General features: G+C 73.3%; 31 protein-coding genes and 1 pseudogene. 20 read left to right on the forward strand and 12 right to left on the reverse strand.

Going from position 1 to position 41,313, the window contains the following annotated elements:
- Positions 1-1,519 (reverse strand): DEAD/DEAH box helicase (locus SZN_RS16310; RefSeq protein WP_007496300.1); only part of this gene is annotated, 1,519 nt, incomplete at its 3' end.
- 289 nt (positions 1,520-1,808) lie between these two features.
- Here SZN_RS16310 and SZN_RS16320 point away from each other — a divergent pair.
- Positions 1,809-2,561, forward strand: a complete 753-nt coding sequence (locus SZN_RS16320; RefSeq protein WP_078508663.1) for a ferritin-like fold-containing protein — start codon at positions 1,809-1,811, stop codon at positions 2,559-2,561.
- Between the two features lie 245 nt (positions 2,562-2,806).
- Here the strand turns inward: SZN_RS16320 and SZN_RS16325 are convergent, their stop codons facing one another.
- The 4 genes from SZN_RS16325 to SZN_RS16340 all read right to left on the reverse strand — a co-directional run bounded on the left by SZN_RS16325 (position 2,807) and on the right by SZN_RS16340 (position 4,912).
- Positions 2,807-3,076 carry a hypothetical protein gene (locus SZN_RS16325; protein WP_007496305.1) on the reverse strand — a complete coding sequence of 90 codons (270 nt, stop codon included), beginning with the start codon at positions 3,074-3,076 and terminating at the stop codon, positions 2,807-2,809.
- Positions 3,077-3,391: 315 nt separating this feature from the next.
- On the reverse strand, positions 3,392-3,619 hold the full coding sequence (locus tag SZN_RS16330; RefSeq protein WP_007496307.1) for a DUF3107 domain-containing protein: 228 nt from the start codon (positions 3,617-3,619) through the stop codon (positions 3,392-3,394).
- A gap of 145 nt (positions 3,620-3,764) precedes the next feature.
- A complete protein-coding gene (locus SZN_RS16335; protein ID WP_007496308.1) occupies positions 3,765-4,406 on the reverse strand; it encodes a TetR/AcrR family transcriptional regulator in 642 nt (213 codons plus the stop codon).
- Between the two features lie 242 nt (positions 4,407-4,648).
- Entirely contained in the window at positions 4,649-4,912 is a 264-nt protein-coding gene (locus SZN_RS16340) for a hypothetical protein (RefSeq protein WP_007496310.1), read from the reverse strand.
- Positions 4,913-5,186: 274 nt separating this feature from the next.
- Here SZN_RS16340 and SZN_RS16345 point away from each other — a divergent pair, with 274 nt between their 5' ends.
- The 8 genes and pseudogenes from SZN_RS16345 (at position 5,187) to moeZ (ending at position 15,634) form a co-directional block, all read left to right on the forward strand.
- Positions 5,187-6,191, forward strand: coding sequence for an alpha/beta fold hydrolase (locus SZN_RS16345; RefSeq protein WP_007496313.1), 1,005 nt, complete (start codon positions 5,187-5,189; stop codon positions 6,189-6,191).
- 8 nt (positions 6,192-6,199) lie between these two features.
- Positions 6,200-7,600: a DUF3152 domain-containing protein gene (locus tag SZN_RS16350; protein WP_007496315.1), complete on the forward strand. Its 1,401-nt coding sequence runs from the start codon at positions 6,200-6,202 to the stop codon at positions 7,598-7,600.
- 222 nt (positions 7,601-7,822) lie between these two features.
- Positions 7,823-8,950, forward strand: a pseudogene (locus SZN_RS16355) (ABC transporter ATP-binding protein); the annotation flags it as partial.
- A gap of 188 nt (positions 8,951-9,138) precedes the next feature.
- Entirely contained in the window at positions 9,139-10,827 is a 1,689-nt protein-coding gene (locus SZN_RS16360) for a DUF3492 domain-containing protein (RefSeq protein WP_043731097.1), read from the forward strand.
- The gene (locus SZN_RS16365) at positions 10,824-12,029 is read left to right on the forward strand and encodes a hypothetical protein (protein WP_007496323.1); all 1,206 of its coding nucleotides are present in this window, start codon (positions 10,824-10,826) and stop codon (positions 12,027-12,029) included. The genes SZN_RS16360 and SZN_RS16365 overlap by 4 nt, the downstream gene beginning before the upstream one ends.
- A gap of 528 nt (positions 12,030-12,557) precedes the next feature.
- Positions 12,558-13,574 (forward strand): SDR family oxidoreductase, encoded by a 1,017-nt coding sequence (locus tag SZN_RS16370; protein WP_007496324.1) that lies wholly within the window; start codon positions 12,558-12,560, stop codon positions 13,572-13,574.
- Positions 13,562-14,392: a spherulation-specific family 4 protein gene (locus tag SZN_RS16375; protein ID WP_007496326.1), complete on the forward strand. Its 831-nt coding sequence runs from the start codon at positions 13,562-13,564 to the stop codon at positions 14,390-14,392. The genes SZN_RS16370 and SZN_RS16375 overlap by 13 nt, the downstream gene beginning before the upstream one ends.
- Positions 14,393-14,455: 63 nt before the next feature.
- Positions 14,456-15,634 carry an adenylyltransferase/sulfurtransferase MoeZ gene (gene moeZ, locus SZN_RS16380; RefSeq protein WP_007496328.1) on the forward strand — a complete coding sequence of 393 codons (1,179 nt, stop codon included), beginning with the start codon at positions 14,456-14,458 and terminating at the stop codon, positions 15,632-15,634.
- A gap of 99 nt (positions 15,635-15,733) precedes the next feature.
- Here moeZ and SZN_RS16385 read toward each other — a convergent pair whose 3' ends face one another.
- The 4 genes from SZN_RS16385 to SZN_RS16400 form a co-directional block, all read right to left on the reverse strand.
- Positions 15,734-15,970 carry a chaplin gene (locus tag SZN_RS16385; RefSeq protein ID WP_007496330.1) on the reverse strand — a complete coding sequence of 79 codons (237 nt, stop codon included), beginning with the start codon at positions 15,968-15,970 and terminating at the stop codon, positions 15,734-15,736.
- Between the two features lie 164 nt (positions 15,971-16,134).
- Positions 16,135-17,682 carry an alpha/beta fold hydrolase gene (locus tag SZN_RS16390; protein WP_007496331.1) on the reverse strand — a complete coding sequence of 516 codons (1,548 nt, stop codon included), beginning with the start codon at positions 17,680-17,682 and terminating at the stop codon, positions 16,135-16,137.
- A gap of 163 nt (positions 17,683-17,845) precedes the next feature.
- Positions 17,846-19,390 (reverse strand): alpha/beta hydrolase, encoded by a 1,545-nt coding sequence (locus SZN_RS16395; RefSeq protein WP_007496333.1) that lies wholly within the window; start codon positions 19,388-19,390, stop codon positions 17,846-17,848.
- A gap of 152 nt (positions 19,391-19,542) precedes the next feature.
- Entirely contained in the window at positions 19,543-22,311 is a 2,769-nt protein-coding gene (locus SZN_RS16400) for a lysylphosphatidylglycerol synthase transmembrane domain-containing protein (RefSeq protein ID WP_007496335.1), read from the reverse strand.
- 186 nt (positions 22,312-22,497) lie between these two features.
- On the opposite strand from SZN_RS16400, the gene SZN_RS16405 reads away from it, so the two are divergent.
- The 5 genes from SZN_RS16405 (at position 22,498) to nudC (ending at position 32,717) form a co-directional block, all read left to right on the forward strand.
- Positions 22,498-22,905 carry an MGMT family protein gene (locus tag SZN_RS16405; protein ID WP_007496337.1) on the forward strand — a complete coding sequence of 136 codons (408 nt, stop codon included), beginning with the start codon at positions 22,498-22,500 and terminating at the stop codon, positions 22,903-22,905.
- A 260-nt stretch (positions 22,906-23,165) separates the two neighbouring features.
- Positions 23,166-26,630, forward strand: coding sequence for an ATP-dependent helicase (locus SZN_RS16410; RefSeq protein WP_078508652.1), 3,465 nt, complete (start codon positions 23,166-23,168; stop codon positions 26,628-26,630).
- Between the two features lie 119 nt (positions 26,631-26,749).
- Positions 26,750-30,229 carry an ATP-dependent helicase gene (locus tag SZN_RS16415; protein ID WP_007496340.1) on the forward strand — a complete coding sequence of 1,160 codons (3,480 nt, stop codon included), beginning with the start codon at positions 26,750-26,752 and terminating at the stop codon, positions 30,227-30,229.
- Positions 30,230-30,239: 10 nt separating this feature from the next.
- Positions 30,240-31,643: a dipeptidase gene (locus SZN_RS16420; protein WP_043731117.1), complete on the forward strand. Its 1,404-nt coding sequence runs from the start codon at positions 30,240-30,242 to the stop codon at positions 31,641-31,643.
- A gap of 132 nt (positions 31,644-31,775) precedes the next feature.
- Positions 31,776-32,717, forward strand: coding sequence for an NAD(+) diphosphatase (nudC, locus tag SZN_RS16425; protein WP_007496342.1), 942 nt, complete (start codon positions 31,776-31,778; stop codon positions 32,715-32,717).
- Between the two features lie 82 nt (positions 32,718-32,799).
- Here nudC and SZN_RS16430 read toward each other — a convergent pair whose 3' ends face one another.
- Positions 32,800-33,042 (reverse strand): mycoredoxin, encoded by a 243-nt coding sequence (locus SZN_RS16430; protein ID WP_007496343.1) that lies wholly within the window; start codon positions 33,040-33,042, stop codon positions 32,800-32,802.
- 184 nt (positions 33,043-33,226) lie between these two features.
- On the opposite strand from SZN_RS16430, the gene SZN_RS16435 reads away from it, so the two are divergent.
- The 4 genes from SZN_RS16435 (at position 33,227) to SZN_RS16445 (ending at position 36,776) form a co-directional block, all read left to right on the forward strand.
- Positions 33,227-35,422 carry an ATP-dependent DNA helicase UvrD2 gene (locus tag SZN_RS16435; protein WP_007496345.1) on the forward strand — a complete coding sequence of 732 codons (2,196 nt, stop codon included), beginning with the start codon at positions 33,227-33,229 and terminating at the stop codon, positions 35,420-35,422.
- Between the two features lie 165 nt (positions 35,423-35,587).
- A complete protein-coding gene (locus SZN_RS38715) occupies positions 35,588-35,914 on the forward strand; it encodes a hypothetical protein (protein WP_078508657.1) in 327 nt (108 codons plus the stop codon).
- Positions 35,915-36,087: 173 nt separating this feature from the next.
- The gene (locus SZN_RS16440; RefSeq protein ID WP_043731108.1) at positions 36,088-36,456 is read left to right on the forward strand and encodes a WhiB family transcriptional regulator; all 369 of its coding nucleotides are present in this window, start codon (positions 36,088-36,090) and stop codon (positions 36,454-36,456) included.
- Complete coding sequence (locus SZN_RS16445; RefSeq protein WP_043731112.1) at positions 36,453-36,776, forward strand: hypothetical protein; 324 nt, start codon at positions 36,453-36,455, stop codon at positions 36,774-36,776. The genes SZN_RS16440 and SZN_RS16445 overlap by 4 nt, the downstream gene beginning before the upstream one ends.
- A 173-nt stretch (positions 36,777-36,949) precedes the next feature.
- Here the strand turns inward: SZN_RS16445 and SZN_RS16450 are convergent, their stop codons facing one another.
- A complete protein-coding gene (locus SZN_RS16450; protein ID WP_007496353.1) occupies positions 36,950-38,320 on the reverse strand; it encodes an ABC1 kinase family protein in 1,371 nt (456 codons plus the stop codon).
- A complete protein-coding gene (locus tag SZN_RS16455) occupies positions 38,313-39,533 on the reverse strand; it encodes a TOMM precursor leader peptide-binding protein (protein WP_043731122.1) in 1,221 nt (406 codons plus the stop codon). The genes SZN_RS16450 and SZN_RS16455 overlap by 8 nt, the downstream gene beginning before the upstream one ends.
- A 434-nt stretch (positions 39,534-39,967) precedes the next feature.
- Here SZN_RS16455 and SZN_RS16460 point away from each other — a divergent pair, with 434 nt between their 5' ends.
- Positions 39,968-40,564 carry a M48 metallopeptidase family protein gene (locus SZN_RS16460; protein WP_078508660.1) on the forward strand — a complete coding sequence of 199 codons (597 nt, stop codon included), beginning with the start codon at positions 39,968-39,970 and terminating at the stop codon, positions 40,562-40,564.
- A gap of 149 nt (positions 40,565-40,713) precedes the next feature.
- On the forward strand, positions 40,714-41,313 hold a 600-nt coding region (locus SZN_RS16465), incomplete at its 3' end, for a TerD family protein (RefSeq protein WP_007496359.1).

Raw genomic sequence — 41,313 nt, forward strand, 5'->3', positions numbered from 1 at the left:
GCACTCCGCCCTCCAGGGGGGTGCCACCGCGCGTGCGGCGACGGCTCCGCGGCGTACGCGCGGCACGCTCGCGGTCGGCGCCGCGGGAGTCGTCACGGCCGCCCCGGCCGCCGCGACCGCGTGCGCCGCGGCCACCGGTCTCGCCGAGGTCCTCCAGCTCCTCCGCCGCCAGGCCGGCGCGCGTGCGCTCCGAGCGGGGCAGGACACCCTTGGTGCCCGCGGGGATCTTCAGCTCCTCGAAGAGGTGCGGGGACGTGGAGTACGTCTCGACCGGGTCGTTGAAGACCAGGTCCAGCGCCTTGTTGATCAGCTGCCAGCGCGGGATGTCGTCCCAGTCGACCAGCGTGATCGCCGTGCCCGAGGCGCCCGCGCGGCCGGTGCGGCCGATGCGGTGCAGATAGGTCTTCTCCTCCTCGGGCGACTGGTAGTTGATGACGTGCGTGACGCCCTCGACGTCGATGCCGCGCGCGGCGACGTCGGTGCAGACGAGCACGTCGACCTTGCCGTTGCGGAAGGCGCGCAGCGCCTGCTCGCGGGCGCCCTGGCCGAGGTCGCCGTGGACCGCGCCGGAGGCGAAGCCGCGCTGCTGGAGCTGGTCGGCGAGGTCGGCCGCGGTGCGCTTGGTGCGGCAGAAGACCATGGCCAGTCCCCGGCCCTCGGCCTGCAGTATGCGCGCGACCAGTTCCGGCTTGTCCATGTTGTGCGCGCGGTAGACGTGCTGCGCGATGTTCGCGACGGTCGCGCCCTGGTCGTCCGGCGCGGTGGCGCGGATGTGGGTGGGCTGCGACATGTAGCGGCGCGCGAGGCCGATGACCGCGCCCGGCATGGTCGCCGAGAACAGCATGGTCTGGCGCCTGGCCGGCAGCATGTTGATGATCTTCTCGACGTCGGGCAGGAAGCCCAGGTCGAGCATCTCGTCGGCCTCGTCGAGGACGAGCGCCCTGATGTGCTTGAGGTCGAGCTTCTTCTGGCCCGCGAGGTCCAGCAGGCGGCCGGGGGTGCCGACGATCACGTCGACGCCCTTCCTGAGGGCCTCGACCTGGGGCTCGTAGGCCCGGCCGCCGTAGATCGCGAGGACGCGGACGTTGCGCACCTTGCCCGCGGTCAGCAGGTCGTTGGTGACCTGCTGGCACAGCTCGCGCGTGGGGACGACGACGAGCGCCTGCGGGGCGTCGGTGAGGGCGTCGGGTCCGGCGCGGCCGGCCTCGACGTCGGCGGGGACGGTCACCCGCTCCAGGAGGGGGAGGCCGAAGCCCAGCGTCTTGCCGGTGCCGGTCTTCGCCTGGCCGATGACGTCCGTGCCGGAGAGGGCGACGGGGAGGGTCATCTCCTGGATGGGGAAGGGGTTGACGATACCGACGGCCTCCAGGGCCTCGGCCGTCTCGGGGAGGATTCCGAGCTCTCGGAAAGTCGTAGTCAGGGTGCTGCCTCTTCTGTGTACGCGGTGCGAGGCGAGCGCGGGGGTCTTGACGGACCGTGCCGGGGACGTCGGCTGCCGTACGGTCGGGCCGTAAGGCACGGGACCACTGACGACGCTCTAGCGCTCGTACCGCTGAGGGTGTCCCTCCGGTCGCCGTACGCATCAGTGCCGTACGGACGGGGAGGGCTGTCGGGTCGGAGCCGATCGGGCCACCGACCGGGCATCCTCATAACGTGCGGCCCGTCGGATACATCGCAGTACCCAGCAGGCGCATTACCACCATACCCCGGAAACGCGCACATGCGATGGCCGAATTGGTCACGTAGTCGTCGTCACAGTGATTGACCAGGGACTTCCGAGGCACCGCGAGCGGGCTATTGTGCGCTTCATGACGACGCCTGACAACATCCCCGACGCCGCCGGCTCCGACCCCACGGTCGCCCACACCGGGGTCGCCGCCCAGGACTGGGCGCGGGCCGCCGCCGACCCGCAGTACCGGGCCGCCGTCATCGATCTGCTCGGCGCGCTGGCCTACGGCGAGCTGGCCGCGTTCGAGCGCCTGGCGGAGGACGCCAAGCTGGCGCCGACGCTGGCGGACAAGGCGGAGCTGGCCAAGATGGCGTCGGCCGAGTTCCACCACTACGAGAAGCTGCGCGACCGGCTGACCGAGATCGGCGCGGAGCCCACGGAGGCGATGGAGCCGTTCGTCGCCGCGCTGGACGGCTTCCACCGGCAGACGGCGCCCTCGGACTGGCTGGAGGGGCTCGTCAAGGCGTACGTCGGCGACTCGATCGCCAGTGACTTCTACCGGGAGGTCGCCGCCCGGCTCGACGCGGACTCGCGCGCGCTGGTGCTGGCCGTCCTCGACGACACCGGGCACGCGACCTTCGCCGTGGAGAAGGTGCGGGCCGCGATCGACGCCGACCCGCGCGTGGGCGGCCGGCTCGCGCTGTGGGCGCGGCGGCTGATGGGCGAGGCGCTGTCGCAGTCGCAGCGGGTGGTCGCCGACCGCGACGCGCTGTCGACGATGCTCGTGGGCGGGGTCGCCGACGGCTTCGACCTGGCCGAGGTCGGCAAGATGTTCTCGCGGATCACGGAGGCGCACACCAAGCGGATGGCCGCGCTCGGACTCGCGGCCTGAGGCCCGCCGCCCGGGACGCCTGCGCCACCGGCGCGGACAGGCGGGGTCGGTGGCGGTCGGGAGCCTGCCGTGCGGGTCGGCCCCGCGTGTCCGGGCCTCGCCGGCCCCGTGCGCCCGGGGCCGGGCTCCCCGAGGAGGCGACGGGGATGTCCAAGGAGTCGCAGGCCCCGCGCGTCCGGGGTCGGCGCACGGCAGGACCGCGGGGACGCGGCGGCGTCACGGAGACGGCGGCCGCTTCCCGGGGTCTACGCGGTCGCCGAGTGCCGGCCGAGTCTTCCCGCGGGGCGGACCAGCAGGGAGAGCGAGGCGGCGGAGACGACCCCGGCGCCGACGAGGATCACCAGCAGGTTGCCGAAGTCCAGTGCGCTGTGGGTGAGGAACGCTCCGAAGAGACCGCCCGCCGCACCCGTCGACAGGACCAGCGAACGCACGGGCATGCGGTGCGGCAGACGGTGCGCCGCGGCCCATGCCAGGGCCAGGCCGAGGATCGCGGAGCTGAGCGCTTCCAAGAGCATGCTGGGGTCCCTCCCACGTGGCCGACCTGCACGAAACGGTCGTAGCCCGTCATACCCCTGACCTGCGAAATCCAATCCTCCCCCGGGAGCGGCCCGTCCGCCGTCCGAGGAGGGCGCCCGAGGACCCCGGGACCCTGAGGCACCCGAGACACCCAGACACCCAGACACCCGAGACCCCGCCGGGACACCGAGGTCGGCGGGGGCACCGCGAACCCCGCACGGGCCCGACGCTCCGCGGGGCCCGACAACGCCGCGGGGGCCCGGCGACCACCGGCCGCCGGGCCCCCGCGTACCCCGCCCTCGCGGCGGATGCGCCTACAGCGCGCCGAAGCCCACCTTGCGCGGGGCCGGCTCACCGAGCTCGACGTACGCGAGACGGTCGGCCGGGACCAGGACCTTGCGGCCGTGCTCGTCCACGAGGCTCAGCAGCTGCGACTTGCCCGCCAGCGCCTCGGACACCGCCCGCTCGACCTCCTCGGCAGTCTGACCGCTCTCCAGAACGATCTCGCGGGGCGCGTGCTGCACGCCGATCTTGACCTCCACGGCTATGTCCCTCCGACGGTCAGTGAAGTGCGCGACCTTCCGCGCCGTACCAGCACACATTAGCCCGGTGAGGGGACCCGTACGCTCCGCCGAAGAACGCCAGGAGCGAACAGCGCACGGGAACATCCGCCCGGCACGCGTCCCGTCAGTGCTGCTCGGTGCCGTGCAGCGGGAAGCCGGCGATGCCCCGCCAGGCCAGGGACGTCAGCAACTGGACCGCCTGGTCGCGCGGGACGCTGCGGTCGCTGTGCAGCCAGGAGCGCGCCACGACCTGGGCGAGTCCGCCGAGGCCGGAGGCCAGCAGCATCGACTCCGCGCGCGAGAGGCCGGTGTCCTCGGCGATGACGTCGCAGATGGCCTCGGCGCACTCGAGGGTGACCTTGTCCACCCGCTCGCGCACCGCGGGCTCGTTCGTCAGGTCCGACTCGAAGACCAGGCGGAACGCGCCGCCGTCGTCCTCGACGTACGCGAAGTAGGCGTCCATCGTCGCCCGCACGCGCTGCTTGTTGTCGGTCGTCGACGCGAGCGCGTGCCGCACGGACTGGATCAGGGACTCGCAGTGCTGGTCCAGCAGGGCGAGGTAGAGGTCGAGCTTGCCCGGGAAGTGCTGGTAGAGCACCGGCTTGCTGACCCCGGCGCGCTCGGCGATGTCGTCCATCGCGGCAGAGTGGTAGCCCTGCGCCACGAACACCTCCTGGGCGGCGCCCAGCAGCTGGTTCCGTCGGGCACGGCGCGGCAGGCGCGTGCCTCGCGGGCGTGCCGCCTCTGTCTGCTCGATGGCTGTCACGCCGCCTCCCAAAGTCGTCCTCATGCGGTGTGCGCCGCGCGGCCATCGTACTTTTCGGTAACCCCGGTGTGCGCGGTGCGAGCGCAGAATTTCACGGACCGGACGGTGACGAAAGCCTCGCAGAAGGTTTGAAATCAGGCTGGAAGGGGCAGGGGGATTGCTCATTTCCGCTCAGGGGCACCGCATTTCGCACAGGACGGAGCCGCGGTCCGCGCGCCGCCGGACGGCCGCGAGCGGTCACGTCACCGGTAGTCGTCCTCGTCGGTCGCGACGACGCGGGCCTGCTCGGCGAGGTCGCCCTCGTCGGCCCGGTCCCGGTCGGCGCCGGTCAGCGGGTCGTCGCGGTCGGACCGGACGTCCGCCCGCTGCTCGGCGGCGTCGGCCGCGGGTGCCTCGACGCCGAGTTCCGGCGCGTCCTCCGTGGCATCGACGTCCTCGTAGTCCCCGGGGTCCCTGGGCTCCTCGTGCGCGAAGCTCTCGGGGTCGGTGGGGTCGACGGCGGCCATGGCGGGCTCCCTTCGTAGGACGTCCCCGTGGGGCACGACGTCCCCGGGCGCGGCAGGGGCCGTATCCGGGTGCCCTGCGTACGAGCCTAGGGAACACCGGATCGGGACGCCATGCGGTCGGCGGGGGCGCCGCGACCGCTCGGGCCGCTCCCGGAGCGGGCTCCGGAGCCGGTTCCCCCTTCCGCCGGTTCCCGGCGCGGGCGCCGCCGCGTTCCGGCCGGCCTGTGACGGCGAACACATGAACCAGGGCGTGATCGTCTCGTAACATTGCCGCATGTCTTCGACCGAGCTGCCCTCCGTGCCGGCCGCCAACGTGCTCCCCAAGGTGGCGGCCGTCAGGGTCGCGGAGGGGGAGCGGCTGCGATCGGTCGGGCTGCCCGGCGTGACGCTCACCGTCCGGTCGAGGCCCCCCGCGCGCGAAGGGCTGCCGCCCGCCTTCTACGTCCACGGCCTCGGCGGTTCCTCCCAGAACTGGTCGGCGCTGATGGAGCAGCTCGAAGGCGACGTCGACGGCGAGGCCGTCGACCTGCCCGGCTTCGGCGACTCCCCGCCACCGGACGACGGCGACTACTCCCTCACCGCGCACGCACGCGCGGTGATCCGCTGTCTGGACGCCTCCGGCCGCGGTCCGGTGCACCTCTTCGGCAACTCGCTCGGCGGCGCGGTCTCCACGCGCGTCGCCGCGGTCCGCCCGGACCTGGTGCGTACGCTCACCCTCGTGTCGCCCGCGCTGCCCGAGATCCGCGTACAGCGCAGCGCCGTGCCCACCGGCCTGCTCGCGGTGCCCGGCGTCACCGCCCTGTTCACCCGGCTCACCCGGCAGTGGACGGCCGAGCAGCGCGTCCGCGGCGTGCTGCAGCTGTGTTACGGCGACCCGGCGCGCGTCTCGCCCGAGGGCTTCGGCGACGCGGTCCAGGAGATGGAGCGCCGCCTGCAACTGCCGTACTTCTGGGACGCGATGACGCGCTCCGCGCGCGGGCTGGTCAACGCCTACACGCTGGGCGGCCAGCACGCCCTGTGGCGCCAGGCCGAGCGGGTGCTCGCACCCACCTTCCTCGTCTACGGCGGACGCGACCAGCTCGTGGGGCACCGCATGTCCGAGCGGGCCGTGCGCGCCTTCCGCGACTCCCGGCTGCTGAGCCTTCCGGAGGCCGGGCACGTGGCGATGATGGAGTACCCGGACGTCGTCGCCCGCGCGGTCCGCGCGTTCCTCGCGGAGGCCGGTGACGGCCGCGGTGACGGCGGCGCCGACGCCCTGCCCGCGGGTTCGGGAAGCTGAGGCGCGACGTGGGACGTCACAGCCGCCGCGGGCTCGCCAAGCGCGACGCCGCCGAGACCGACGCACGACAGGGCTCCGAGGCCGGCCCCTCCGGCCCACCCGCTCCCCGGCGCACCCCGGCGCCCGACGGCGGTCCTCGCCGCGCCGAGGGCACGCCCCCGCACGGCTTCCCCCGCCTGCCGGACGGCACCCCGGCGCACGGTTTTCCGCGTCTGCCGGACGGCACGCCCGCGCACGGCTTCCCCCGCCTGTCCGACGGCACGCCCGCGCGTGGCGTCCCGCAGGCCCGGGGCGGTCACCCGGAGCAGCGTGAACCGGGCGGCGGCTGGGGCGAGCCGAGGGGCCGTACCGGCATCGCTCACGGCGCCGCCGCCCCGCCCGCGACCGGTGCCCCGGTGCCCCGCCCCCGGCGGGCCTCGCGGTCCGAGGGCCCCCGCCAGGAGTACGTCGCCGCCTTCGAGCCCCGCAGGACCGCCACCGCGTACGCCGCCGATTCGTCGGCCGCCGACCCGTACGCCTCCGCGGCCGACCGGGGCGCCGGGGGCGGTGCAGGGACCCTCCTCCGCGACGCGCCGCCCGTGGACGGCCCCGAGCCCGCCAAGGGCGGCAAGGGCCGGGCCTTCACCGGGATCGCCGCGGCGGCCGTCGTCACCGTGCTGGCCGTCGTCGTCACCGGACAGGTCGCCAAGGGGCGCCAGGACGCCGGCGGGCAGCCGCAGTCCGCCGCGGACGGCGTGCGCGACACCCGGGACCCGGCCTCGCGCGGGGAGGGGCGGCCGACGCCGTCCGAGTCGACGGGCGCGGTGCCGCTGACGTACGACCAGAAGATGGCCGAGACCTACGCCCTCGCCGCCGACTTCGAGGGGCCGGGGAAGTTCGACGCGATCGGCGGCACCGACAAGGTCCCCTCACGCGGGCAGAAGTTCACCTACCGCGTGGACGTCGAGCGGGGGCTCGGGCTCGACGGCGAGCTGTTCGCCGAGGCCGTGCAGAAGACCCTCAACGACAACCGCGGCTGGTCCCGCGACGGCGCCCGCACCTTCCAGCGCGTCGGATCCGGCCGCGCCGACTTCGTGATCACGCTGGCCAGCCCCGGCACGACCGCGGTGTGGTGCGCCAAGTCCGGGCTCGACACCACCGACGACAACGTCTCGTGCGACTCCGCCTCCACCGAGCGCGTCATGGTCAACGCCTACCGCTGGGCCCGCGGCTCCGAGACGTACGGCGACCGGATCCACGCGTACCGGCAGATGCTGATCAACCACGAGGTCGGCCACCGGCTCGGCTTCGGCCACGTCAAGTGCGAGAAGGACGGCGATCTCGCGCCGGTCATGCAACAGCAGACCAAGTTCCTCGACCACGACGGGATCAAGTGCCGGCCCAACCCCTGGCCCTCGCCCCGGAGTTGACGGGTGACGCCCATGTCACACCGACAGGGGCGTCGTGATTTCCTCATCTCCGCCATGGCTTTCACCCGCTGACCAGGCCACGCTTTCCCGGTGGTCCGGTGGTCCGGTGGTCCGGTGGTCCGGTGGTCCGGTGGTCCGGTGGTCCGGTGGCGCGGTGGCGCGGTGGCGCGGTGGCCCGGTGGCCCGGTGGCCCGGTGGCGGGGCAGACGTCCGCCCGTTCCGCAGATCCTTGACCTTCTGCACGCGCTCCGCGCGGAGACCGGCGTGGGGCTGCTCCTGGTCACCCACGACGTCGGTGTCGCCGTGGAGAGCGCCGACGACGTCCCTGTGATGCGGCACGGGCGGGTCGTGGAGCGCGGCCCGGTGGCCGACGTGCTCAGCGCGCTGGTACAGCCCTGCACCCGTGAACTCCTCGGCGCTGTCCCGCGCGTGGACACACCGCGGGCCGTCCGCGGGCCGTCCGCGAGGCGTCCGGGGCCCGCGGTGAGCCGGTGTTGGAGGCCGTCACTTTGCGGCGCGACTTCGGGTGCGACAAGCGGGCGTTCACGGCCCTGGACGACGTGGCGCTCACCGTGCGCCGCGGGGAGACCCTCGGCGTCGTGGGGGAGAGCGGCAGCGGCAAGGGCTCCGGGCAGCATGCTCGTCGGGCTTCTGGAGCCCGCGGCCGGGGAGGCCCGCCACGACGGGCACGCGCGCGGGAGCGTCGATCCGGCCGTGCAGACGGTCTTCCAGGACCCCGTCTCCTTCCTCAACCCCCGCCGCGGCGGGGGCGAGTCCATCGCCGACCCGCTCCGCGCGCGGGGCGAACCCGAGGAGGGGCGCATCCGGGGGCGGGTGCGCGAACTCCTGGAGCGCGTGGAGCTCGAAGCGGCGCACCACGACCGGTACCGCCCGAGTTCAGCGGCGGACAGCGCCGGCGCGTAGGGCATCGCGCGGGCGCTCGTGGCCGATCCGCGGCCGATCCGCGGCCGACCCGCGCGTCGTCGCCTGCGGCGAGCCCGTCTCCGCGCTGGACGTCACCACGCAGGCCCAAGTGGTCGCGCTGCTCGGCGGGTCGCAGCGCGAAACTCGGCCTCGCGCTGGTCTTCATCGCCCGCGACCTCGCCGTCGAGCGCCAGGGTCAGTGACCGGGTCGCGGTGATGCGCCACGGCCGGCTCGTCGAGTCGAGACCGGCCGACGAGGTGCACGACGACCCGCGCGACCCGTACACCCGGCGGCTCCTGGCCACCGTACCGGCGCTCGATCCGCGGGTCGCGGCGCGGCGGGGTGCGGAACGCGCGCAACTGTCCGCGGTAGGACCATCGGACGAAGACCGCCCCCGCACCGCCGCAGAACCGGTTCACCAGTGACGATGCGTGCCCGTCCGCTCTCCTAGCGCGACCGAACGCGGCCCGCACGGGAAAGTTACGACCGTTCACCCCTTTTGGTGGCGCGATGGACAACCGTCCGTCGCGCCACCGCCTTGTCCGCATACGTTCGTCCCGCTGTGGGCCGCCGGAGGAACGGCGGCTCCCTTACGGAGATCGGGGGTGTACACGTGCGCATCGGACTGATTGCGGAGGGTGGTTACCCGTATGTGAGCGGTGACGCCAGACTCTGGTGCGACCGGCTCGTGCGCGGGCTCGCGCAGCACGAGTTCGATCTCTACGCGCTCAGCCGCAGCGAGCGCCAGGAGGACGAGGGGTGGATCCCGCTGCCCCCGCAGGTCGGCCGGGTGCGCACCGCCCCCATGTGGAGCGCGGACGACGACGGCGTGGTGCACGGCCGCCGTGCGCGCCGGCGCTTCGCCGAGCACTACGGCGAGTTGGCCGCCGCGCTCTGCGCACCGGCGTCCGAGGGGCGCACGGACCCCTCCGCCCCTGAGGCGGACCGTTTCAGCAACGCGCTGTACGGGCTCGCCGACCTCGCCCACGACGAGGGCGGCCTGGTGGCGGCCCTGCGCTCCGAGACCGCGGTGAGCATCCTGGAGCGGGCCTGCCGGGCGCCGGGAGCCCCGCGCCCGGCGCGCGAGGCGCGCGTGCCCGAACTCCTCGCGGTCGCCGCGCACCTGGAACACGCCCTGCGCCCCCTCTCGCTCGACTGGTACGGCGACGACGGCCTCGGCTCCGTCGACCTGTGCCATGCCACCGCGGGCGGGGTGGCGGCCCTGCCCGGACTGCTCGCCCGTCACTTCGCCGGCGTACCGCTGCTGGTGACGGAGTACGGCGTCCGGCTGCGCGCCCACTACCTGGACGCACCCGAGGCCCCGCCCCCCGTGCGCTCCCTGCTCGCCGCCTTCCACGGCCGCCTCGCCGCCGAGACCTACGGCCGCGCCGCGCTCGTCACCCCCGGCAACGGCCACGCCCGCCGCTGGCAGGAACGGTGCGGCGCCGACCGCGCGAAGCTGCGCACCGTCTACCCGGGCATGGACGCGAGCCGCTTCGCGGACGTCGGCGAGACGGCCGCGTGCGCGGACCCGGGCGCGCTGGTCTGGGTCGGCCGGGTCGAACCCGCCAAGGACCTGGTGTCCCTGCTGCACGCCTTCGCCGAGGTCCGCAAGGAGGAGCCGGCGACGCGCCTGCGGATCGTCGGTGCCCCGGCCGGCCCCGAGGGCGCCGCCTACCTCGCCCACTGTCGTTCCCTCGCCGCACAGCTCTTCCCCGACGAGGCCGACGGGCCGCACCGGGCGGGCGACAACCCCGTCTCCTTCGAGGAGATCGGCGGCCCCGAGATCCCGTCACCGGCAGACGCGTACGCCTGCGGCGCGGTCACGGTCCTGTCCAGCGTCGTCGAGGGCTTCCCCGTCGGACTCGTCGAGGCCATGTTCTGCGGCCGGGCGACGGTGTCCACCGACGTCGGCGCCGTGGTCGAGGTCATCGGCGGCACCGGGCTCGTCGTACCCCCGCGCAATCCGCGGGCGCTCGCCGAGGCGTGCGTGGCGCTGCTGCGCGACCCCGAGCGCCGTGAGCGCCTGGGTGCGGCCGCACGCGCGCGTGCCCTCGAACTGTTCACCGTCGAGCAGAACATCGCGGCATTTCACGGCATTTACCTGGAGATCGTCGCACGCACCCCCGTCCGCCGGGTCGTCCTCGACGGGAGCGGCGAGCCACTGCCGTTCGCCATGCCCGCCGAGGCCCACATCCCCGGCCGCTGGACCGAGCGCCCCGCGCGCGTGACCGCACGCGGCGGCCCGGCACACCCGCCCGTCCGCGCGACCGCGGCACCGGAACCGGAGGGAGCGCGATGAGCGGGCTCGGCGGACTGGACCGCCCCGAAGCGCCGACCAGCCCCGGCGCCTGGGGCGAGCAGTCCGGGGAATGGCTCACCACCGACGGCGAGCCCGGACCGGCGCCCCGGCGGGCCCGCCGCGCGGGCGCCGCCGACCCGGTCAAGGCGCTGATGCACCGTCACCGTGACCTGTGCGCCCGCGCCGTGGACCCCCTGGAGATCGCGGCCGGCCTGGAGGCGCACGGCGTCACCGACCGCACCGCGGCCCGCTTCCTGCACCGGGACGTCTTCTCCCTGGCGGAGGAGATGTACGCGCGCGTCCCCCGCGACGACGAACAGCCCGCCGACCCCGCCCCCCTCACGCCGCCCCGCGCGCGGGCCGTCTGGATCCTCCTCAGCCTCCTGCCGGGCGCCTTCTGCGCGGCCACCGTGGCCGGACTGCACCTCACCCAGGGCCGGCCCCGCCAAGCCGTGGCCGCCGCGGGCGCTCTCGCCGTGATCCTCGCCCTGCGCGCGGCCCTGCACCGCGGCCCGCTCGCCACCCCCCACCGCGCCCCCTCGGCCACCACCCGCACCTGCTGGCTCCTCGCGTACGCCGTCCTCGGCGACGGCCTCCTCCGGGCAGCCGTCGCGGGCGGCCCCGACGCCCTGCCCACCGGCGCCGCGGGCGGCCCCTGGCCCCTGACCACGGCCCCCCTCCTGGCTCTGGCCCTCTCCTGCGCCCCCGCCGCCTGGTGCACCCACCTCCTGGCCGTACGCGCCCGCCGCAGACTCTCCGCCAGCCGAGCCCTCCAGGACTTCGCCACCTCGGCGAAACCCCTTCTCCTGGGCGCCTTCACGCTCTACCTGGCCACCCTGACCGCACTTCTCACCCTGACCGCGGCGGCCCTGGACGAACCTCCCGCCTACGCCCGCACCCTCACCCTGGGCGCCCTGCTCTTCCTGGCCCGCCTCCTCACCGTCCACGGCTTCACCCAGGCCCCCGCCCTGGCCCTCACCGCAGCGGCCTCCGCCGAGGCCACGGCCCTGGCCACGGTGTTCGCGGCCCGCCTCCCCGGCGCCTCCTGGCTGGCCACCCCCACCCAGACCCTGGTCGCCACCTGGGGCACCTCGGCGATCCCGACGATCGCCTGCGGCGCGGGAGCCCTGACCCTCCTGCTCCACGCCGCCCGCACCCTCACCAGAGCGTCAGCCCACGCCCCCAGGCCCGCCCCATGCTGACCCTCGCGAAAGGACCGGCACCAGGCCCCCACGTACGCGCACAGGTGCCACCCCGGGAAGCCCACCCGCGACGAGCGCAGGCGCCACCCCCGGTCGGCCACGCGCGGACAAGCGAGCACAGGCGCAGCCCTCGGGCCGGCCACGCGCGTACGGCGGCAAGGGCCGTGCCCGGGGGTGCCCGCCCGCGGCGTCCGGCGTCCGGCGTCCGGCGTCAAAAGAGGCTGCACCACCCATCCCGGGGCCCCGCCGGACCGAGGACGGACACCCCCGGCACGGCCCCGCACCACAACGCACCGCACGGGCGCGACCCAAGCCCCCAGACCGCCACCGGCATGAAGCCCTCATGGACCACCACAGGCACCACAGACCGACACAGGCGCCGAGGCACCCCCACCGGCACCCCACAGCCCCGCAGGACCCACCGCACACCCCGCCCAGGCCCCCGGCCCCAGGCACCACGTGGAAGAAGGAGAACCCCCAAATGATCACCTCCCGATCCGACCACCGCTCGGCCCCGGGAGCCGTCCGATGAGAGTCCTGCTGATCGGAGCCAACGGCTACCTGGGCCGCTTCGTAGCCGACCGCCTCCTCGCCGACCCCGCCGTCCAGCTCACCGCCCTGGGGCGGGGCGACGACGCCGACGTCCGCTTCGACCTCGCCTCCGGCAGCCCCGGCGCCCTCACCCGCTTCCTCGACGCGGTCCACCCCGGCGTCGTCATCAACTGCGCGGGCGCCACCAGAGGCGGCGCCCGCGAACTCACCCGCCACAACACCGTCGCGGTGGCCACCGTCTGCGAGGCCCTGCGCCGCAGCGGCTGCGGTGCCCGCCTGGTCCAGATCGGCTGCGGCGCGGAGTACGGCCCGAGCCAGCCCGGCTCCTCCACGGCCGAGGACGCCGTCCCCCGCCCCGGCGGCCCCTACGGCGTCAGCAAACTCGCCGCCACCGAACTCGTCCTGGGCTCCGGACTGGACGCCGTAGTCCTGCGCGTCTTCTCACCCGCAGGCCCCGGCACCCCCGCCGGCTCCCCGCTGGGCCGCCTCGCCGAAGCGATGCGCCGCGCCATGCAGTCGGGCGACGGCGAGCTCAAGCTCACCGGCCTGGGCGCCCAGCGCGACTTCATCGACGTCCGCGACGTCGCCCGCGCCGTGCACGCCGCGTCCCTCTCCGCGGCCCAGGGCGTCATCAACATCGGCTCCGGCCGCGCCGTACGCCTGCGCGACGCCGCCGCCGTCCTCGCGCGCGTGGCCGGCTACGGCGGCGCCCTGCACGAACTCGACGGCCCCCCCAACCCGTTGCGCGCGACGATCGGCCACCCCCGCCCCGACCCGGACCACCCGGCCCACACCGCGCACCCCCCTCACCCGACGCACGCCGCCCACGCGACGCACGCCGCCCACAACGCACCCATCGCCTACCCGGACGGCTGCGGCAGCTGGCAGCAGGCCGACGTACGCACGGCGCGCGACCGCCTCGGCTGGCGCCCGCGCATCAACCTGGAGGAGTCCCTGGGCGACATCTGGATGGAGGCGGCATGCCGCATCTGACCGGCACCCAGGCCGACAGGGCGCACACGGGCCTGCACACCGGCCTCGGCATCCCCGGCTACGCCCACCCCCTGCTCGCACCCGGCGAATGGGGCGAACTCACCCGTCCGGGAACCCCCGTGCACTGGGCCGTCCTCGACGTCGCCGACGGCCCCGGTACCCGCCCCGACCCGCACTGCCTGGAAGCTGCGGGCCGCCTGCGCAACGCGGGCGTACGCGTCCTCGGCCGCCTGAACGCCGCCCGCCCGGTCGCGGGCGGCCCCGCCGAACTCCGTCTCGGCACCGCACGCCCGCGCCGCGGCGACCCCCGCCCACACGTCGCACGCGGCGACCGGGCCTTCGGCGAGCTCATCTCCGAGGCCCGGCGCTACGCCGACTGGTACCGCGTCGACGGTTTCCTCCTGGACCACTGCCCGAGCGACCGGGCCCGGCTCCCGGAGATCCGACGCACGATCACCACCCTGCGCGCGCTGCGTGACAAGGCCCACATCGTCCTCGGTCACGGCACCCACCCCCACCCCGGCTACGCCGAGTGCGCCGACCAGCTCGTCACGTTCCGCGGACCATGGGCGGACTACCGCTGGTCGCAGGTGGCCGAGTGGACCGCCGACCACCCGCCCGACCGCTTCTGCCACTTGGTCCACGGAGTGCCGCGCGGACACCTCGACGAGGCGCTGCGGATCGCGCGCTGGCAGGGCGCCGCGACGATCTGGTTCACGGACCGCACCGACCGGGGCGGACGCACCGACCCCTGGGAGACCATGCCCGGCTACTGGGACGAGATCGTCTCGCGGATCGGAACGGGTGTCTCGGAATGAAAAAGGCCGTGGCAGTGTTACGCGGAGAACAACCGTAGTGATCGACCGACCAACGGAGTCCCCGTGTCGCTGCCACCCCTGGTCGAGCCGGCCCCCGAGCTCACCGTAGACGAGGTTCGCAGGTACTCCCGCCACCTGATCATCCCCGACGTCGGGATGGACGGGCAGAAGCGGCTGAAGAACGCCAAGGTCCTGTGTGTGGGCGCCGGCGGCCTGGGCTCGCCGGCGCTGATGTACCTGGCCGCCGCGGGCGTCGGCACCCTCGGCATCGTGGAGTTCGACGAGGTCGACGAGTCGAACCTGCAGCGCCAGATCATCCACAGCCAGTCGGACATCGGCCGCTCCAAGGCCGCGTCCGCGCGCGACTCCGTCCTCGGTATCAACCCGTACGTGAACGTGGTCCTCCACGAGGAGCGGCTCGAAGCCGACAACGTGATGGACATCTTCAGCCAGTACGACCTGATCGTCGACGGCACGGACAACTTCGCCACCCGCTACCTGGTCAACGACGCCTGCGTGCTGCTGAACAAGCCGTACGTGTGGGGCTCCATCTACCGCTTCGACGGCCAGGCGTCCGTCTTCTGGTCCGAGCACGGTCCCTGCTACCGCTGCCTGTACCCGGAGCCCCCGCCGCCCGGCATGGTCCCCTCCTGCGCCGAGGGCGGCGTCCTCGGCGTGCTGTGCGCGTCGATCGGCTCCATCCAGGTCACCGAGGCCATCAAGCTCCTCACCGGCACCGGTGAGCCCCTGGTCGGCCGTCTGATGATCTACGACGCCCTGGAGATGCAGTACCGCCAGGTCAAGGTCCGCAAGGACCCGGACTGCGCGGTCTGCGGCGACCACCCCACCGTCACCGAGCTCATCGACTACGAGGCCTTCTGCGGCGTCGTCTCCGAGGAGGCCCAGGAGGCGGCCGCCGGCTCCACGATCACTCCCAAGCAGCTCAAGGAGTGGATCGACGACGGCGAGAACATCGAGATCATCGACGTCCGCGAGATCAACGAGTACGAGATCGTCTCGATCCCCGGCGCCCGCCTGATCCCGAAGAACGAGTTCCTCATGGGCACCGCCCTGGAGAGCCTTCCGCAGGACAAGAAGATCGTCCTGCACTGCAAGACGGGTGTCCGCAGCGCGGAGGTCCTCGCGGTGCTGAAGTCCGCGGGCTTCGCCGACGCCGTCCACGTCGGCGGCGGCGTCATCGGCTGGGTCAACCAGATCGAACCGGACAAGCCGGTCTACTGACCGCTCCTCCCGTCCCACCGGCGGACACGCCGAAGCCCACGGCTCTGACGAGTGCAGAGACCGTGGGCTTCGGTCGTTCTCCGGCGGGGAGCGCCCCGCTCAGACGTTGGCGCAGAAGTTGCCGGAGGCCGGGTTCAGCGCGCCGATGACGTTGACGGTGTTGCCGCAGACGTTCACCGGGATGTGGAGAGGCGCCTGAACGAGGTTGCCCGACACGATGCCGGGCGAGTTGGCGGCCACTCCCTCGGCGTTGCTGTCCGCGACGGCGGTGCCGACGGGGACGGCGAGGAGCGCGGTGGTGATGGCAGCCATTGCCGTGGCCTTGCTACGCAGCATGCTGAGTCCTCCATGCGTGATCGATCTCGGACCAGCATTGCCCGGAAGCAGAGGAATGTCCCGCCGCGTCACCCGGTGTGCCTACGGACTTCACCCGTTCACCGCAGCGCCCACGGTCCCCGCCGCTCTCGCCCCGGCCCGCCCTCCGGAGCGGACCCGCCCCGTCAGCCGCAGACCTTGCCGTCCCTCGGCACCGTGCCCTCCAGCAGATACGCGTTCACCGCGGAGTCGACGCAGGAACTGCCCTTCCCGTACGCGCCGTGGCCCTCGCCCTTCCACGTGAGCGTCACGCCGACGCCCTTGCCCAACTCGTCCGCCATCCTGCGGGTGCCCTCGTAGGGTGTCGCCGGGTCACCGGTGTTGCCGACCAGCAGGATCGGGGCCGCGCCCGCCGCACTCACCTCCGGGGTCGCGGACCGCCCGGCCACCGGCCAGCCGTAGCACCAGCCGACCGTGTCCCAGCCGAGCATCGGACCGAACACCGGTGACACCTTCTCGAAGCGCGGCAGCAGTCTCCGCGTCTGCGCGAGCGTCGGCCGCTGCTTGTCGTCCAGGCACGATATGACACGCTGCGACTGGGCCCCCGTGCCGTAACGCCCGGACGGGTTGCGGTCGTTGTACTCGTCGGCGAGCGCCAGGAGCCGGGTGCCGTCGCCCCGCTCGGCACCCTCCAGCGCGCGGGTGAGGACCGGCCAGCCCGCCTTGCTGTACAGCGGTCTGATGATGCCCGTCAGGGCGAGGGTCTCGGTGAGTTCGCGGTCCGAGGACGTCGGCAGCGGGCGCGCGTCGATCCTCTTCAGCAGGGCCGCGATCCTCCGGGTGCCCGACCCGGCGTCCTGCCCGGTCGACCTGAGGTAGTTGTCGAGCGCCCGCTGGAAGCCCCGGGCCTGGTTCTCGGCGTGCCCCGCGGAGTCCGCGCTCGGGTCGGCGACGGCGTCCAGGATCAGCCGGCCCACCCGCTTCGGGAACAAGTGGGCGTACACACCGCCGAGTTCGGTGCCGTAGGAGATACCGAAGTACCGCATCCTCCCGTCGCCGAGGACCTGGCGCATCAGGTCCATGTCGCGGGCGGTGTCGGTGGTCGACACATGGGCCATCAACTGCCCCTCGGCCTTGCGGCAGCTCTGCCCGAAGGCCGCGGCGTCCCGCAGGAAGGCCCGCTCCTCGTCCGGGGTGTCGGGTGTGACGTCGACGGACTCGGACGCCTGGACCTCCTCGTCGCCGCGGCAGCGCACGCCCGCACTGGCGCCCACGCCCCGTGGGTCCCAGCTCACCAGGTCGTAGCGCTTGTTGAGTTCGGCGGTGTACGAGGCGTACCACGGCATCGTCGACAGTCCCGAGCTCCCGGGGCCGCCGAAGTTGAACAGCAGCGAGCCGATGCGGTCTCCGCCGGTAGCCTCGGCGCGGATCAGCGCCAGGCCGATCGTCCTGCCCTTCGGCTTCGACCAGTCCAGTGGCGCCCTGAGCGTCGCGCACCGCCACCCGCCCCCCGGCGCGGGGGAGCCCTCGGAAGCCTTGCACTCCCCCCAGTCCAGTTTCTGCGAGGTCAGCGACGCCGGCAGCGGGGCCGGCCCGTCGGCGGACGTCGGAGGCGAACTCGCCCCTCCCGGCCCGCCGCCGGCCTCGGGGCCGCCCGACGAGCCGCCGCCGCAGCCCGTCGCCAGCAGCGCGGCGGCGGCCAGCAGGGCGGCCCACCGTACGAGACCTGCCATGTCACGTCCCCCCTCACAAGCCGTCCGCACCGTGCCGCGGATGGCGGTCCGACCATGGTAGGCGGAGTGAGAATCAGCCGCGGGACCCTGTGGATAACTCTCTGACCAGCGCATTTACCCCCTGCGTGCTGATCGTTCGCCTCGGCTGCGCGGCCCTCGCGCCTCAGGAGCAGACCGTGCCCGCGGCCGGCACCTTCCCGTCCAGGAGGTATCCGTTCACCGCGCCCTGCACACACCGGTTCTTGCTGTCGTACGCACCGTGCCCCTGGCCCTTGTACGTCATCTCGACGCCGACCCCGTCACCCAGCGCCCGCACCATCCGCCGGGCCCCCGCGTAGGGCGTGGCCGGGTCGCCCGTGTTGCCCACGACGAGGATCGGCGCCGCACCCGGCGCGCTCACGTCGGGATGGTCGGCCGCGCCCGCCACGGACCAGTCGGTGCAGCTGAGCATCGACCAGGCGAGGTAATCCCCGAACACGGGGGAGGCGGCCCGGAACGCGGGCAGCCTCCCCTCCACGAACTCGGTGGAGTAGCGCGGCTTGTCGTCGGCGCAGTTGATCGAGACGTTGGCGGCGGTGATGTTGCTGTACTCGCCGTTCTCGCTGCGCCCGTTCAGGGAGTCCGACAGCAGCATCAGCGTGCTGCCGTCCCCGCCGTACGCCTCCTCCAGCCCCTGGGTCAGATAGGGCCAGAAGTCCGGTGAGTACAGGGCCTGCGCGATGCCGCCGGTGGCGGCCGTCTGGGTCAGCTCCCGCGGGAAGATGCCCTTGATCGGCTTGCGGTCCAGGTCGTTCAGCAGCTTCGCGATGCGGTCCCTGACGTCCTGCGGGGTGTCGCCGATCGGGCAGTCCTCCGTCTTGGAGGTGCAGTCGGCGGCGAAGTTGTCGAGCGCGAGCTGGAAGCCCCTGGCCTGGCCGAGCGCGCTCTGCTCGGGGTTCTGCGTGGGGTCGACCACCGCGTCGAACACGGCTCTCCCGACCTTCTTGGGGAACAAGTGTGCGTAGACGCCGCCTAGTTCGGTGCCGTAGGAGATGCCGAAGTAGTACAGCTTGTCGTCGCCGAGGACCTGGCGCATCAGGTCCATGTCGCGGGCCGCCTCGGTGGTGCGCACGTTGGGCAGCATCCCCTGGGAGTTCTTCTTGCAGGCGTTGTTGAACGCCTTGGTGCTGTTCACGAACTCGGTGCGCTCCGCCGCGTCGTCGGGTGTCCCGTCCTGCTGGAAGTAGGCGTCGAGCTGCTGGTCGTCCTCGCACCGCACGGGTGCGCTGCGGCCGACCCCGCGCGGGTCGAAGCTGACGAGGTCGTAGCGGGTGCGCAGCTTCGCGTAGGTGTCGCCGAAGGCGGGCAGCGTGGTGACGCCCGAGCCGCCGGGGCCGCCGAAGTTGAAGATCAGCGAGCCGATGCGGCGGCTCTCCTCGCCGGTGGACCTCACCCGGATCAGCTCGATGCCGATCGTGTCGCCCTGGGGGTCGCTCCAGTCGCGGGGCGCCTTCATCGTCGCGCACTGCCAGGTGCCGTCGTCCGGCAGCGGTGACGGGCTGCCGCCGCCGCCCTGCGCCTGGTCCGGTGCGGGGCAGTCCTTCCAGTCCAGCTTCTGGGCCGTGAGGTCCTGGTCCCCGGAGTTCTCGGCGCATCCCGCCAGCAGTGCGGAGACCAGCAGGGCGGCGGCGGTCAGGGCAGCGGCACGCGGCCGGGGAGGATTCGCCATGGTCCCATCCTGCGGTCGCCCGGTGCGGGGCGCTCGGGGCGCGGTCCGTACGAGGTACGAAGGGTCCCGCCCCGGCCGCGTGTGCGCTGCCCCCGCGCGCGTGCCGCGCGCCGCACCCCGGCCCGCGTACGCGACCCGGTGGCCGCGCCGGGCTACAACGCGCCCTTGCGGCTGAGATAGTTGAAGGCCAGCCAGCCCGGCAGCACGGGCAGCCACAGGGTCAGCAGCCGGAACAGCAGCACCGCGGGCGCGGCCACCTCGCTGGGCAGGCCGACGGCGATCAGACCGACGGTCAGGGTCGCCTCCACGGCGCCGACGCCGCCCGGGGTCGGTGCGGCGGACCCGAGCGCGTTGCCCGCGAGGAAGACGACCGCGACGCTGGCGATGCTGATCGAGGTGCCCTCGCTGCCGAACGCCCGGATCGAGGCGTCCAGGCACATCACGAAGACCGCGGTCAGCAGCAGCATGCCGCCGATGCCGGTGATCAGCTTCTGGGGCCGCTGGAGGACGTCGAGCATGCGCGGCACGACACCCGCGAACAGCGACCTCACGCGCGTGACGACGAACTTCCGCAGGAAGGGCACCGAGGTGACGACGAGCACCAGCACCGCGACCGTCAGCAGACCGGCGATGACCGTCCGGGACGGCGACAGTGAGGGCGTCTTCTCGGTGCCGGTGAGATAGCCGAAGGACAGCAGCATCAGGATGTGGCAGCCCAGGCCGAACAGCTGGGAGGCGCCCACGCTCGCCACCGCGAGCCCCGGCCGCACTCCCGAGCGCTGGAGGAAGCGCGTGTTGAGGGCGACACCGCCCACCGCGGGCGGCGCGACGATCTTCACGAAGGATCCGGCGACCTGCGCGGCCACGGTCCGCAGGAACGGCACCCGCTCGGGCACGAACCCGAGGAGCGCCAGGGCGGCGGCGAAGTAGCTGGCCGCCGAGAACAGTGCCGCCGCGGCCACCCAGCCCCACTGGGCGTTCGCCACCAGGGGCCCGAACTCGATGTGGGTGAGCTGGCTCAGCAGGAAGTACGCGCCGATGGCACCGGCGATGATGCTGATCAGGGTCCGCGGCCGCACCCGCTCCAGACGGGCCGGCTCGACCGGCGCCTGCGGCCTGATCCGCAGCACCTGGTGGCGGATCTGGCTGAGCAGGTCCTCCTCGCGTGCCTCGTCGAGCGCCTCGTCCATGGCCCGCTTCTCGGCCCGCGCCTGCGCCCGTACGGCCTTCTTGTCCGGCTTGCCGGGCTCGTCAGCCGTTCCCTCGCTGCGGGCCTGCCTGGCGTGCCGCGACGCCTCCAGGACGGCCTCGCGCTCGCGCTCCGCGCGCTCCCGGGCGAGCCGGCGCAGCGTCGCGCGCGTGGCGCGGGTCAGCGCGATGGGCTGGAGCATCGGCAGGCAGTCGGCGACGGCGTCGGGGCCCAGCACGCCCACGGCGGAGGCCACCGCGCGCTCGGCGCCGACCCGCAGGCCGAGCGTCACCAGCAGCTGCGAGATGTCCATGCGCAGCAGCAGGTTGTTCGCCGCGATCTCGCCGATCCGCAGGTCGGTGATGATCACATTGCCGGAACGATCCACCAGGATGGCGTCACCCGCCAGTCTGCGGTGCGCGATACGCCGCGACTGGAGCGCCTCCACCTGGAGCCAGGTGTCCCGCAGCAGGCCGTCGGTGATCTCCTCGTCCGGCAGCGAGTCCACGGTGCGCCCGCCGATGTGCTCGTAGACCAGCATCACGGCGTCCGGGCCGAGCTCCGAGGTGGCGATCAGCTTGGGCGCGTTGGCACCGGCCGCGATGGCCGCGTAGGCGAGCAGAGCCTCCTGCTCCAGAGCCTGGCGCAGGGACTGCAGGCTGCTGCGGGTGGCGAAGCCGCGCAGGGTGAGATTGCGCCACGCGCGGTAGAAGAACCCCTGGGCCTGCTGCTCCCGGTCGACGACCGTCACGTCCAGCGGCGGCCCGTCCTCCAGGGTGACGTGGTAGCGCCGCCCCCGGTCGCCGCTCTCCTGGCTGTCGTAGCCCTCCTCGCGGGCCGCGCTGACCGGACGGAAGCCGACGTGCCGCAGCCCGGCCATCAGGGTCCGCCCGGTGGGCCGCACATTGGGGGAGCCGACCGCGTACAGCGTGCCGTAGGCGATGGTCCAGCCGATCATCAGCGTCAGGATGATCGAGAACGGCGTCGTGTAGCCGGTGACCAGCATGGAGAACGCGTACAGGACCAGCACCGCCCACAGGACCGCACGCCAGCGGGGTCTGCGGGACATGCCGACGGCCGTCATGTACGCGATGACCGGGGCGAGATAGCCGTGCACCGGATCGGTGAGCGAGGCGAGGTCGGCGGGGGAGGGCTGGGTGAGGGCGTCCCTGATGGACTCCGGAGCGGCCCGCGCGACCCACAGATCGGTGGCGAGGGTCACCCCGTGCGCGAGGACGGCGGCGAGGACGCCGTCGGCGATCCGCAGCCCGTCCCGTTTGATCAGCCGTTCGATCGCGAAGGCGACGGGCACCAGCAGGATGGCGATGCTGGAGACGAGCCCGGCGAGCTTGCTGAAGACGTCGGGTGCCTGGCCGGTGCCCTTGTTGATGTCCTGTTCCAGGCCCGAGGTGGTGCCGTGCGCGAAGGCGGCGATGGCGAGCAGCACCGCGATGCCGAGCAGGCCCACCAGGAGCCGCATGAGGTCGGAGGGGCGGTGCACGCGCGCGGGGAGCAGCGGTTCGTCGCCCTCGACCGCGTCGGTGTTCCCCTCGCCGGAGCCGTCCGGGCTCCCGTCACCGACATCCGCGCGGCGGGCCTCCGCGCCGTCGGCACTCCCGGTGTCCCCCCGCTCACCTGCGGTGTCCTTCGTGGCGGCCTCGGAGGCGTCGGGGCGCGGCGAACCCTCAGAGGTGCTTTCCGCCCCCTCCGGGTGCACACCCTGCTGCTTCATCGCCTCTTCTTGGTCTCGTATCACCGGTCACCGCCCGCACGATGGTGGCATGCCCCACCGACACACGGGGGCATCAGGGTGCAAATGCGGGGGCGCACAGTCTGCCCGAAGCCTGGCCGCAGGGCGAGGGCTACGCACAGTGGCGAGCGCGTCACATTGTCGGCGGGGTGAGGCACGATGGGCGGAATGAGCCACGAGAGCCTTCCGTACGACGCCCGACCGGAGTACGGCGACGGCCCCCCGCGGACGTCGGACGCCCTGCCGGAGTACGCCGAGCGGGTCCTTGAGGTCGCCGAACTGATCCCCGCAGGCCGTGTCATGACGTACGGGGACGTGGCCGAGTGGCTGGAGGAGGGCGGGCCCCGCCAGGTCGGCCGCGTCATGGCCCTGTACGGGGGTGCCGTCCCCTGGTGGCGGGTGGTGCGCGCGGACGGCGCCCTGCTCCCGGGCCACGAACTCAGAGCCCTGGACCACTACCGTGCGGAGGGCACGCCGCTGAGGGAGGCGAGCAGGGCCGCCCAGGGGCACCTGCCGCGCCTCGACATGAAGGGTGCGCGCTGGGACGGGGGCGCACGCGCGCAAGGTCACACCTGACAGCTTCCGCCCTCGGACGCTCCGCCGCCGTACCGCCTGTGATCCGTATGGGGGAAGCAGGGGACGTCCGTGGCATGACGTACGTTCGAGGGTCGGGGGGCGCACGTGCCGCGAGTGCCCCGGGGGATGGACCGGAAGCACTGCTTCCGTACCGTCCCGCGGCGTAGCGTCGGCTGCGCGCGTCCCCCTCACCCCGCGGCCACCGCTCTCCCCGCGCGTGGGGCGACCCATCAGCACACCCACCAGGACCGGCGAACCACGTGAGCTCCTCTTTCTCCACCAGGCGCCCGTCGCACCCCGCGGTGCGACAGGGGGCCCGTGGCGCTTACCGGCTCGTACGCACCCCTGTCGCGCACATGGCTCCCCCTCGTCCTGACGCGCCGCAACGCTCCGTGGTTGACCACCGCGCGGGACCACTGCTCGTCCTGGCCGGTCCCGGCACCGGGAAGACCACCACCCTGGTGGAGTCCGTGGCGGCCCGCATCGCCCGGGGCGCGGACCCCGCGCGCATCCTGGTCCTCACGTTCAGCCGCAAGGCCGCCGTGGAACTGCGCGACCGCATGGCGCTGCGCATCGGTGCGGCCCGCGCGCCCCAAGCGACCACGTTCCACTCGTTCTGCTACGCCCTGGTCCGCGCCCACCAGGACAGCGATCTGTTCGTGGAGCCGATGCGGCTGCTGTCCGGCCCCGAGCAGGACGTGACCGTACGGGACCTGCTCGCCGGCCAGCCGGACCTGGAGCGCCTCGGGCTCGCCCATGTGCGCTGGCCCGACGAACTGCGCGCCTGCCTGACCACCCGGGGCTTCGCCGACGAGGTCCGCGCCGTCCTCGCCCGCAGCCGCGAACTCGGTCTCGGTCCGGACGCCCTGGACGCCTTCGCCCGCCGCATCGGCCGCCCCGACTGGCGTGCCGCGGCCGCCTTCCTCGCCGAGTATCTCGACGTGCTCGACCTCCAGGGCGTGCTCGACTACGCCGAACTGGTCCACCGCGCGGTGCTGCTCGCCCGCCGCCCCGGGGCCGCCGAGCGCCTCGCCGCGCGGTACGACGCGGTGTACGTCGACGAGTACCAGGACACCGACCCGGCCCAGGTACGGCTGCTGCGCGCGCTGGCGGGCGACGGCCGCACCCTGGTCGCCTTCGGCGACCCCGACCAGTCGATCTACGCGTTCCGGGGGGCCGACGTGAACGGCATCCTGGAGTTCCCCGACACCTTCCCCCGCGCCGACGGCCGCCCCGCGCGCGTGGAGGTCCTGCGCACCGCACGCCGCTCCGGCGCCGCCCTGCTCGCCGCCACCCGGCTGCTGACCCAGCGCATGCCCCTGACCCGGCTCCCGGCGCAGAAGGCACGCGCCCACCGGGACCTGGCCCCGGTCCGCGACGGCGGCCACGTCGAGGTGTACACCTACCCGACCGCCGGCACCGAACTGGACAACATCGCCGACATCCTGCGCCGGGCGCACCTGGAGGACGGCGTGCCCTGGGGCGAGATGGCCGTCCTGGTGCGCGCCGGCGCGCGCACCATCCCGACCGTGCGCCGCGCGCTGACGTCCGCCGGGGTGCCGCTGGACATCGACGGCGACGACCTGCCGCTGCGCCACGAGCCCGCAGTGGCGCCGCTGCTCGCCGCCCTGCGGGCGGTGGCCACGGCGGAGGCCGATGCGGGTTCCGGGGCGGAGGTCGCGGAGGCACAGGCGGAGGCGGCGTCGGGCACTGAGGCACAGGCGGAGGTGGCGTCGGGCACGGAGGTCGAGGAGGTCGCGGGCGGGGCGGCCCAGGCCGAGGCGGGTCCTGACGCGCAGGCGGCCGACGGGACGGCCGAGCCCTGCTGGCTCGCCACCGAGACCGCCCTGAGCCTGCTGGCCTCCCCCCTCGCCGGCATGGACACCGCCGACCTGCGCCGCCTCGGACGGGCCCTGCGCGAGGAGGAGCGGGCCGCCGGCAACGCCGTGCCGCCACCCTCCGACGAACTGCTCGCGCGGGCGCTGGCCGAGCCGGAGCGGCTCACCGTGCACGACCCCACGTACGCGCGTGGCGCCCAGCGGCTCGGCGCCCTCCTGCGCAAGGCCCGCGAGCGCCTCGCGGACGGCGGCACCGCCGAGGAGGCGCTGTGGGACCTCTGGGAGGGCACGCCCTGGCCCACCCGCCTGGAACGCGCCGCCCGGCGCGGCGGAGCGGCCGGCCGCAACGCCGACCGGGACCTGGACGCCGTGTGCGCGCTGTTCGCTGCGGCGGCCCGCGCCGAGGAGCGCACCGGCGGCCGCGGGGCCCTGAACTTCCTGGAGGGCGTCGACGCCGAGGACATCGCCGCCGACACGCTCACCCGCCGCGCCGTACGCCCCGACGCGGTGCGCCTGATGACCGCCCACCGCTCCAAGGGGCTGGAGTGGCGCCTGGTCGTCGTCGCCGGCGTCCAGGAAGGGCTGTGGCCCGACCTGCGCCGGCGCGGGTCCCTGCTCGAAGCCGACCGCATCGGCCGCGACGGACTCGCGGAACCACTCACTCCGGGCGCCCTGCTGGCCGAGGAGCGACGCCTGTTCTACGTCGCCGCCACGCGCGCGCGTGAGCGCCTCGTCGTGACGGCGGTCAAGGCGCCCGCGGACGACGGCGACCAGCCCTCCCGCTTCCTGACCGAACTCGGCGTGGAGCCCAGGGACGTCACCGGCCGCCCCCGCCGCCCCCTGTCCGTCGCAGCGCTCGTCGCCGAACTGCGGGCGACCACCGTCGACCCGCGCGTGTCCGGCGCCCTCCGGCAGGCCGCGGCCCGGCGGCTGGCCCGGCTGGCGGCGCTCACCGACGACGACGGCCGCCCGCTCGTGCCCTCCGCGCACCCCTACCGCTGGTGGGGCATGTTCGAGCCGACCGAGTCCAAGGTGCCGCTGCGCGACCGCGACCAGCCCGTCGTCCTGTCCGGCAGCGCCCTGGACCAACTCGCCAACACCTGTGCGCTGCAGTGGTTCCTGGGCCGCGAGGTGAAGGCCGACGCACCCGCCACCGCGGCCCAGGGCTTCGGCAACGTGGTGCACGTCCTCGCCGACGAGGTCGCCTCCGGGCACACCCCGGCCGACCTCGCCGTCCTCATGGAACGCCTCGACTCCGTGTGGAACGCGCTCGCCTTCGACGCGCCCTGGAAGTCCGAGCAGGAGAAGGCCAACGCGCGCGTGGCGCTCGAACGCTTCCTCCAGTGGCACGTGACGGACCGCGCGGGACGCACCGCCGTGGCCAGCGAGCACGACTTCGACGTGACCCTCGGGGCGGGCGACTTCGAGGTGCGCATCCGCGGCCAGATGGACCGCGTCGAGGCCGACGGCGACGGCCGCGCCTACGTCGTCGACTTCAAGACCGGCAAGCAGGCACCCAGCGCCGCCGAGGTGGCACGCCACCCGCAGCTCGCCGTCTACCAGCTCGCCGTGCGCGAGGGCGCGGTCGACGACGCCTTCGGCGGCCAACGGCCCCGGCCGGGCGGCGCCGAACTCGTCCAGCTGCGCCAGGGCGCCGCCCGACGCGACGGCGGTGAGACGCTGCCGAAGGTGCAGGGGCAGCAGCCCCTGAACGGCCCCGACGGCTCCGAGGGCCCCGAAGGGGGGTGGGTCGGCGATCTGCTCGCCACGGCCGCGGGCAAGGTCCTCGACGAACGGTTCGCCCCCCGCACCGGCCAGCACTGCACCCACTGCGCGTTCCGCGCCTCGTGCAGCGCGCGCCCCGAGGGACGGCACGTGGTCGAGTGAGGGCGAGCGGCCGGCGGGACAAGCGTGATGGATCGCACCCAAGATCCTGACCTGCGCTTCTTCCCGCCCGTCGGCCGACGCGGCCTCCGCTGTCAGTGGCCGCGGCTAGCCTCTGTCAGGTGTCCGCCCGTATCGACCACCCCGACCAGCTCAAGGAACTCCTCGGCATCCCCTTCACGCCGGAGCAGACGGCCTGCATCACCGCGCCGCCCGCCCCGCAGGTGATCGTCGCCGGCGCCGGTTCCGGCAAGACGACGGTGATGGCGGCACGGGTGGTCTGGCTGGTCGGCACCGGGCAGGTCGCACCCGACCAGGTCCTCGGCCTGACCTTCACCAACAAGGCCGCGGGCGAACTCGCCGAACGCGTCCGCAAGGCGCTCGTCAGGGCCGGCGTCACCGACCCCGACGTCATCGACCCGGACAACCCGCCGGGCGAGCCCGTCATCTCGACGTACCACGCCTTCGCCGGCCGGCTGCTGGCCGACCACGGCCTGCGCATCGGCCTCGAACCGACCTCCCGCCTGCTCGCCGACGCCACCCGCTACCAGCTCGCCGCGCGCGTGATGCGCGAAGCCCCCGGCCCGTACCCGGCCCTCACCCGAGGCTTCCCCGACCTTGTCAGCGACCTCCTCGCGCTCGATGCCGAACTCGCCGAACACCTCGTACGGCCCGAGGCGCTGCGCGCCCACGACGCGCAGCTGCTGCTCACTCTCCAGAGCGCCAAGCTCACCAACGCCGACCTGCGCAAGGTCCCCGAGACGGCCGCGGCCCGCCGGGAACTCGCCGAACTGGTGCTCCGCTACCGCGCCGCCAAACGCGAGCGCGACCTGCTCGACTTCGGCGACCAGATCGCCCTGTCGGCGCGGCTCTCCCAGGTCCCCGAGGTGGGCCGCATCCTGCGCGAGGAGTTCCGCGTCGTCCTCCTGGACGAGTACCAGGACACCTCCGTCGCTCAACGCGTCCTGCTGGCGGGCCTGTTCGGCGGCGGAACCGGCCACCCCGTCACGGCCGTCGGCGACCCCTGCCAGGCCATCTACGGCTGGCGCGGCGCCTCCGTCGCCAACCTCGACGACTTCCCCGAGCACTTCGCCGACACCGACGGCCGGCCCGCCGCCCGCCAGGCACTCAGTGAGAACCGGCGCAGCGGCGGCCGCCTCCTCGACCTCGCCAACGACCTCGCCGAACCCCTGCGCGCCCTGCACGCGGGCGTGGAGGCGCTGCGGCCCGCCCCCGGGGCCGAACGCGACGGCACCGTGCGCTGCGCCCTGCTGCCCACCCACGCCGAGGAGATCGACTGGATCGCGGATTCCCTCGCCCACCTCGTCGGCACCGGCAAGGCGCCCGGCGAGATCGCCGTCCTGTGCCGCACGGCGACGGACTTCGCCGAGATCCAGGGCGCGCTCGTCGCCCGTGACGTCCCCGTCGAGGTCGTCGGCCTGTCCGGCCTGCTGCACCTGCCGGAGATCGCCGACCTGGTCGCCGTCTGCGAGGTCCTCCAGGACCCGGGGGCCAACGCCTCCCTGGTCCGGCTGCTCACCGGCCCGCGCTGGCGCATCGGCCCGCGCGACCTCGCCCTCCTGGGGCGCCGCGCCCGGCGGCTCGTCTCGCACGCGCGCGTGGACGGCGACGACGACCCCGACCGCAGGCTCGCCCAGGCCGTCGAGGGAGTCGACCCGGCCGAGGTGATCTCCCTCGCGGACGCCCTCGACACCTTCCTCGAAACACCGCTCGACACGCAGCGGGACGACGACGGGCTGCCGTTCTCGACGGACGCGCGCGTGCGCTTCGCGCGCCTCGCCACCGAACTGCGCGACCTGCGCCGCTCGCTGTCCGACCCGCTGATGGACGTCCTGCACCGCGTTCTCGCCGTCACCGGCCTGGAGGTGGAGCTGTCGGCGTCCCCGCACGCGCTGGCCGCCCGCCGCCGCGAGACCCTGTCCAACTTCCTCGACGTCGCCGCCTCGTTCGCGGCCGGCGACAACGAGGCCACCCTGCTCGCCTTCCTCGCCTTCCTGCGCACCGCCGCCCAGTACGAGAAGGGCCTCGACAACGCCCTCCCCGGCGGCGAGAACACCGTCAAGGTGCTCACCGCGCACAAGTCCAAGGGGCTGGAATGGGATGTCGTGGCCGTCCCCGGCCTGGTCGTGAACACCTTCCCCAGCACACAGGGCCGTGAGAAGTGGACCGCCCAGGGCAAGGTCGTCCCGCACGCCCTGCGCGGCGACGCCGACACGCTCCCCGACGTCCTCTCCTGGGACTCCCGCGGCCTGAAGGACTTCCACGAGGCCATGAAGGACCACCAGCACACCGAGGAACTGCGCCTCGGATACGTCACCTTCACCCGCCCTCGGTCCCTGCTGCTCGGTTCCGGCCACTGGTGGGGTCCCACCCAGAAGAGACCCCGCGGCCCCTCCGGCTTCCTCATGGCGCTCCACGACCACTGCGCCGCCGGGTACGGCGAGATCGAGGCGTGGGCCGACGAGCCGGGCGAGGACGACGAGAACCCCGCCCTGCACACGCGAAGCGCCGACCAGGTGTGGCCCCTGCCGCTGGACCCGGACGCCCTCGCCCGCAGGCGCGCGGCCGCCACGACCGTCCTGGCCCGTCTGGAGGACCTGACCCGCGACGGCGACGGACCGCCCCCCGCGCGCGTGGCCGACGGCTACGAGGATCCGGACCGGCCCCCGCCGCCGGACGGCCTTCCCGAGGACGACACCGAGGAGGACGCCGGCGACTGGGACTCCTGGACCAGCGACCGGCCCGCGATCCCGCACCAGGCGGCCGCCCCCGAACCGCCGGCGCCTTCCCGCCCGGACGCGCCGGGCACCGTCGACGCGGAAGACGTGACCGAGCCCCTGACTCCGGAGGAGGCCCGCGCCATCGCCTCCTGGGACCGTGACCTCGATGCCCTGACCGGGGAGCTGCTGCGCGCCCGCGCGGGCGTCACCGACGTACCGCTTCCCGCGTCGCTGACCGCGTCCCAACTGCTGCGGCTCGCCGCCGACCCCGACGCCTTCGCCCAGGAACTCGCACGCCCCATGCCGCGCCCTCCGCAGCCCGCCGCACGCCGGGGCACCCGGTTCCACGCCTGGGTCGAGGCCCGCTTCGAAGAGCTGACCCTGCCCCTGCTGGAGCCCGACGACCTGCCGGGCAGCGACGCCGAGATCGCCGACGAACGCGATCTGGAAGCCCTCAAGGACGCCTTCGAGCGGTCCGCGTACGCCCATCGCACGCCGTACCGCGTCGAGGCCCCGTTCCAGGTGGCGATCGCCGGCCGTGTCGTGCGCGGCCGGATCGACGCCGTCTACAGGGACGGCGTCGGCGACGACGCCACCTACGAGATCGTCGACTGGAAGACCAACCGCGCCCGCACCGCCGACCCGCTCCAGCTGGCCCTGTACCGGCTCGCCTGGGCCGAGCAGGAGGGCGTGCCCCTCGACTCGGTCGACGCCGCCTTCCTCTACGTGCGCACCGGAGAGGTCGTCCGCCCGCGCGACCTGCCCGACCGCGCCGCCCTCGAACGGCTGCTCACCGGGGAGCCGGACGGCGAGGCGGAGTGTGAGCAACCGCCCCCGCGGGATGTCGGCGCGGGCCGATAGGCTCGTGACCATGAGCCCGACCCCGGACAGCGCCGTCCGTACGTACATCGAGCAGCACCGCGCCGCCTTCCTCGACGACCTCTCCGAATGGCTGCGCATCCCCTCCGTGTCGGTCCGGCCCGACCACGCGCCCGACGTACGCCGCAGCGCCGACTGGCTCGCCGCCAAGCTGGGAGAGACCGGCTTCCCGATCGTCGAGGTCTGGCCCACCGAGGGCGCGCCCGCCGTCTTCGCGGAATGGCCCTCCGGCGACGACGCGGCGCCCACGGTCCTCGTCTACGGCCACCACGACGTGCAGCCCGCCGCTCGGGAGGACGGCTGGGACAGCGACCCCTTCGAGCCGGTCCTGCGCGACGGACGCCTGTACGCGCGCGGGGCGGCCGACGACAAGGGGCAGGTGTTCTTCCACACACTCGGCGTACGCGCCCACCTCGCCACGACCGGCCGCACCGCCCCGGCCGTCAACCTGAAGCTGATCGTCGAGGGTGAGGAGGAGTCCGGCTCCCCGCACTTCCGCGCCCTCGTCGAACGGCACGCGGACCGGCTCGCCGCGGACGCCGTGATCGTCTCCGACACCGGCATGTGGGCCGAGGACACCCCGACCGTCTGCACCGGCATGCGCGGACTCGCCGAGTGCGAGATCCGGCTGTACGGCCCCGACCAGGACATCCACTCCGGCTCCTTCGGCGGCGCCGTCGCCAACCCGGCCACCGCCGTCGCCCGGCTGGTCGCCGCCCTGCACAACGAGCACGCGCGCGTGGCGGTCCCCGGCTTCTACGACGGCGTCGTCGAACTCACCGACCGCGAGCGCGAACTCTTCGCCGAGCTGCCCTTCGACGAACAGCGGTGGCTGCACACCGCCAAGTCACACGCCGCCCACGGCGAGGCCGGCCACAGCACCCTTGAGCGGATCTGGGCCCGCCCCACCGCCGAGGTCAACGGCATCGGCGGCGGCTACCAGGGCCCCGGCAGCAAGACGATCATCCCGTCCTCCGCCATGGTCAAGCTCTCCTTCCGGCTGGTCGCCGGACAGGACCCCGACCACATCGAGAAGGCCGTCCGCGCGTGGGCGGCCGATCAGGTCCCCGCCGGGATCCGCAGCGAGATCACCTTCAGCGGCGCCACCCGCCCCTGTCTGACACCGCTCGACCACCCGGCCCTGCAGTCCGTCGTACGCGCCATGGGCCGCGCCTTCGACAGCCCGGTCCGCTTCACGCGCGAGGGCGGTTCCGGACCGGCCGCCGACCTCCAGGACGTCCTCGGCGCACCCGTGCTCTTCCTCGGCATCTCCGTCCCCTCCGACGGTTGGCACGCCCCCAACGAGAAGGTCGAGCTGGCGCTGCTCCTCAAAGGCGTCGAGACATCCGCGTACCTGTGGGGCGACCTCGCCGCGAGCTGGGGTCATGCCCCCTGAGCCGTCCCGTGCGCCCTCGCGCGCGGGGCAGACTGGAACCGCCGCCCCGCACCCGGTCTTCTCCCGCCGCGGCACCGCCCGCCGATCCGCCCGCCGAAGCACACCGTTCCACTGGGGGAGTTGGAAGCACCCGTGACCACCTGGACCGACCACACCGCCGACCGACCCGTCTCGCTCACCGACCCCAGCGGCATCGACCGCGCCGCACACCACCGGCTCGACGAAGCCTGGCTCGCGGCGGCGTGGAGCCACCCCTCGACCCGCTGCTTCGTGGTCTCCGGCGGCCAGGTCCTCGTCGACGAGACGGCCGACGGCAGTACCGAGCTCGTCATGACCCCCTCTTTCGAGGCCCCCCTCACCGAGGCGCACCGCTACTTCCTCGGCATCGACCAGGACGGCGTCAGCTACTTCGCCCTCCAGAAGGACGCCCTGCCCGGCCGTATCGACCAGTCCGCGCGTCCGGCCGGGCTGCGTGAGGCGGGCCTGCTGCTGTCCCCGCGCGACGCGGGCCTCATGGTGCACGCCGTCGGTCTGGAGAACTGGCAGCGCACCCACCGCTTCTGCTCCCGCTGCGGCGAGCGCACCGTGATCGCCGCCGCCGGCCACATCCGCCGCTGCCCGGCGTGCGGTGCCGAGCACTACCCCCGGACCGACCCCGCCGTGATCATGGCTGTCACCGACGAGGAGGACCGCGTCCTGCTCGGACGCCAGGTGCACTGGCCCGAGGGCCGCTTCTCCACACTGGCCGGCTTCGTCGAGCCGGGCGAGTCCATCGAGCAGGCCGTGCGCCGCGAGGTCGCCGAGGAGGCCGGCATCACCGTCGGCCACGTCGAGTACGTCGCCAGCCAGCCCTGGCCCTTCCCCTCCAGCCTCATGCTGGGCTTCATGGCCCGCGCCACCACCACCGAGGTCGAGGTCGACGGCGACGAGATCCACGAGGCCCGCTGGTTCTCCCGCGAGGAACTGCGGGCCGCCTTCGAGTCCGGCGAGGTGCTGCCGCCGTACGGCATCTCCATCGCGGCCCGCCTGATCGAGCTCTGGTACGGCAAGCCGCTGCCCACCCGCGGCGTCTGACGCGGGGCGCACGAGAAAGGTGGCCGTCCGGGCACGGACGGCCACCTCTGTCGCAGCAAGCCTCAGCTCCCCGAGGCGTGGATCACGCGCCGATCTTCTGCTTCACCTGGGCCAGCGAGGGGTTCGTCAGCGTCGAACCGTCCGCGAAGAGCAAGGTCGGGACCGTCTGATTCCCGCCGTTCGCCTTCTCGACGAACGTCGCGGACTCCGGGTCCTGCTCGATGTTGATCTCGGTGTACGCGATGCCCTCGCGCTCCAGCTGCTTCTTCAGCCGCTGGCAGTAGCCGCACCAGGTGGTGCTGTACATCGTCACAGTGCCCTGCATGTCTCGCGCGCTCCTTCGATGGCTCGGGGAACAGGTCGTCCGGTGGAGGAACGTACGCGACGGGACAGCCATTCCCACCCGGGGCGTCACCGGCCACGTGACGGCTGCCGCATCAGTACGACTAATGAAGGCCCCCTGTGGACAACCGACACAGCCGTCCCGGGCGACCTGGCAGCATGGCCGTGTGACAGCAGCAACGCACTCCACCCTCTTCCCGCGGGTACCGGACTCCGCCGACGCGGTGCTCGAAGGGCTCGACCCCGAGCAGCGCGAGGTGGCGACCGCCCTGCGCGGGCCGGTGTGCGTGCTCGCGGGCGCGGGCACGGGCAAGACCCGGGCGATCACCCACCGGATCGCCTACGGGGTCAGGGCGGGCATCCTCCAGCCCGCCAGCGTGCTCGCCGTCACCTTCACCAACCGGGCCGCCGGAGAGATGCGCGGCCGGCTGCGCCAGCTCGGCGCGGGAGGAGTCCAGGCCCGCACCTTCCACTCCGCCGCCCTGCGCCAGCTCCAGTACTTCTGGCCGAAAGCCGTCGGTGGGTCCATGCCGAGGCTCGTCGACCGCAAGGCCCAGCTCGTCGCCGACGCCGCCGCCGCCTGCCGGATCCGCCTCGACCGGGGCGAGCTGCGGGACACCACCGCGGAGATCGAGTGGTCCAAGGTCACCCAGACCGTCCCCGCCGACTACCCGCTGGCCGCCGCCAAAGCCGGCCGTGAAGCCCCCCGCGACCCGGCGGAGATCGCCCAGATCTACACCGTGTACGAGGACCTCAAGCGCAGCCGCTCCGTCATCGACTTCGAGGACGTCCTGCTGCTCACGGTCGGTGTCCTGCAGGACCGCCACGACATCGCCGACCAGGTCCGCTCCCAGTACCAGCACTTCGTGGTCGACGAGTACCAGGACGTCAGCCCCCTCCAGCAGCGCCTGCTGGAGCTGTGGCTCGGCAACCGGGACAACCTGTGCGTCGTCGGGGACGCCAGCCAGACGATCTACTCGTTCACCGGCGCGACCCCGGACCACCTGCTCGACTTCCGCACCCGCCACCCCGGCGCCACCGTGGTCAAGCTCGTCCGCGACTACCGCTCGACCCCGCAGGTCGTCCACCTCGCCAACGGCCTGCTCGCCCAGGCCCGCGGCCGCGCCGCCGACCACCGGCTCGAACTGGTCTCCCAGCGCGAGCCCGGTCCAGAGCCGGTCTACAGCGAATGCACCGACGAGCCCGCCGAGGCGGAGAACGCGGCCCGCCGTATCCGCGAACTCATGGACGCAGGCGTCCCCGCCGCCGAGATCGCCGTGCTGTTCCGCACGAACTCCCAGTCCGAGACCTACGAACAGGCCCTCGCCGACGCCGGGGTCCCGTACCAGCTGCGGGGCGCCGAGCGCTTCTTCGACCGGCCCGAGGTGCGCAAGGCGAGTGTGGCCCTGCGCGGCGCCGCCCGCTTCGGGGGCAACGACTCCCTCCTGGACGACGTCGTCGACCTGCCCTCGCAGGTGCGGGCCGTGCTGTCCGGGGAGGGCTGGACCACCGAGCCACCGGCCGGCTCCGGCGCGGTCAGGGAACGCTGGGAATCCCTGGCTGCCCTGGTCGGCCTGGCCCAGGACTTCACCGCCGCCAATGCCGGCGCCACCCTCGCCGACCTCGTCGCCGAACTCGACGAGCGGGCGAACGCCCAGCACGCGCCGACCGTGCAGGGCGTCACCCTCGCGTCCCTGCACTCCGCAAAGGGCCTGGAGTGGGACGTCGTGTTCCTCGTCGGCGTCGCCGAGGGCATGATGCCGATCACCTACGCGAAGACCGACGAGCAGATCGAGGAGGAGCGCCGGCTCCTGTACGTCGGTGTCACCCGCGCCCGGCGCCACCTCCATGTCTCCTGGGCGCTCACCCGTACGCCCGGAGGCCGACCCAACCGCCGTCCCAGCCGCTTTCTGAACGGACTGCGTCCGGGCTCCACAGGCGGCGCCGCGCGCAGCGCCGGGGGTGGTCCGGGCGGCGTCGAGCGGGGCTTCACCAGCAGACCGCAGGCCGCCCCGCGGCGGACCCAGCGCACCCCGGCCCGCTGCCGGGTCTGCGGACGCACCCTCACCGACGCCGGCGAGATGAAGCTGATGCGCTGCGAGAGCTGCCCCTCCGACATGAACGAGGGCCTCTACGAACGCCTGCGCACCTGGCGTGCCGTCCAGGCGCAGCGGAGCGGTCAGCCGGACTTCTGCGTCTTCACCGACAGGACCCTCGTCGCGATCGCCGAGGCGGAGCCGAGCGATCCGGTTCAGCTGTCCCGCATCCCCGGCGTCCTCAAGCGCAAGCTCGACCGCTACGGGACCGATGTGCTCGCCATTTGCGCAGGCCAGGAGCCGGAGGGCGGTGAGGAGGGGGAGTGACGGGAACTCGTCGAAAAAATAGTTTGCGCATGCCCCGGCAATCCCCATAGGTTCTTAGCCACGGGGACGGCGGCCTTCTCGAAGGCCCCGATTCCGTGATGTACTTGCATACCCGCAGGACTGGTTCACACCAGTGCCCCGAGACGCCGAGAGGAGGCGATTCCAGTGATCAGCATCAACGCCAGCTCCTTCAGCAGCGCCAAAATGACCGATCTCTCGGTCGTCGCCTCCCTGTGCAAGCTCGTCGCCTCGGGCCAGGGCACCGGTCTGTCCGGCATTCGTGCCGTCCGGCGGGCGTCCTCCCTGTCTCTCGCGGGCCTTCCCGTCCGTGAGCGCGATGAGCGACCGACCAAGGCACTGGAAGCGGCAGCAGTGGCAGAGGCGAAGCCCTATGCCTCTACGGCGACCGGTGCCGGATTCCGGAACCAGACGACGCAGCACCACCAGATGTGGGCCTTCCGTGGGCCAGAACCCTGGAGTGATCCAGCCTGACGATCGATCAGGCCGGCGCCTTCAGGGCCGCGGAACCCCATCCGGGATCCGCGGCCCTTCTGTTTGTCCTCGTACAGGGACGGCAGAGCGAAGGGGCCCGGGACAGGTAAGACCCGGTACCAGCCGCAACCTGGCCCAACAGGGCCGGAACGAACAGACGAGGAAGACGAACCGTGCAACTCGAAGCGCACGCCCCGTCAGTACCGCCCTCACAAGCGATCCCCAAGCCCGGCTCCACGGAGGACCCCACCTTGATCCCCCTCACCGCGCTCACCGCGCTCGACGACGCCATCGAGAACCTCGGCGTACCCGTCCCCTGCCGCTCCTACGACCCGGAGGTCTTCTTCGCCGAGTCGCCGGCCGACGTCGAGTACGCCAAGTCCCTCTGCCGCACCTGCCCGCTGATGGCGGCCTGCCTCGCCGGCGCCAAGGAGCGGCGTGAGCCTTGGGGCGTCTGGGGTGGAGAGCTGTTCGTCCAGGGTGTCGTCGTCGCACGCAAGCGGCCGCGTGGCCGCCCGCGCAAGAACCCGGTCACGGCATGAACACCACAGGAACGATCGACCGTCCCCTCACGCACAACCCCCAGAAGCAGGCCCCGATGAAGCCGTCCACTCACGCATTCGCAGGCTCAGCGCCTGAAGACGTCACCACCCGTGGCGCGAACGACTCGCGTCAGAACAGGAACCGAGAGATGCAACTCATCCAAGAAGCCCTGGCACGTGCGCATATGCACGAGCGGCAGCACGAGGCGGCGCGCGAGCGCCAGGCCCTGCGTCTGGTGACCGCTCGCCGGATGCAGCGCCGGGCCGAGCGTGCCTCGCTGCGTGCGCGCCGCGCGCTCGCCATGGCGGTCATGCAGTAACCGACGACACCGCCAGACGGTGGCCTCCCGGCGAGGGAGGCGGCAAGTCCCCGCGGGGGCCGGTCCGTGCACACGGACCGGCCCCCGCAGTGCGTGGGGTCGGCGGTTCCCGGGAGGGCGGGGGCGGCGCCGTCGCCGGATGAGTGTTCCCGCGCATCCGGCCCCGGGTCCCGTCAGCCCTGTACGGCGGAGGGTTCCTCGGCGGCCGGGTCCTCGCGGACGAAGCCCGGCAGCCATTCCTCCAGCTCGTCGCGCAGCCGCACCGTCGCGCCCAGCTGGCACAGCACCCCGATCGTGCTCAGCGTCACCCGGTGGATCAGCAGGTAGGCCGGGGGGAGGTTGAGCTGCTTGCCCAGTTGGTGTGCGGGGGAGCGCGGGTCGGCGACGCGGGCCGCCTGACTGCGCATCCAGCCGCGGGTGAAGGTGAACGCGTCGGCCTGGGCCGGTTCGATGATCGGCAGGAGGTAGTCGAGCACGGCGTCGGGGTCGAGATCGATCGACTCCTTGACGAACCCTTCGGTACGCAGGAGTTCGTAGACGGCGTCCGCCTCCCCGTCCAGAGTCATCCGCAGGGAGTCTCCGATGGGGGTCGGCAGTCCGCCCGGGAGCCGGTCCACGGTGCCGAAGTCCAGGACGCCCAGCCGCCAGTCGTCCTCGCCCTCCGGGCCGCCCGGCAGGAGACGGAAGTTGCCCGGGTGGGGGTCGGCGTGCAGCAGGCCCGTGCGGGCGGGGCCCGAGAACAGGAACCGGGCCAGGAGCTGGCCGGCCCGGTCGCGCTGTGCCTCGGTGCCGTCGGAGATCACCTCGGAGAGCGGGACACCGTCGATCCACTCCGTGATCAGCACCTGCTCGCTCTGGTGCACCACGGCCGGGACCAGGACGTCCGGGTCGTCGGCGAACTCCTCCGCGTGGGCCTGCTGGGCCTCCGCCTCCAGGCCGTAGTCCAGTTCCTCGGCGACCCGGTCCTTGAGTTCGGTGATCAGCGGCTTGACGTCCATGCCGGGAATCAGCGGACCCAGCAGCCGGGCGAAGCGGCTCAGCTGGTTCAGGTCGGACACCAGGGCCTCGCCTGCACCGGGGTACTGGACCTTGACCGCGACCTCACGGCCGTCGTGCCACACCGCGCGATGCACCTGGCCGATCGAGGCCGCCGCCGCGGGCTTGTCCTCGAACTCCAGGAACAGCTCGTGCCAGTCCTCGCCGAGCCGCTCCGCCAGCACCGTGTGCACGGTGCGGGTCGGCATCGGGGGCGCCGCCTCCTGGAGCTTGGTGAGGGCCGCGCGGTACGGGCCCGCGACCTCCTCGGGCAGGGCCGACTCGAAGACGGACAGGGCCTGCCCGAACTTCATCGCGCCGCCCTTCAGCTCGCCGAGCACCTTGAACATCTGCTCCGCGGTCCGCTGCTGGAGCTCGCGGCCCACGATCTCCGCGGACTCGCCGACGATCCGCTTGCCGAGTCCCCAGGTGGCCCGCCCGGCGAAGCCGAGCGGGAGCGCGGCGAGCTTGGCGGTGCGGGTGACCGCCTTGCGGGGAAGATCAGACATGCGCCCTCCTGGTCCCAGCCGGCCGCTGCGTCCCCGCCTTGCGGCGGGACTTCCTCGACGGCCGTTGCTCCGCCATTGTCTCGTGCGACACCGCGTCCTCGGAGGGGTGTTCTCCCTCACCTTTGTCCGCGGCGCCGCAGCCGCACGCGGGATGTGCCCACACCGGCCGGGAATGCCAGCTCAGACCGGGTAGGGACACCTCCCAGCGGGCACCGGCCGTCGACGGAATCCGGCCGTCCAGAAAGGCGAGGGCATGGGCGGCGGCCAGCCCGGCGACCGTAGTGGCCAGGGTGAGATCGCAGGGCCGCACCTCATGTGTCCGTCCGGTGCCGGAGCGCCACTGCGCGACCAGCCGGGGCCACGCGGGGTCCCGGTCGGTGCGCCCCTCCTCCAGACACCCCGCGCACGCGGTCTCACCGGGGAGGACGAACGGGCCGACCACGCCGGTGGCCTCCACCACACCGGCGTACAGATGCGGTGTCCCGGAGGCGATCAGGGACTCGGCGGCCGCGAAGGACGGCGCGTGCACGGCGACGTCGTCGCGTGGCGCGACGATCACCAGGGAGTGGCCGGCGGAGTCCTGGCCGCGGGGTGAGCGGGGGCCGCGGCGCGGCGGGCGGTCCGGTGCGCAGCGGCGCGCCGCCCGCCGCGCTGCCTCGTCCCTGCGGTCACCGACCGCCTCCGGGGGCAGCCCGCCCGGGGCGACGTCCCAGGGCTGGACCCGGCCGACGTCGCGCACGTCGACCTCGCCGACGCCCGCGGCCGACAGCAGCGAGGCCACCATCGCCCCCACCCGTCCGGCACCCCGCACGAGCACGCGCAGGGAGCGGCGGGCGGCGACCCTCCCGATCGCCTCGCCGGGCTCGGACGTGGTCAGGGACAGCGAGGCCAGGTCGGGGCGCAGCCGGTCCATCACCTCACTCCTCGCCCGCAGCGCGTCCGCCGCCGGGCCGCCTCCTCTGGCGTCGTCGAGAAGCCCGGCCCGTGCCAGTCGGCGCACCAGTGCGTCGACATGGCCGTCGGGCAGACCCATCCGCCGGGCCTCCTCGCCGAGCAGGTCCAGCCCGCGGGTGCCGTTGAGGAGGTCGAGGAAGCTTCCCGTCGCCGTGTCCACCGGTCCCAGGGTCAGGGCATGTGCCGGACTCATCCCGAACTGCACGGTGTTGAGGTCGCGCCAGCCGCGCCTGAGCGCGGGCTTCATCGAAGGCGCCAGCGGGGGCGGCGGATCCGAGAGCGGTAGATCCGAGGGTGACGGACCCGAGGGCGGCGACGGAGAGGTGCAGGCTGTCGGCGCCGGCGCATCCGTCGAACCTCCGGCGGAACTCGTACCGAGTGACCCCTCATGGCCGCCCGAACCGGCAGGAACCGTCGCACTGTTGGAAAGCCTCGAAGAGTCAGAAATCGCCACCCGCATGAACTGGCCCCCGTAGCCGTCGTGAAGTGTCCTCGTACCCCGGCGGGGCTCGGTCGTTGCCTCGCCGGTGACAGTCAGCATGCCCGGATGCGGCGGGGGTCGCGGAAGGTTGTCCACAGGCGGTGGATGTTTGTCGTACAAATCAGTCGCCCTCATCGGGCGCAGCGTGGGGGATCAGGATCGAACCGTCCGGGGTCGGGACTTCTGCCCTGTACAGCGGGTAACGTCGGGGCGTGTCCGCCGACCCACTGCACCGAGCCGGAGCACCGCAGCGCAGTACGACGAGCCCGCCGCCGAGCGGCTCGGGGGCGAGCGCGATCGAGGTCCGCAGGAGTACCCGGCGCCGCCGGACGGTCTCGGCGTATCGCGAAGGCGACCGCACCGTCGTGCTCATCCCGGCCCGGATGTCCGAGGCCGAGGAGCAGCGCTGGGTGACCGTCATGCTGGACAAGCTGGCGGCCCAGGAGAGCAAGCAGGTCCTGGGCGACGCCGAACTGTCCGAGCGGGCGGAGCAGTTGTCGGCCCAGTACTTCGCCGGACGGGCCCGCCCCAGTTCGGTGCGCTGGGTCACCAACCAGAACACCCGCTGGGGCTCGTGCACCCCGGCCGAGGGCAGCATCCGGCTCTCGCACCGCCTCCAGGGCATGCCCGAGTACGTCGTCGACTACGTCCTGCTCCACGAGCTCGCGCATCTGCTGGTCCCCGGGCACGGGCCCCGCTTCTGGCGGCTGCTGGAGGCGTATCCCCGCACCGAGCGGGCCAAGGGCTATCTCGAGGGCGTCGTCGCCGCCGAGCGGCTGCCGCATCTGCCCGGCGCCCGGGGCGGGTGACCGTTCGCCGGGGCGAACGCGGAGGCGGTTCCTCCGCCACGGTCCGGCGGGCGTTCTGTACCGGGTCTGTACCGGCTTCGTGCGATGTCCGAGTTTGCGGTTAGCCTGACGCGACGCACTTACATTCGGGATGGGGGACGGTCGTACGCATGGCCAGGGATTTCCAACGCGGCCACAAGGCCAAGATCAGTGACCTCACGGCGGGTACGGATCTGTACGTAGGCGTACAGATCGCCGCCCCAGGGTTGAGCTTCGACATCAGCTGCTTCGGTCTCGATGCCGACGAACGGCTGTCCGACGACCGTTACTTCATCTTCTTCAACCAGCCGAAGTCACCCGAGGAATCCGTCCAGCTGCTCGGTGCCCAGGCCGGGGACACGGAGTCGTTCCGGGTCACCCTCGACAAGATCCCCGCGCGGATCCAGAAGCTCTCCTTCACGGCGACGATCGACGGCGACGGGCAGATGTCGCAGGTCGGCCCCGGCTATCTCCGGATCGTCGCGGGCGGCGAGGAGGTGGCCCGGTACGCCTTCAGCGGCTCGGAGTTCACCACCGAGCGCGCCGTGATGCTGGGCGACTTCTACCTGAAGGACGTCTGGCGCTTCGCGGCCGTCGGACAGGGGTTCGACGGTGGTCTGGACGCCCTGCTGAGGAACTTCGGCGGTGAGGTGCTGGAGGAGGCGGCTCCCGCGGCCCCCCAGCAGCCCCAGGCCGCGGCGGCCCCCGGTTTCGCGCCGCCCGCCCAGGCC

Source organism: Streptomyces zinciresistens K42 (assembly GCF_000225525.1).
GTDB lineage: Bacteria > Actinomycetota > Actinomycetes > Streptomycetales > Streptomycetaceae > Streptomyces > Streptomyces zinciresistens.

Bases quoted from the DNA above. Each gene is read 5' to 3' on its own strand.
- SZN_RS16320 (WP_078508663.1), top strand. From the start codon at position 1,809: ATGACGACGCCTGACAACATCCCCGACGCCGCCGGCTCCGACCCCACG.
- SZN_RS16325 (WP_007496305.1), bottom strand. From the start codon at position 3,076: ATGCTCTTGGAAGCGCTCAGCTCCGCGATCCTCGGCCTGGCCCTGGCA.
- SZN_RS16340 (WP_007496310.1), bottom strand. From the start codon at position 4,912: ATGGCCGCCGTCGACCCCACCGACCCCGAGAGCTTCGCGCACGAGGAG.
- SZN_RS16345 (WP_007496313.1), top strand. From the start codon at position 5,187: ATGTCTTCGACCGAGCTGCCCTCCGTGCCGGCCGCCAACGTGCTCCCC.
- SZN_RS16365 (WP_007496323.1), top strand. From the start codon at position 10,824: ATGAGCGGGCTCGGCGGACTGGACCGCCCCGAAGCGCCGACCAGCCCC.
- SZN_RS16370 (WP_007496324.1), top strand. From the start codon at position 12,558: ATGAGAGTCCTGCTGATCGGAGCCAACGGCTACCTGGGCCGCTTCGTA.
- SZN_RS16375 (WP_007496326.1), top strand. From the start codon at position 13,562: ATGCCGCATCTGACCGGCACCCAGGCCGACAGGGCGCACACGGGCCTG.
- SZN_RS16385 (WP_007496330.1), bottom strand. From the start codon at position 15,970: ATGCTGCGTAGCAAGGCCACGGCAATGGCTGCCATCACCACCGCGCTC.
- SZN_RS16390 (WP_007496331.1), bottom strand. From the start codon at position 17,682: ATGGCAGGTCTCGTACGGTGGGCCGCCCTGCTGGCCGCCGCCGCGCTG.
- SZN_RS16395 (WP_007496333.1), bottom strand. From the start codon at position 19,390: ATGGCGAATCCTCCCCGGCCGCGTGCCGCTGCCCTGACCGCCGCCGCC.
- SZN_RS16400 (WP_007496335.1), bottom strand. From the start codon at position 22,311: ATGAAGCAGCAGGGTGTGCACCCGGAGGGGGCGGAAAGCACCTCTGAG.
- SZN_RS16405 (WP_007496337.1), top strand. From the start codon at position 22,498: ATGAGCCACGAGAGCCTTCCGTACGACGCCCGACCGGAGTACGGCGAC.
- SZN_RS16420 (WP_043731117.1), top strand. From the start codon at position 30,240: ATGAGCCCGACCCCGGACAGCGCCGTCCGTACGTACATCGAGCAGCAC.
- SZN_RS16430 (WP_007496343.1), bottom strand. From the start codon at position 33,042: ATGCAGGGCACTGTGACGATGTACAGCACCACCTGGTGCGGCTACTGC.
- SZN_RS16445 (WP_043731112.1), top strand. From the start codon at position 36,453: ATGAACACCACAGGAACGATCGACCGTCCCCTCACGCACAACCCCCAG.
- SZN_RS16450 (WP_007496353.1), bottom strand. From the start codon at position 38,320: ATGTCTGATCTTCCCCGCAAGGCGGTCACCCGCACCGCCAAGCTCGCC.